46 protein-coding genes, 1 tRNA gene and 2 pseudogenes (1 of these 49 only partly in view) are annotated in these 48,067 nt (G+C 58.1%); 31 read left to right on the forward strand and 18 right to left on the reverse strand.

Annotated elements, in window-relative coordinates; translation table 11 throughout:
* From L6D81_RS15435 to L6D81_RS15460, 6 genes and pseudogenes are all read right to left on the reverse strand, one after another.
* Positions 1 to 1,566 carry the 5' portion of a DUF5129 domain-containing protein gene (locus tag L6D81_RS15435; protein ID WP_236180693.1) on the reverse strand. The gene continues 399 nt to the left of window position 1, outside the view, so only the first 1,566 of its 1,965 coding nucleotides appear in the window; it begins with the start codon at positions 1,564 to 1,566; its stop codon lies beyond the left edge, outside the window.
* A 4-nt stretch (positions 1,567 to 1,570) separates the two neighbouring features.
* On the reverse strand, positions 1,571 to 3,730 hold the full coding sequence (locus L6D81_RS15440) for a hypothetical protein (RefSeq protein WP_236180695.1): 2,160 nt from the start codon (positions 3,728 to 3,730) through the stop codon (positions 1,571 to 1,573).
* Positions 3,723 to 4,868, reverse strand: coding sequence for a tyrosine-type recombinase/integrase (locus L6D81_RS15445; protein ID WP_236180697.1), 1,146 nt, complete (start codon positions 4,866 to 4,868; stop codon positions 3,723 to 3,725). The genes L6D81_RS15440 and L6D81_RS15445 overlap by 8 nt, the downstream gene beginning before the upstream one ends.
* A gap of 94 nt (positions 4,869 to 4,962) precedes the next feature.
* Positions 4,963 to 5,331: pseudogene (locus tag L6D81_RS15450) on the reverse strand (endonuclease); the annotation flags it as partial.
* A gap of 4 nt (positions 5,332 to 5,335) precedes the next feature.
* Positions 5,336 to 5,605: a DUF1654 domain-containing protein gene (locus L6D81_RS15455; RefSeq protein ID WP_373874307.1), complete on the reverse strand. Its 270-nt coding sequence runs from the start codon at positions 5,603 to 5,605 to the stop codon at positions 5,336 to 5,338.
* Positions 5,606 to 5,791: 186 nt separating this feature from the next.
* Entirely contained in the window at positions 5,792 to 6,880 is a 1,089-nt protein-coding gene (locus L6D81_RS15460; RefSeq protein WP_236180707.1) for an asparaginase, read from the reverse strand.
* Positions 6,881 to 7,230: 350 nt separating this feature from the next.
* Between L6D81_RS15460 and L6D81_RS15465 the strand changes: the two genes are divergently transcribed.
* From L6D81_RS15465 to L6D81_RS15500, 8 genes are all read left to right on the forward strand, one after another.
* Positions 7,231 to 7,683: a hypothetical protein gene (locus tag L6D81_RS15465; protein ID WP_236180714.1), complete on the forward strand. Its 453-nt coding sequence runs from the start codon at positions 7,231 to 7,233 to the stop codon at positions 7,681 to 7,683.
* A 201-nt stretch (positions 7,684 to 7,884) separates the two neighbouring features.
* Positions 7,885 to 8,841 (forward strand): sugar ABC transporter substrate-binding protein, encoded by a 957-nt coding sequence (locus L6D81_RS15470; RefSeq protein WP_236180716.1) that lies wholly within the window; start codon positions 7,885 to 7,887, stop codon positions 8,839 to 8,841.
* Positions 8,842 to 8,896: 55 nt separating this feature from the next.
* Complete coding sequence (locus tag L6D81_RS15475) at positions 8,897 to 10,450, forward strand: sugar ABC transporter ATP-binding protein (RefSeq protein ID WP_236180718.1); 1,554 nt, start codon at positions 8,897 to 8,899, stop codon at positions 10,448 to 10,450.
* Positions 10,447 to 11,424, forward strand: coding sequence for an ABC transporter permease (locus tag L6D81_RS15480; protein ID WP_236180719.1), 978 nt, complete (start codon positions 10,447 to 10,449; stop codon positions 11,422 to 11,424). The genes L6D81_RS15475 and L6D81_RS15480 overlap by 4 nt, the downstream gene beginning before the upstream one ends.
* Before the next feature lie 3 nt (positions 11,425 to 11,427).
* Positions 11,428 to 12,447 carry a LacI family DNA-binding transcriptional regulator gene (locus tag L6D81_RS15485; protein WP_236180721.1) on the forward strand — a complete coding sequence of 340 codons (1,020 nt, stop codon included), beginning with the start codon at positions 11,428 to 11,430 and terminating at the stop codon, positions 12,445 to 12,447.
* A 23-nt stretch (positions 12,448 to 12,470) separates the two neighbouring features.
* A complete protein-coding gene (gene rbsK, locus L6D81_RS15490) occupies positions 12,471 to 13,388 on the forward strand; it encodes a ribokinase (RefSeq protein WP_236180723.1) in 918 nt (305 codons plus the stop codon).
* Positions 13,385 to 13,789 (forward strand): D-ribose pyranase, encoded by a 405-nt coding sequence (gene rbsD / locus L6D81_RS15495; protein ID WP_236180725.1) that lies wholly within the window; start codon positions 13,385 to 13,387, stop codon positions 13,787 to 13,789. Before rbsK ends, rbsD begins: the two co-directional genes overlap by 4 nt.
* Positions 13,790 to 13,832: 43 nt before the next feature.
* Positions 13,833 to 14,861 carry a nucleoside hydrolase gene (locus L6D81_RS15500; protein WP_236180727.1) on the forward strand — a complete coding sequence of 343 codons (1,029 nt, stop codon included), beginning with the start codon at positions 13,833 to 13,835 and terminating at the stop codon, positions 14,859 to 14,861.
* A gap of 33 nt (positions 14,862 to 14,894) precedes the next feature.
* Here L6D81_RS15500 and L6D81_RS15505 read toward each other — a convergent pair whose 3' ends face one another.
* A complete protein-coding gene (locus tag L6D81_RS15505; RefSeq protein WP_236180729.1) occupies positions 14,895 to 15,107 on the reverse strand; it encodes a hypothetical protein in 213 nt (70 codons plus the stop codon).
* A gap of 128 nt (positions 15,108 to 15,235) precedes the next feature.
* Between L6D81_RS15505 and L6D81_RS15510 the strand changes: the two genes are divergently transcribed.
* Positions 15,236 to 15,541: a hypothetical protein gene (locus L6D81_RS15510; RefSeq protein WP_236180731.1), complete on the forward strand. Its 306-nt coding sequence runs from the start codon at positions 15,236 to 15,238 to the stop codon at positions 15,539 to 15,541.
* Between the two features lie 167 nt (positions 15,542 to 15,708).
* A complete protein-coding gene (locus L6D81_RS15515) occupies positions 15,709 to 16,026 on the forward strand; it encodes an I78 family peptidase inhibitor (protein ID WP_236180734.1) in 318 nt (105 codons plus the stop codon).
* A gap of 72 nt (positions 16,027 to 16,098) precedes the next feature.
* On the opposite strand, the gene L6D81_RS15520 is transcribed toward L6D81_RS15515, so the two are convergent.
* Positions 16,099 to 16,311 (reverse strand): cold-shock protein, encoded by a 213-nt coding sequence (locus L6D81_RS15520; protein ID WP_007956027.1) that lies wholly within the window; start codon positions 16,309 to 16,311, stop codon positions 16,099 to 16,101.
* Between the two features lie 290 nt (positions 16,312 to 16,601).
* Positions 16,602 to 16,904 (reverse strand): hypothetical protein, encoded by a 303-nt coding sequence (locus tag L6D81_RS15525; RefSeq protein ID WP_085747799.1) that lies wholly within the window; start codon positions 16,902 to 16,904, stop codon positions 16,602 to 16,604.
* Between the two features lie 371 nt (positions 16,905 to 17,275).
* Here L6D81_RS15525 and thrS point away from each other — a divergent pair, with 371 nt between their 5' ends.
* The 9 genes from thrS to L6D81_RS15570 all read left to right on the forward strand — a co-directional run bounded on the left by thrS (position 17,276) and on the right by L6D81_RS15570 (position 24,730).
* Complete coding sequence (gene thrS, locus L6D81_RS15530) at positions 17,276 to 19,198, forward strand: threonine--tRNA ligase (RefSeq protein WP_007956031.1); 1,923 nt, start codon at positions 17,276 to 17,278, stop codon at positions 19,196 to 19,198.
* Positions 19,198 to 19,749 carry a translation initiation factor IF-3 gene (infC, locus tag L6D81_RS15535; RefSeq protein WP_169432615.1) on the forward strand — a complete coding sequence of 184 codons (552 nt, stop codon included), beginning with the start codon at positions 19,198 to 19,200 and terminating at the stop codon, positions 19,747 to 19,749. The genes thrS and infC overlap by 1 nt, the downstream gene beginning before the upstream one ends.
* A gap of 60 nt (positions 19,750 to 19,809) precedes the next feature.
* On the forward strand, positions 19,810 to 20,004 hold the full coding sequence (gene rpmI, locus L6D81_RS15540) for a 50S ribosomal protein L35 (protein ID WP_002553160.1): 195 nt from the start codon (positions 19,810 to 19,812) through the stop codon (positions 20,002 to 20,004).
* Between the two features lie 30 nt (positions 20,005 to 20,034).
* Positions 20,035 to 20,391, forward strand: coding sequence for a 50S ribosomal protein L20 (gene rplT / locus L6D81_RS15545; RefSeq protein ID WP_002553161.1), 357 nt, complete (start codon positions 20,035 to 20,037; stop codon positions 20,389 to 20,391).
* A 109-nt stretch (positions 20,392 to 20,500) separates the two neighbouring features.
* Positions 20,501 to 21,517, forward strand: coding sequence for a phenylalanine--tRNA ligase subunit alpha (pheS, locus tag L6D81_RS15550; protein WP_011333387.1), 1,017 nt, complete (start codon positions 20,501 to 20,503; stop codon positions 21,515 to 21,517).
* Between the two features lie 26 nt (positions 21,518 to 21,543).
* Positions 21,544 to 23,922 carry a phenylalanine--tRNA ligase subunit beta gene (gene pheT / locus L6D81_RS15555; protein WP_236180736.1) on the forward strand — a complete coding sequence of 793 codons (2,379 nt, stop codon included), beginning with the start codon at positions 21,544 to 21,546 and terminating at the stop codon, positions 23,920 to 23,922.
* 3 nt (positions 23,923 to 23,925) lie between these two features.
* Positions 23,926 to 24,228: an integration host factor subunit alpha gene (gene ihfA, locus L6D81_RS15560; RefSeq protein WP_002553164.1), complete on the forward strand. Its 303-nt coding sequence runs from the start codon at positions 23,926 to 23,928 to the stop codon at positions 24,226 to 24,228.
* Positions 24,209 to 24,565 carry a MerR family transcriptional regulator gene (locus tag L6D81_RS15565; RefSeq protein ID WP_003179985.1) on the forward strand — a complete coding sequence of 119 codons (357 nt, stop codon included), beginning with the start codon at positions 24,209 to 24,211 and terminating at the stop codon, positions 24,563 to 24,565. The genes ihfA and L6D81_RS15565 overlap by 20 nt, the downstream gene beginning before the upstream one ends.
* An 88-nt stretch (positions 24,566 to 24,653) precedes the next feature.
* A tRNA-Pro gene (locus L6D81_RS15570) sits at positions 24,654 to 24,730 on the forward strand.
* An 88-nt stretch (positions 24,731 to 24,818) separates the two neighbouring features.
* Here L6D81_RS15570 and L6D81_RS15575 read toward each other — a convergent pair.
* Together L6D81_RS15575 and rtcR are read right to left on the reverse strand one after the other, a co-directional pair.
* Positions 24,819 to 25,076, reverse strand: coding sequence for a hypothetical protein (locus L6D81_RS15575; RefSeq protein WP_236180738.1), 258 nt, complete (start codon positions 25,074 to 25,076; stop codon positions 24,819 to 24,821).
* A 341-nt stretch (positions 25,077 to 25,417) separates the two neighbouring features.
* Positions 25,418 to 27,019, reverse strand: coding sequence for an RNA repair transcriptional activator RtcR (gene rtcR, locus L6D81_RS15580; RefSeq protein WP_236180740.1), 1,602 nt, complete (start codon positions 27,017 to 27,019; stop codon positions 25,418 to 25,420).
* 205 nt (positions 27,020 to 27,224) lie between these two features.
* On the opposite strand from rtcR, the gene L6D81_RS15585 reads away from it, so the two are divergent.
* From L6D81_RS15585 to L6D81_RS15605, 5 genes are all read left to right on the forward strand, one after another.
* Positions 27,225 to 28,772: an RNA-binding protein gene (locus tag L6D81_RS15585; protein ID WP_236180742.1), complete on the forward strand. Its 1,548-nt coding sequence runs from the start codon at positions 27,225 to 27,227 to the stop codon at positions 28,770 to 28,772.
* A gap of 238 nt (positions 28,773 to 29,010) precedes the next feature.
* Entirely contained in the window at positions 29,011 to 30,237 is a 1,227-nt protein-coding gene (locus L6D81_RS15590; RefSeq protein ID WP_236180744.1) for an RtcB family protein, read from the forward strand.
* 39 nt (positions 30,238 to 30,276) lie between these two features.
* Positions 30,277 to 31,065, forward strand: a complete 789-nt coding sequence (locus tag L6D81_RS15595) for a nucleotidyltransferase domain-containing protein (RefSeq protein ID WP_236180746.1) — start codon at positions 30,277 to 30,279, stop codon at positions 31,063 to 31,065.
* 8 nt (positions 31,066 to 31,073) lie between these two features.
* Complete coding sequence (rtcA, locus tag L6D81_RS15600) at positions 31,074 to 32,102, forward strand: RNA 3'-terminal phosphate cyclase (protein ID WP_236180749.1); 1,029 nt, start codon at positions 31,074 to 31,076, stop codon at positions 32,100 to 32,102.
* A 77-nt stretch (positions 32,103 to 32,179) separates the two neighbouring features.
* Positions 32,180 to 32,509, forward strand: coding sequence for a hypothetical protein (locus L6D81_RS15605; RefSeq protein WP_064378879.1), 330 nt, complete (start codon positions 32,180 to 32,182; stop codon positions 32,507 to 32,509).
* A 57-nt stretch (positions 32,510 to 32,566) separates the two neighbouring features.
* Here the strand turns inward: L6D81_RS15605 and L6D81_RS15610 are convergent, their stop codons facing one another.
* The 4 genes from L6D81_RS15610 to L6D81_RS15625 form a co-directional block, all read right to left on the reverse strand.
* On the reverse strand, positions 32,567 to 32,980 hold the full coding sequence (locus L6D81_RS15610) for a VOC family protein (RefSeq protein ID WP_236180751.1): 414 nt from the start codon (positions 32,978 to 32,980) through the stop codon (positions 32,567 to 32,569).
* Between the two features lie 158 nt (positions 32,981 to 33,138).
* Positions 33,139 to 34,083, reverse strand: a complete 945-nt coding sequence (locus L6D81_RS15615; protein WP_236180753.1) for an alpha/beta hydrolase — start codon at positions 34,081 to 34,083, stop codon at positions 33,139 to 33,141.
* A 112-nt stretch (positions 34,084 to 34,195) separates the two neighbouring features.
* Positions 34,196 to 35,194 carry an NAD(P)H-quinone oxidoreductase gene (locus tag L6D81_RS15620; protein WP_236180754.1) on the reverse strand — a complete coding sequence of 333 codons (999 nt, stop codon included), beginning with the start codon at positions 35,192 to 35,194 and terminating at the stop codon, positions 34,196 to 34,198.
* 64 nt (positions 35,195 to 35,258) lie between these two features.
* Positions 35,259 to 36,479 carry a YbfB/YjiJ family MFS transporter gene (locus tag L6D81_RS15625; protein ID WP_236180756.1) on the reverse strand — a complete coding sequence of 407 codons (1,221 nt, stop codon included), beginning with the start codon at positions 36,477 to 36,479 and terminating at the stop codon, positions 35,259 to 35,261.
* Positions 36,480 to 36,590: 111 nt separating this feature from the next.
* On the opposite strand from L6D81_RS15625, the gene L6D81_RS15630 reads away from it, so the two are divergent.
* Positions 36,591 to 37,466: a LysR family transcriptional regulator gene (locus tag L6D81_RS15630; protein WP_236180758.1), complete on the forward strand. Its 876-nt coding sequence runs from the start codon at positions 36,591 to 36,593 to the stop codon at positions 37,464 to 37,466.
* Between the two features lie 65 nt (positions 37,467 to 37,531).
* On the opposite strand, the gene L6D81_RS15635 is transcribed toward L6D81_RS15630, so the two are convergent.
* The gene (locus L6D81_RS15635) at positions 37,532 to 38,254 is read right to left on the reverse strand and encodes a pirin family protein (RefSeq protein ID WP_236180766.1); all 723 of its coding nucleotides are present in this window, start codon (positions 38,252 to 38,254) and stop codon (positions 37,532 to 37,534) included.
* Positions 38,255 to 38,464: 210 nt separating this feature from the next.
* Between L6D81_RS15635 and L6D81_RS15640 the strand changes: the two genes are divergently transcribed.
* Together L6D81_RS15640 and L6D81_RS15645 are read left to right on the forward strand one after the other, a co-directional pair.
* Positions 38,465 to 39,415 (forward strand): GlxA family transcriptional regulator, encoded by a 951-nt coding sequence (locus L6D81_RS15640; protein ID WP_236180767.1) that lies wholly within the window; start codon positions 38,465 to 38,467, stop codon positions 39,413 to 39,415.
* 90 nt (positions 39,416 to 39,505) lie between these two features.
* A complete protein-coding gene (locus L6D81_RS15645) occupies positions 39,506 to 40,978 on the forward strand; it encodes an ATP-binding protein (RefSeq protein WP_236180769.1) in 1,473 nt (490 codons plus the stop codon).
* On the opposite strand, the gene L6D81_RS15650 is transcribed toward L6D81_RS15645, so the two are convergent.
* Positions 40,940 to 43,726: an ATP-binding protein gene (locus tag L6D81_RS15650; protein WP_236180771.1), complete on the reverse strand. Its 2,787-nt coding sequence runs from the start codon at positions 43,724 to 43,726 to the stop codon at positions 40,940 to 40,942. The genes L6D81_RS15645 and L6D81_RS15650 overlap by 39 nt on opposite strands.
* Before the next feature lie 333 nt (positions 43,727 to 44,059).
* Between L6D81_RS15650 and L6D81_RS15655 the strand changes: the two genes are divergently transcribed.
* Positions 44,060 to 44,629 (forward strand): flavodoxin family protein, encoded by a 570-nt coding sequence (locus tag L6D81_RS15655; protein ID WP_236180773.1) that lies wholly within the window; start codon positions 44,060 to 44,062, stop codon positions 44,627 to 44,629.
* A 7-nt stretch (positions 44,630 to 44,636) separates the two neighbouring features.
* Here the strand turns inward: L6D81_RS15655 and L6D81_RS15660 are convergent, their stop codons facing one another.
* Positions 44,637 to 45,038 (reverse strand): helix-turn-helix domain-containing protein, encoded by a 402-nt coding sequence (locus L6D81_RS15660; protein ID WP_236180775.1) that lies wholly within the window; start codon positions 45,036 to 45,038, stop codon positions 44,637 to 44,639.
* A gap of 248 nt (positions 45,039 to 45,286) precedes the next feature.
* Between L6D81_RS15660 and L6D81_RS15665 the strand changes: the two genes are divergently transcribed.
* The 3 genes and pseudogenes from L6D81_RS15665 to L6D81_RS15675 all read left to right on the forward strand — a co-directional run.
* Positions 45,287 to 46,270: an MBL fold metallo-hydrolase gene (locus L6D81_RS15665; protein WP_236180777.1), complete on the forward strand. Its 984-nt coding sequence runs from the start codon at positions 45,287 to 45,289 to the stop codon at positions 46,268 to 46,270.
* Positions 46,271 to 46,315: 45 nt separating this feature from the next.
* Positions 46,316 to 47,239: a LysR family transcriptional regulator gene (locus tag L6D81_RS15670; protein WP_236180779.1), complete on the forward strand. Its 924-nt coding sequence runs from the start codon at positions 46,316 to 46,318 to the stop codon at positions 47,237 to 47,239.
* Positions 47,240 to 47,406: 167 nt separating this feature from the next.
* Positions 47,407 to 48,067: pseudogene (locus L6D81_RS15675) on the forward strand (hypothetical protein); the annotation flags it as partial.

Genomic DNA, 48,067 nt, shown 5'->3' on the forward strand with positions numbered 1-48,067 from the left:
AAAACGATCATCGAGACCACCTACGGCGATTCTTCCCATGACTTCTTTCAGATAGTCACGTTCCATGCTCATTCGAATCGACTCTTTTAATTTTTCACCCGTATATCTTCGAGTGTGGAAGGAGCCATGCGAATGCCGGAAGTGCTCACGAATTTTTTCCATTACATTACCGTCAAACCTGCGCAGAGCAAATTCGGCGAATGTATGCCGGGCCTGATGCGGAGATACGGCAGAGTGAATCTTTCCTGCTTCAGGGTGTTTTTCGACTACGTGAGTCTGGTAAAACTCTTTAAACCAAAGGGTTAAATTACCAATGCTATAACCCGCGTCAGCAAGCCATTCCTTTGCACTGAGCTTCCCCCACCCGCGAGCTACCTGAAAAGCGCCATCCCGGTATCCGCTATGAATTAATGGGAGATTGAATACGTCAGTGTCTACAACCGTAATAGCTTTCATCAAGTCAGCAGCAGCCGCTGCCAGACCGTGTAAGGATCTGGGGTGAGAGAATCCAGATTCCGTCTTATTGTTTACAGATTTAAACCACCAGGAGCCATCGGGATCCTTCTTATAGTCGTTTATCTTCATGCCTTGAATTTCATGAATACGAAAGCCGCTCAACAACGCAATGGTTGCGATACTGGCCTTTGAAAGCAAACGGCAAAACTCAGTGAGCTCGCCAATAGTTTTCCACGGTAAGCGGTCGAAGGATGCATTGGTTGCATTATCAATGGCTTCACCCATTTCTATCGCAGATTCGGCCCAATCCCTCTCAAAGCGAGTCAGCTTGTAGTTAGGAGATTGAATCCTTCGAAATAAAGCTAACCGATCTTTTGTCCCGAACCAATTCGCAATGTTTGATTTGAGCTTGCGCCACTGGCTAAAGAAAATAACTGCAATTTTCGCTTCGTCTGATTCTATTAGCGTTATGGCCTCAGCTAGCATTATTGAGGCGCAGGTCATGGGAATCGACCCGTAGCTGCCGCCTTTTTTCCACTCAGAATATTCAATCTCTAAGGGGGCGAGCAACGGCTCCATGATGGTCTTTCTAAAGAGCTCAGTCATCCGATGAGTGGTTCCATCAGGTAGCTCGCCCGTGTGCACCATGGTATTTGTTCTGTCGAAAATTTTACTCAACATTACCATTGTGGAAGTGCCGAGAACGCCTATTGCCTCTTTGGTGTTGTCCTTACGTACCATAAAATAACGATACATTGTCTGCATTTCTAATCTGGAGAGGGACTGCAGTGCCCTGTCTGGGAAGTAGCTTTCCCAATATTCACAGATATCGCGAAGGTAGGCCAGTTCCTGGCGCGCGCTTGATAGACTGCTTACGACAATTCGCCCCTTGTCATCAGCATACCCTTGGGAAATATCGCTTTGCAGAAAATACATCTGTGCAAAAACTTTCTTCGACTCAGAGCAATTCCACTCAAAACTAACAGTGTAGAATTTTCCATGAAGAGGCTCCTGGATCAGAAAGCAATCGTCTCCTAACTGATTGGGCATTGATTCAATTTGGGACGATAACGTGATAAGGGCGTTATCTACAGCTCTTTCTAGTATCATCGTCTCACCTGATAATCGGCGTAGGGAAAGTAAACTTATCCATCATTTCTTTTCCCTGAAAAGTTGTTTTCTGATCGAATTTTTCAAGCGCGCTTTCAATGTGAGCTACCTGCATTGCAATGGAAAATGCTTTCAGGTCATCCACCACGGAAAGAGATTGGAGATGATTAATGCATGCATCGCGGTAATTGAGAAGCAAAGCGGCTGTGATTGGATTTGTAATAATGAATTTTTCATTACCCTTTTCCAATTCCCCAAAAGGTGAAACCGTAAATCCAGCTTGCTGAGCAGACAATAGCAAATTGTCAAATTCCTCCAGCTCTCCTTGGTCGCTCTTTTGCTCCGCCCAACCTAGCATGACTTTCAGGTCTTCAATGCTAATGAAACTTTCTTCGCTTAGCGCCGCTTGAACCTTTCTAGCATCTTCAACCATTAAATGGCCGACACTGGTGGCGAATTTTGCGCGCTTGTCTAGGCGATATTTTGTCTCGCTGGCATTGATGTAAACAACCTTCTTTACGCCTACAGAATGCGCTGTTGCATCAGCACCAACTACTTCCTGTGAATACTTTTCAAAAGCTTCGTTGGAGGCATTACCTTCGTCAACATCTAGAATGGCTCGGGATTGGGCTATCGCGGTCACAGTGATTGTTTGTCTCTTCACCGGTGTAGGGGATTCTCCAGTAACGCCACGAGATTCATTTTCTCGTCTCGTCTTAGTATTTCGCCAGATAGCCCGATTGTTTTCTGATACACGTCGAACAATATCAGAGAAAAGCTCCACTTCTTGCGATGAGGAAAACTGCGCTTTGTATTGGGCGGTTTGTGGATAAGAGGCCATTGCCAAAGGTCTGAATACAGCGCTATCGATGCATTGGATATTACCGGTAGTAGGCAGGTCGAATAGCTTTTCACTGCTCAAAGGGAAAAATCTACGAAAACTTTGCTTCAGTGATTCGAAAACGGCGTAGGCTTCGTATTGCATTGATCTTGGCGGATGTGCAGCTACCTCTCTGATACGTTTCGCACTGCGGTTTTTAATGTAAATTGGAGATGCAGCGCTTGGCGTTATCCGTAGATCACTAACCAACATGTCTAGTATGCCAGTCAGTTGTATCCGGTCGGTGGCAAGGAGCCATGCAAAAGCGAGTTCTTCGCTTGGCGTGTGTTTGATCAAGAATAGGTAATCGATATTATGAAAATATAATGTGTCTTCAATATTTTCAGGTTGAGTATCTAACGCTCCTGATTCACGCAAGCCTCGCTTGATCTGCAGATTTGCTTGTTCAAGAGTTAAAGGTTGGCTTTGTTCAATTTGTGCGTAACGGAAATCAGTTTGGTTATGCAACAAACGTTCTTTAAGCTGCAGGTTGTCGCTGTGGAGGATAGCCAATGCTAAGGGTTTGTACTGAACGCTTCGTTTGCTATTTTTTGTGCTGAATTTGAGCTCTTCAAAGTCATCACCACATTGCGACAGTATCTCTGCTACTTTGTTCATGACTTTTGGGTTGCTGAACAAATCTAGGCGCTGTCTATTCATCTCTTTCAAAAATTGGCAGCAAAACCGGATTGTCGAACGTACAATTTTCAGTTCGTCTTTTTCGAGTTGGTCTGTAATCTGCCCAAGGCTTTTTGTGGCGCGCGCTGCCCTATTGGAGACAGATGGGATATACGCCATTACCCTTTTGATTTTGGATGCTGCTTCCGATTGGAGGGGCTCGCCGTGCGTATCCTCGACAAACCATTGGAATGCCGTCCGGTATCCGGACATGTATGCGCAAATCGAGTTTTGTTCAAGCTCTTTAACTGTCCGAAAATAACGAACATAATCTTGAATAAATGCGTCTGGCAATGTTGACGCGTTGGGGTATTCTGTGATTGCCCACTTCTCAAGGTTTTTGAACCTGTTAACCCTAGAGTAGGCGTTATGCGGGGACGTTTTTTTGAGTGCACCACTGTTGAGATAACGAATCAGACACAAAAAAACAGGGCAGGACTTGAACTGCTCTGGAATGTCAACGCGCATCTGCTCTACTTGACCACCCATAGTTTTCTGCACTGCCACAATCGCAAAAAAATCTGATGGACTAAAGTTTAATAATGAGCTAGGAGCCAGAGAGGAGAGTTTCGGTTTATGCTCTTCAACATTAGGATCATCATTCATCTGGTTCATCGTTCAGTGCCCGCCTTATTTTTTCTCGACGATGAATTTTACCATCGAAGACTACATATTCTTCTGTCGTTTCCTCATCTTCATGCCCCATTTGTTCTGGTACGTATTGCCAAGGGTCGTAACCATGTTTGTAGCAGAAGTCAACAAGATTTGTTGCGTATGTATGTCGCATAGCATGAAATGTCAGCGAATGGAAAGATATATCGCTGATGAAATGCATGAGCGGATCTTCTTTGTGAAGTTTTGCTATGACGGTATCGATATGGGCGCTAGCTGATTTCTTGGCTACCCTAAAAACGTATGTGGCATGTTCCAGTGATAAGGATGAGCCATCGGCCTTGCATATCAATGAGCCATCTGGTATCGAACTTCTTCGGCCTTCTATAAAGAACTTTATCTTTCTGAATGCTTTAGGGTGGATATCAACTTTTCTTAATTTCTCGCCTTTGCCAATAATCGATACAGTAATCGTTTGGCTCTCAATCTTTTCTGCGCTCGCTATGAGTTTCCGCAAATCACTGGTAATGAGGTTTCTTGGGTCGGTAACTTCGCTAGATCTAAGTCCGCAATGGTATCCAAGCTGAAGTACCAATTCATCTCGCTCTTTTTCAAAGGCGGACTTTGTAATTACGTTGCCCAATAGTGTTTCGAATAAGCTCTTGTCGACGTACTGATTATATAAGTCGAAGTTGACTTTCTTCTTAGCGTCGCCTTGCTTTTTTAATTCTGTTGTACGGTACGTGTAACTGAATTTCGGAGGTGAGATAAGTAGGCCAGTTTCCCACGCAAAGTTATAGAATGATCTCAGTGTTGAAATATGCCGTTGAATTGATTTGTCTACAAACGCCCTCTGCATCGCTAGGTGCGAATAAAGGTATCCGGACATATCCGTGTCCCTGAGATTCCTCCAATCCTGATCGTGATCGCTCAAGGCTTGGAAGAAGCTTTTCAGGTCGTCTGCGGCTGCCTTGAGGCTGTTTTTGAAGTGGCCCTTTTGAGCCAGATGCGTCAAAAAAAGGGAGGGTGCAGGGACGATACTGTCTGCTTCAAGCGGCCCATCCTTGAGGATCGCGTAGGTGCTGATGGCGCCGCCCGACCATGCGATGTTTTCTACGTAACGGATCCTCACAGGGCAGTGCCTCGAATTTATTTGTCTGAATTCAAGGTAAATCAGTGAGTTAGGGAGCGTCAACGTTTCGTCAGATTTGGTTCTCTACCGTATAAACCTCGCCGATGCTCGGCACCAGGTTGTGCAGATCGGCTTCGGCTTTCTGATAAACCGGGTCGTAGCGTGTGCAATTCTTGCGACCTCCTTCCTGCCAGCATTGACGCTGATGGCCGAATTGCCACGCGGGAACGATGTGCTCCCATTCGATGCGGGACGCCCGCTTGGCGTTCTTGCGTGGGACATAGCCGCAGGCGGCCAGATCGACCTTGTTGCCGGTGTATTTGCACCCGCAATAGAACTCGGTGGATTGTGGGGCGTACAGTTTCCAGGCGACCTTCTTGGCCTCGGTGAACGTACGCGGTGCGCCAGCTTGCGCACCAAGGGAGATAAACAGCAACAGCACAGCAGCAAAACGCAGAATCATTGAATCAATCTTCCTTCGGTACAACCCAGAAAATCTGTACGCCGCCATCGTCACGGTAGGCGAGGGTGACGTTGTCGTTCTCGTCGATTTCCTCCAGCAAGCGCTCCCACGCGTCCGCCGGCTCTTCCGGGAGGCGGAAGATCAGTGCGGCTTTGGCTTTTTGTGCGGTGGGGGAGTTGATGATTTTTTGAACGCGCATGCCCATGCGTTCGTAAGCGTCAGGAGCATCAGGGGAAGTGGCCACGAGGTTATCCTTATTAAGCTGTACGTGCATACAGTATTTAACTGTAGGCATTTTCGCAACTGCTTAAAATTCAAGAAAATCCTCTGACAGCGGTTTTCCGGTTTTGATGTCACTCGGGTGAAATTTTTCTTTGGAGGAGGCGGGAGCTTCCCCCTTCGTCAGGTTGACGAAGGGGGAAGCCAGTGCCCGATCAGGAAAGGATCGGACGAAAGCAGATCAGTATTCCCAGAACATCCGTTGCAGCTCTTTGCTGTCGTTGGTCTTGGTCAGCGCAACCATGGCCAGGATGCGGGCTTTCTGTGGGTTCAGGTCGTGAGCAACCACCCAGTCGTATTTGTCGTCAGGCTGTTCGGCGTTGCGCAGAACGAAACCACCGGCATTGACGTGCGAGGAGCGAATGATTTGCACGCCGTCCTTGCGCAGCGCTTGCAGGGTCGGAACCACGCGGGAGGAAACCGAGCCGTTGCCGGTACCGGCGTGGATGATCGCCTTGGCGCCGGACTGGGCAAAAGCCTTGTAGGCTGTGTCGCTGACGTTGCCGTAGGAATAGGCGATTTCTACATCGGGAAGAGTCTTGATGTTTTTGATATCGAATTCCGAATCCATGGTGTGACGCTTGGCTGGCAGTCGGAACCAGTAGGATTTGCCTTCAACCACCATGCCGAGCGGGCCCCAGGCGCTTTTGAAGGCTTCGGTCTTGATGTTGATCATCTTGCTGACATCTCGACCCGACTGGATTTCATCGTTCAGGGTCACCAATACGCCTTTGCCGCGAGCTTCTTTGCTGCTGGCGACGGCCACGGCGTTGTACAGGTTGAGCATGCCGTCCGCCGACATGGCGGTGCCGGGGCGCATAGAGCCGACGACGATGATCGGCTTGTCGGTTTTTTCAACCAGGTTCAGGAAGTACGCGGTCTCTTCCAGCGTGTCGGTGCCGTGAGTGATGACAATGCCATCGACGTCTTTGCTGTCGGCCAGTTCGGAAACGCGACGACCCAACTGCAGGAGGTTTTCGTTGGTGATGCTTTCCGAGGCGATTTGCATGACCTGTTCGCCCCGCACATTGGCCAGCTTGCTCAATTCGGGAATGCCGGCGATCAATTGCTCGACGCCCACCTTCGCGGCCTGATAGGTCGCACTATTGGCTGCGCTGGCGCCAGCGCCGGCAATGGTGCCGCCGGTGGCCAATACCACCACGTTCGCCAGTTTGGCCTGGGTTTCAGCTTCTTTTGCCTGGAGGGCGGTTGGCAGGAGCAGGAGAAGGGCCAAAGCGCCCGGAACGAAATTCTTCAAAGCAGATGTCATTATTTTTCTCTCTAGTAGTGAGACGGTGCTGATGCAGGTTCATCTAGATGCGCCCCGGGCCGATCTGAATGCCAGGGGTGCAGGGAGGGAGCAGGATCTGTACCAGTCGTACTTTGCTTTGGAGAAGTATTTAACCTTCTGATTTATATCAGTATTTATTGAATTTTGTTTTTTTTGCAGGAGTCGTTTATTCGGTATTCCGAACAGTGGAGGCTTTCTTGTTCGGCTCTCCGAAAAGGACTACTGCATCTGTCGATGCAAATCAGGTTGCCGTTTTTGCGTTTTCTGCTAAAGAAACCTCCCCCCGGGCCGATGGGAGCTAAAAGGACACTGAAATTTAGGGAGTTCACATGTCACTGACGATCGGTATTTCAAATCCCGGTGCGGTCACGATCGGCGGAAAAACCGCAGCAACGATCAATGCAATGAGTGAAGCCGAAGCCGACGCGTCCGACGAGGCACTGGGTACTGAAAAGGTTGAAACCAATCAGATCAGAACCAGTACTCCTGCCCAGGAGGCAAGCACAGGCACGGCTGAAGGCGGTGATAATCTGAGCGTCACTATCAAGACGCTGCTCAAACGCATGCAGGAATTGCAGAAGCAGCTTCAGGAGCAGCAACAGCAACTGGCTGCCGCGCAGGCTGCGAGTTATCCAACGCCAGAAGCCAAGTCGCAAGCGGTGATGTCCATCCAGGGGCAGATCGCTCAAACCAGCGGTGCCCTGCTGGAAGTCTCGGCTGCACTGGTCAAGGAAATGTCGAAGGGTTCTTCCGCCGGAAACGTGGTCAACACTACGGCTTGAACACTCGAGGGCGAATTCGTGGATTCGCCCTGCAATAAGATACCGATTTCTGATTGTTGACAAATGTCGGCGTGATTCGCATAGTTAGGTCTACGCAAACGTTTGCGCGGTCTTCGCGGTGAATTGATTTCGCCGTGGGGTGCAGCGAGCTTACGCCAGCGCAAGCGTTGCTCACAATAATCATAAGATCGGAGTGAACCCATGAAGCTGCCATTCGCTGGACGTCTTCTTGCTGTCGCCATGCTGGCTGCCGCATCCGCCGCACTGCCTGTCTCTTCGGCTTTCGCCGAGTCCCCTGAAAAACCCAAAGTCGCTCTGGTCATGAAATCCCTGGCCAACGAATTTTTCCTGACCATGGAAGACGGCGCCAAGGCCTACCAGAAAGAACATTCCGCCGATTTCGACCTGATCTCCAACGGCATCAAGGACGAAACCGATACGGCGGGGCAGACGCGCATCGTCGAACAGATGATTCTGGCTAAGGTCAACGCGCTGGTCATCGCGCCTTCTGATTCCAAGGCGATGGTGCCGGTGATCAAGAAGGCCGTCGATGCCGGTATCACCGTGATCAACATCGATAACCAGCTCGATCCGGCTGTGGTGAAAAGCAAGAACATCAGCGTTCCGTTTGTAGGCCCGGACAACCGCAAAGGCGCGCGCCTGGTGGGCGAGTACCTGGCCAAGCAGCTGAAGGCCGGTGACGAAGTCGGCATCATTGAAGGCGTTTCCACGACGACCAACGCCCAGCAGCGTACCGCTGGCTTCAAGGATGCGATGGAGGCTGCGCAGATCAAGGTTGTTTCCCTGCAGTCCGGCGATTGGGAAATTGACAAGGGCAACAAGGTGGCCGCTTCGATTCTCAGCGAGTACCCGGACGTCAAGGCTCTGCTGGCCGGCAACGACAGTATGGCCGTAGGCGCCGTTTCCGCCGTGCGCGCTGCCGGCAAGGCCGGTCAGGTGCAGGTTGTCGGCTACGACAACATCAATGCCATCAAGCCCATGCTGAAGGACGGCCGCGTTCTGGCGACGGCCGACCAGTACGCCGCGAAGCAAGCGGTGTTTGGCATCGAGACCGCGCTGAAAATCATGAAGGGCGAGAAAGTCGACAGCGGTGCAAATGGCGTGATCGAAACGCCTGTCGAGCTGGTCACCAAGTAAGTCCTTTGGCGACACAACGGCGCTCGTCCGCCCGGGCGAGCGCATGGAGATTTTTATGTCAGTTTCCGCTCCGAACGCTGTCCTCTCGGTCAGCGGTATCGGCAAGACCTATGCGCAACCGGTTCTGACCGGCATCGATCTGACGTTGATGCGCGGTGAAGTGCTGGCGCTGACCGGTGAGAACGGTGCCGGTAAAAGCACCCTGTCGAAGATCATCGGCGGGCTGGTCACGCCCACCACCGGCCAGATGCAGTTTCACGGCAAGGATTATCGCCCCGGCAGCCGCACGCAGGCTGAAGAGCTGGGTGTGCGCATGGTCATGCAAGAGCTCAATCTGCTGCCGACGCTATCGGTGGCGGAAAACCTGTTCCTCGACAACCTGCCGAGCAACGGTGGCTGGATCAGTCGCAAGCAACTGCGCAAGGCTGCCATCGAAGCCATGGCTCAAGTCGGCCTCGATGCCATCGACCCGGACACTTTGGTCGGCGAGCTGGGCATCGGTCACCAGCAAATGGTCGAAATCGCCCGTAACCTGATCGGCGATTGTCATGTGCTGATTCTCGACGAACCGACCGCGATGCTGACCGCGCGCGAAGTCGAGATGTTGTTCGAGCAGATCACCCGGTTGCAGGCGCGTGGTGTCTCGATCATCTATATCTCCCATCGCCTGGAAGAACTGGCCCGGGTCGCCCAGCGTATTGCCGTACTGCGCGACGGCAACCTGGTTTGCGTTGAGCCGATGGCCAATTACAACAGCGAGCAACTGGTCACTCTGATGGTCGGTCGCGAGTTGGGCGAGCATATCGATCTAGGGGCTCGTCATATCGGTGCGCCAGCCTTGACAGTCAAAGGCCTGACCCGCTCCGACAAGGTTCGAGACGTGTCCTTTGAAGTGCGCGCCGGTGAGATATTTGGCATCTCGGGTCTGATCGGGGCGGGGCGCACCGAACTTTTGCGGCTGATCTTCGGCGCCGATATCGCGGACAGTGGCACCGTTGCACTCGGTTCTCCGGCAAAAACGGTGAGCATTCGCTCGCCAGTCGATGCCGTGCGCAATGGCATCGCCTTGATCACCGAGGATCGCAAGGGAGAAGGCCTGCTGCTGAGTCAGTCGATCAGCGCCAACATTGCCCTGGGCAACATGCCGGAAATTTCCAGCGGTGGATTCGTCAACAACGGCGATGAAACGAAGCTCGCACAGCGGCAGATCGACGCCATGCGCATCCGCAGTTCCAGCCCGACGCAGTTGGTGTCCGAGCTGTCCGGCGGTAATCAGCAAAAAGTGGTGATCGGGCGTTGGCTTGAGCGCGATTGTTCGGTGCTGCTGTTCGATGAACCGACTCGCGGTATCGACGTCGGCGCCAAATTCGATATCTATGCATTGCTTGGCGAATTGACCCGCCAGGGCAAGGCGCTGGTGGTGGTATCCAGCGACTTGCGCGAGCTGATGCTGATCTGCGATCGCATCGGCGTGTTGTCGGCGGGGCGTCTGATCGACACCTTCGAGCGCGACAGCTGGACCCAGGATGACTTGCTTGCCGCCGCGTTTGCCGGCTACCAGAAACGTGATGCGTTGCTCAACGAAGCAGCGCCTAGGGATCTCCCATGAAAACTGCATCTTCCGCCGGCAAATCCAGTGGCAATTTTTACGGCCTCGGCACTTATCTGGGCCTCGCCGGCGCATTGCTGGCAATGATTGCGCTGTTCTCGGTCATGAGCAGCCATTTTCTGTCGTACAACACCTTCAGTACTCTGGCCAACCAGATTCCCGACCTGATGGTGCTGGCGGTGGGCATGACGTTCGTCCTGATCATCGGCGGGATCGACCTGTCGGTAGGCTCGGTACTGGCACTCGCGGCCTCTACTGTCAGCGTGGCGATTCTTGGCTGGGGCTGGAGCGTGTTGCCGGCTGCCTTATTGGGTATGGCCGTCGCGGCGTTGGCCGGCACGGTTACCGGCTCGATTACCGTGGCGTGGCGAATTCCGTCGTTCATCGTGTCTCTGGGTGTTCTGGAGATGGCCCGTGGCCTGGCCTATCAGATGACCGGTTCGCGCACGGCCTACATCGGTGATTCCTTTGCCTGGCTGTCGAACCCGATCGCCTTCGGCATTTCGCCGTCGTTCATCATCGCCTTGCTGGTCATTATCGTTGCCCAGGCCGTTCTGACCCGTACCGTGTTCGGCCGCTATCTGATCGGCATTGGCACCAACGAAGAAGCGGTGCGTCTGGCGGGGATCAATCCCAAGCCCTACAAAATTCTGGTGTTCAGCCTGATGGGGCTGCTCGCTGGCATCGCGGCGCTGTTCCAGATTTCCCGGCTGGAAGCGGCCGACCCGAACGCCGGTTCCGGCCTTGAGCTGCAAGTGATCGCTGCCGTGGTGATCGGCGGCACCAGCCTGATGGGCGGACGTGGTTCGGTAATCAGTACCTTTTTCGGTGTATTGATCATCTCCGTACTGGCGGCCGGTCTGGCGCAGATTGGCGCGACCGAGCCGACCAAGCGCATCATCACCGGTGCGGTGATCGTGATCGCCGTGGTGCTCGATACCTATCGCAGTCAACGCGCAAGCCGACGGGGCTGATAAATGGCAACGATCAAGGATGTGGCGGCACTTGCAGGAATTTCCTACACGACCGTGTCCCACGTAGTGAACAAAACCCGACCGGTGAGCGAAGAGGTGCGGCTCAAGGTCGAGGCGGCGATCAAGAGTCTCGACTATGTGCCGAGCGCCGTGGCCCGTTCGCTGAAAGCGAAAACCACCGCTACCATCGGGTTGCTGGTACCCAACAGCCTCAATCCGTACTTCGCCGAACTGGCGCGCGGGATCGAGGATTACTGCGAGCGCAACGGCTACTGCGTGATTCTCTGCAACTCCGACGACAACCCGGACAAGCAGCGCAGCTACCTGCGGGTCCTGCTGGAAAAACGCATCGACGGCTTGATCGTCGCCTCTGCGGGTGGCGACAGCGGTCTGGCGCAAGGACTGGCGGGCGTAAAGACGCCGATGGTGATTGTCGACCGTGGGCTCGAAGGTGTGGATGCCGATCTGGTGCGCATCGATCACGAATATGGCGCGTACCTCGCGACGCGGCATCTGCTTGAGCTCGGTCATCGCGATATCGCCACGATCGGTGGTCCGGCCAGCACCAGCGTCGCGCAAATGCGTCAGGCCGGTTTTTGTCGCGCGATGAAAGAAGCCGGTGTTGCGGTGTCCCCGTCGCGCATGCTGGAAAGCGACTTCACCAGCACCGGCGGTTACAGCGCGGCTTCGGTCCTGCTTGAGCGTAACCCGCCGAGCGCGATCTTTGCCGGTAACGACATGATCGGCATTGGCGTGTTGCGAGCGGCGGCAGAACGTAACGTGCGGGTGCCCGCCGAGCTGTCGGTGATCGGCTTCGACGACATTCAGATGAGTCGCTACGTGTATCCAGCGCTGACGACCGTGGGCCAGTCGATCCTTCAGTTAGGTGAAATGGCGGCGGAAGTCTTGTTGCGAAGAATTGCTGCCCCGGATCTGGCGACGGATCAGCGGATCGTGACCCCGAGTATTGTCCTGCGCGAATCGACTGCACCGCTGTCCGGCGTGTTCACCGAATACCGCTGAAACGAATTGAAGAGTAGTGATGTATGTCTGCAAATGTAGTGGTAATAGGCAGTCTGAACATGGACCTGGTCACCCGGGCGCCGCGCTTGCCCCGGGGCGGCGAGACGCTGATCGGCCATTCCTTCGCGACCGTGTCCGGTGGCAAGGGCGCCAATCAGGCCGTAGCTGCCGCGCGACTGGGTGCGCAGGTGTCGATGATCGGCTGTGTGGGCAACGATGCCTATGGCGTGCAATTGCGCGAAGCCCTGCTGGCCGAGCAGATCGATTGTCAGTCGGTCAGTGTGGTGGAGGACTCCAGTGGCGTGGCGCTGATCGTGGTCGATGACAACAGTCAGAACGCGATTGTCATCGTGGCCGGTGCCAATGGTTCGATGACTCCCGCGGTTATCGACCGGTTCGACGCCGTGCTGCAGGCTGCCGACGTGATCATCTGCCAGCTGGAAATCCCCGATGCGACGGTCGGCCATGCGCTGAAACGTGGACGTGAGCTGGGCAAAATGGTCATCCTCAACCCGGCACCGGCCAGTCGCCCGCTGCCGGCGGACTGGTTTGCCGCCATCGATTACCTGATTCCCAACGAGAGCGAGGCCGCCGCCCTCAGCGGCCTGCCGGTGGACTCGCTGGAGACCGCTGAAAAAGCTGCGGCGCACCTGATTTCACTGGGCGCTGGCAAGGTCATCATCACACTTGGGGCTCAAGGCTCATTGTTCGCCAACGGCACGGGTTACCAGCATTTTCCTGCACCCCAAGTAAAGGCTGTCGATACCACTGCCGCGGGGGATACCTTTGTCGGCGGATTTGCGGCTGCGCTGGCGGCCGGCAAAACCGAGGACGAGGCCATTCGTTTCGGGCAAGTCGCTGCGGCCCTGTCGGTCACCCGGGCAGGTGCCCAGCCCTCCATTCCTACCACCTCCGACGTACAGGCATTCAAACCCGCATGAAAAAGACTCCTTTGCTCAATGTCGCCCTGTCGAGGCTGATTGCTTCTCTTGGACATGGCGACATGGTCGTGATCGGCGACGCTGGCCTGCCGGTGCCGCCGGGTGTCGAGCTGATCGACCTGGCGTTGACGCACGGCGTACCGGACTTTGTCAGTACCCTGAAAGTCGTGCTCAGCGAAATGCAGGTGGAAAGCCATGCGCTGGCCAAGGAGATTTTCGACAAGCAACCGACTGCGCTGTCCACGCTGGACGAGCTGAATGACGAAGGCTCGCTGGGGCGGCGTGACCTGCTCAGTCACGAGCAATTCAAGGTACTCAGCCGACAGGCACGAGCGATTGTTCGTACGGGCGAATGTCAGCCGTACTGCAACATCGTGCTGGTAGCCGGTGTTACGTTCTAACAGGATTCAACCCTTTCGATTTCATTTGCACAAGGAGTGCGCCATGCACCGCTATGCTCAAAAAATGCATCAACTGATTCGGAGTCTGCTGCTTTTGTCCGTTATAACCGCGACCGGCGCCCAGGCGGCAGAAAAGATCGACCTGATCATCGACACCGATCCGGGCGCCGACGACGTGGTCGCCCTGTTGTTTGCCCTGGCCTCCCCGGAGGAACTGAACATTCGCGCGTTGACCACCGTGGCCGGCAACGTGCGTCTGGACAAGACTTCGCGCAATGCCCGGTTGGCCCGTGAGTGGGCAGGGCGAGAAGAGGTCCCGGTGTACGCCGGTGCGCCGAAACCGCTGATGCGCACGCCGATCTACGCCGAAAACATCCATGGCAAGGAAGGCCTGTCGGGTGTCACCGTGCACGAGCCGAAAAAAGGCCTGGCCGAAGGCAGTGCGGTCAACTACTTGATCGACACCCTGAAAAAAGCCAAGCCGCACAGCATCACCATCGCGATGCTCGGTCCACAGACTAACCTGGCCCTGGCACTGATTCAGGAACCGGAGATCGTTCAGGGGATCAAGGAAGTGGTGATCATGGGGGGCGCCCACTTCAACGGCGGCAACATCACGCCAGTGGCCGAGTTCAACCTGTACGCCGACCCGCAGGCAGCGGAGGTGGTGCTCAAAAGCGGCGTGAAACTGACCTACCTGCCGCTGGACGTGACCCACAAGATCCTGACCAGCGATGCGCGCCTGAAGCAGATCGCGGCGCTGAACAACAATGCAAGCAAGATTGTCGGCGACATTCTCAACGAGTACATCAAAGGGGATATGGAGCACTACGGCATTCCGGGTGGTCCGGTGCATGATGCCACCGTCGTGGCTTATCTGCTCAAGCCTGAACTGTTCACGGGTCGTTCGGTGAATGTGGTCGTCGACAGCCGTGAAGGCCCGACGTTCGGCCAGACCATTGTCGATTGGTATGACGGCCTCAAGGCACCGAAGAACGCCTTCTGGGTTGAGAACGGCGACGCCCAGGGCTTCTTCGATCTGCTGACCGAGCGTCTGAAACGTCTGAAGTAAGCCATGCGCCCGCAGGTTTCAGCTTGCGGGCTTTTACTCCCTCTCGGTATCCGATGTCCCTTTGAAGTCATCGGGATACTTCTCGAACAGTTGGGCAATGAACGACTGCGCGCCCTGCGGTCCCAGCGTCTTCACCAGTAAATCGATGCTGATCAATGCCAATTCTTCCGGACTGCCTGGACTGTAAGAACTGTGCCCTTGTGGCCAGGTGGCCTTGATGTCGGCGGTAATACTTACGGTAGTCATGGCAGGCTCGGTCACAGGATCTGAGTCCTGAGTTAACCACTTTGCCGAACGTTTGGCACTGCGACTTAGGCATGAGCGTGGGGCTATGCGACACTTGGTTGTTTCCGCAATAAAACAAGGATTGAGCAGTGCAGATCGATTTGAATAGCCCCGACGGCCTTAGCCTTGATGCTGTCCGCCAGATGCTGGCGTCGGCCAGTGATGATGATCACACTCAGCTGCGTGTGACCAAGGGCGGGATTGCCTATATCTCTTCGGGTGTCACTGGTGGGCAGGACATCGATGGCCTGCTGTTTCGCCTGGAGACCTGGGCTAAAGGCTCGGGATATGTGGGAAATGTCGCGGCCAGCGATGAGGTCTGGGTCATGCAGATCTTCAATGCACTCAAGGACAATTGGCCGAACCCTTCCTACGACTACATAGACGTCTACTGAACGTCATTAATATTCAGTGACGTTTTACGGGGTGATGCTTCAGGCTTGGCTAAGGCACACTCGGCGTTTTTCCGATCGTGGGGCAGGGTGATGGCACTCTCCGTGAAACCAAACGCCGTATTGGCGGTCGCACGATCTCTGCTCAAAATTGAAATAAGGAGGCTTCAATGCCTTGCAAGTTCGTGTCACTGGGTGCACTGATGATCGTTGCTCTGTTGGCGGGTTGCGGTACAACCTCCAGTGAATCGCAGAAGGATCCCGTGACGACTGAGGCGGGTCATGATCGTTGTGAGGCATCAGCTGCGGAGTTCGCTCTCGGCAAGAAAGCTTCGCCGGAGCTGTTGGAGCAGGCGCGCAAGAAGGCCGGTGCGCAGAACGCTCGGTTCCTAAAGCCTAATGACATGATTACGCTGGAGTACCGCTCCGATCGCCTCAACCTCAATACCGATCAGAACCTGGTGATCACTCGCGTCAACTGTGGCTGAGCCTCTCGGGCTTTTGTTTCACCCATAAAAAACCCCGTCACATGGACGGGGTTTTTTTAGTGCGCCGGAAGATTACTCTGGGCGGACTTGTGCAGCTTGCATACCCTTTTGGCCTTTCTCAGCCACGAAGGAGACGGTCTGGCCTTCTTTCAGGCTTTTGAAACCGTCAGTTTCGATAGCTTTGAAGTGTACGAACAGGTCGTCACCGCCACCTTGAGGAGTGATGAAGCCGAAGCCTTTTTCATCGTTGAACCATTTAACGGTGCCGGTTTGGCGATTAGACATGGTGTATCTCCAAGAAACATATATTTTCAGTAGTACTGTGCTGCTCAGGCCAACTGGGCACACCGGGGTATCATAGTCGAAATGTTCGCTTTGGTAGCCCCCCGGACGTGCTGTTTGCCAATCAGTCGTGTTTTCTTTACTGCCTGTTTCGGCTGGAGGCCGCGGTTTAAAAGGCCTCGAGCGAAAAATAAAGACAATAAAAAAACCTGTAAAACCTGCATAAATCGTACGAAAAGGCCTGAATCAGATGCTTTTCAGCGGTGCTGGGGGCAGTGAAAAGGCCTTTTTCATCATTTTTTCGCCGGGGTATTGGCCTTGCATTTGGCAATTTGCCCCAGGGCTTTTTGTTGCAATTCCTGGCTGGCCTTGTTGTCCATCAGCGCCTGAATGTCACTGGCCGGATAGGATTTGATGGCATCGGCACCGCACGCGCAGTGGGATTTTGCGGCAGCGGCACCGATTTGCGGAGTGGCCGCCTGGGTGCACTGAGCCATGTATTTCTCACGCTCGCCCTTTGGCCAGTCAGCGTGGGCGCTCAGCGGCAGCAGCAAGACGAGGGGGGCGACTGCAGCAAGCAGGGTATTAAGACGCATGCGAGGATGCTCCTTGTGGGTCAATGTCTTGTTATCTGAGGGCCCGAAGGCCGATCAAGTTCAGCACTCTGGCATAAAACAGATGATTTGCCTCCCGATAAAACCACAGTGCATCGGCGACCGTTCATCTGTGCTAGCATGCCTGGCTCGGGCGTTCGCAGGCTCCGGATGACCTTCAGTCCCGGTAGCGGCAGTGCACGAATTTTCTGATTTGAATCCCAGTCACTCTGGTTCGGTTTTCCGGTTGGCCGCAAGGCTCCTGCCGCTGTAAGGCAGGCGTTCGTCATTGAATGGCCAGGATCGGATCTTGTACTGGCTCATCCCAACCCACGTGACCTTTGGTAGGGGTCACCACTAGGAGAGGAGGCGCCATGCCAACTATTACTCTTCCCGACGGCAGTCAACGTTCATTCGATCACCCGGTTTCCGTAGCCGAGGTCGCCGCATCCATTGGTGCCGGTTTGGCCAAGGCCACCGTGGCCGGCAAGGTCAACGGCAAGCTGGTCGACGCCTGCGATATCATCGACAGCGACGCGACGCTGCAAATCATCACGCCAAAGGATGAAGAGGGGCTGGAGATCATTCGCCACTCTTGCGCCCACCTGGTCGGCCATGCGGTCAAGCAACTGTACCCGACTGCAAAGATGGTTATCGGGCCGGTCATCGACGAAGGTTTCTATTACGACATCGCCTTCGAGCGTCCTTTTACTCCGGACGACATGGCGGCTATCGAACAGCGCATGCAACAGCTGATCGATACAGAATATGACGTCATCAAGAAAGTCACTCCGCGTGCCGAAGTGATCGAAGTGTTCAAGGCCCGTGGCGAAGACTACAAGCTGCGCCTGGTCGAAGACATGCCGAACGAGCAGGCCATGGGCCTGTACTATCACGAAGAATACGTTGACATGTGCCGCGGTCCGCACGTGCCGAATACCCGCTTCCTGAAATCCTTCAAGCTGACCAAGCTGTCCGGCGCCTACTGGCGCGGTGATGCCAAGAACGAGCAATTGCAGCGCGTCTACGGCACCGCTTGGGCTGACAAGAAGCAGTTGGCGGCTTACATCCAGCGTATCGAAGAAGCTGAAAAGCGCGATCACCGCAAGATCGGCAAGCGCCTGGGCCTGTTCCATACCCAGGAAGAAGCGCCGGGCATGGTGTTCTGGCACCCGAATGGCTGGACGTTGTACCAGGTACTTGAGCAGTACATGCGCAAGGTGCAGCGCGACAACGGCTATCTTGAAATCAAAACGCCGCAAGTCGTTGACCGTAGCCTGTGGGAAAAGTCCGGGCACTGGGCCAACTACGCCGACAACATGTTCACCACCGAGTCGGAAAGCCGCGACTACGCGATCAAGCCGATGAACTGCCCTTGTCACGTGCAAGTGTTCAACCAAGGCCTGAAGAGCTACCGCGAGTTGCCGATGCGTCTGGCCGAGTTCGGTGCCTGTCACCGTAACGAGCCTTCGGGTGCGCTGCACGGCATCATGCGTGTGCGTGCGTTCACTCAGGACGACGCGCACATCTTCTGCACCGAAGAGCAGATGCAGGCTGAATCCGCTGCGTTCATCAAGCTGACCATGGATGTTTACCGCGATTTCGGCTTTACCGACGTCGAGATGAAGCTGTCCACTCGTCCGGAAAAGCGCGTCGGTTCCGACGAGCTGTGGGATCGCGCTGAAGCTGCGCTGGCTGCAGCTCTTGATAGCGCGGGTCTGCCGTACGATCTGCAGCCGGGTGAGGGGGCGTTCTACGGTCCGAAGATCGAATTCTCTCTGAAAGATTGCCTCGGTCGCGTGTGGCAGTGTGGTACCTTGCAGCTCGATTTCAACCTGCCTGTGCGTCTGGGAGCCGAATACGTCTCCGAAGACAACAGCCGCAAGCATCCGGTGATGTTGCACCGTGCGATCCTCGGTTCGTTCGAGCGTTTCGTCGGGATTCTGATCGAGCACTACGAAGGTGCATTCCCTGCGTGGCTCGCGCCAACCCAGGCAGTGATCATGAATATCACTGATAAACAGGCAGATTTCGTCGCTCAGGTCGAAAAAACTCTCAACGAAAGCGGGTTTCGTGCCAAGTCCGACTTGAGAAATGAAAAGATCGGCTTTAAAATCCGCGAGCATACTTTGCTCAAGGTTCCATATCTCTTGGTTATTGGGGATAAGGAAGTCGAGATGCAGACTGTCGCTGTGCGTACTCGTGAAGGTGCTGACCTGGGCTCGATGCCCGTCGCCCAGTTCGCTGAGTTTCTCGCGCAAGCGGTTTCCCGGCGTGGTCGCCCAGATTCGGAGTAATTATTATTAAGCGTGAAATGAGACAAGATAAACGAGCTGCACCGAAAGCCCCGATCAACGAGAATATCTCGGCACGCGAGGTTCGGTTAATTGGCGCTGATGGCGAGCAGATTGGCATCGTCTCGATTGATGAAGCGCTTCGTATTGCTGAAGAAGCAAAGCTTGATCTGGTAGAAATTTCTGCCGACGCAGTCCCACCGGTTTGCCGTGTGATGGACTACGGCAAATCGATCTTCGAAAAGAAGAAGCAGATTGCTGCGGCGAAGAAAAACCAGAAGCAGATTCAGGTAAAAGAAATCAAGTTTCGTCCAGGGACGGAGGAAGGGGATTACCAGGTAAAACTGCGCAACCTGGTACGTTTCCTGAGTGACGGGGACAGGGCCAAGGTATCCTTGCGATTCCGCGGCCGTGAGATGGCCCACCAGGAGCTGGGGATGGAACTCCTCAAGCGGGTTGAACAAGACCTGCTCGAGTACGGTTCGGTCGAACAGCATCCTAAGATGGAAGGACGCCAGCTGATCATGGTCATCGCCCCGAAAAAGAAGAAGTAATCAACAGGGCACGGCAGGCCTTCTGATTATGTTTATCAACTGAATGCGGAGTATCCGAACATGCCAAAGATGAAAACCAAAAGTGGTGCTGCTAAGCGGTTTCTGAAAACTGCTAACGGTATCAAGCACAAGCACGCTTTCAAGAGCCACATCCTGACCAAAATGTCGACCAAGCGTAAGCGTCAACTGCGCGGTAGCAGCTTGCTGCATCCGTCTGACGTGGCAAAAGTCGAGCGCATGCTGCGCCTTCGTTAATTTTTGGATCAAGAATAGAGGAAGTAACTCATGGCTCGTGTAAAGCGTGGCGTCATTGCCCGTAAACGTCACAAAAAAATTCTGAAACTTGCTAAAGGCTACTACGGCGCACGCTCCCGCGTATTCCGTGTTGCCAAGCAAGCGGTAATCAAGGCAGGCCAATACGCCTACCGTGACCGTCGTCAGAAAAAACGTCAGTTCCGCGCTCTGTGGATCGCTCGTATCAACGCTGGTGCTCGTGTTAACGGTCTGTCCTACAGCCGTTTCATCGCTGGCCTGAAAAAAGCGTCCATCGAGATCGACCGTAAGGTTCTGGCTGATCTGGCAGTGAACGAAAAAGCGGCGTTTGCTGCGATTGTCGAGAAAGCTAAAGCCACCTTGGCTTAAGTACCCCCGACAGTCACCCGGCCTCACCTCTGTGGGGCCAGGTGTTAAACGTCATAAATAGGGGAAGAGCCTTCAAGCTCTTCCCCTATTTTGTATCTGGAGTCTGTACATGGAAAACCTGGATGCGCTGGTCTCTCAAGCACTAGAGGCTGTGCAAAGCGCTGAAGATATCAATGCCCTGGAGCAAATCCGGGTTCAATACCTTGGCAAAAAAGGTGAATTGACTCAGGTGATGAAGACCCTGGGAAATTTGCCGGCAGAAGAGCGTCCGCAGGTCGGCGCCCTGATCAACGTTGCCAAGGAACGTGTCACAGGCGTTCTCAATGCGCGCATGGCTCTGTTTGAGGAAGCCGAACTGGCTGCCAAACTGTCTGCCGAATCCATCGACGTGACCCTGCCGGGCCGCGGTCAGACCTCCGGTGGTCTGCATCCGGTCACCCGGACTCTGGAACGTATCGAACAGTTCTTCACCCATATCGGCTACGGCATTGCCGAAGGCCCCGAGGTCGAAGACGACTATCACAACTTCGAGGCGCTCAACATCCCAGGCCACCACCCGGCCCGGTCGATGCATGACACCTTCTATTTCAATGCCAACATGTTGCTGCGCACCCATACCTCGCCGGTACAGGTCCGCACCATGGAGTCGAAAAAGCCGCCGATCCGCATCGTCTGCCCAGGCCGTGTGTATCGCAGCGACTCCGATATTACCCACTCGCCGATGTTCCATCAGGTTGAAGGCCTGCTGGTTGATCGCGACATCAACTTCGCCGACCTCAAAGGCACGATCGAAGAGTTCCTGCGGGTGTTCTTCGAGAAAGAACTGGCCGTGCGTTTCCGTCCTTCGTACTTCCCGTTCACCGAACCTTCCGCCGAAGTCGACATGGAATGCGTGATGTGCAGCGGTAAAGGCTGCCGCGTCTGCAAACAGACTGGCTGGCTGGAAGTGATGGGCTGCGGCATGGTTCACCCGAACGTGCTGCGCATGTCCGGGATCGACCCGGAAGAGTTCTCGGGCTTTGCCTTTGGCATGGGCGTTGAGCGTCTGGCCATGCTGCGTTACGGCGTGAACGACTTGCGTCTGTTCTTCGACAACGACTTGCGGTTCCTCGCGCAATTTCGCTAGTCGTAACGAATTCTTAGGAGAGCAGGATGAAATTCAGTGAACAATGGCTGCGTGGCTGGGTCAGCCCGCAGGTGGATCGCGACGCGCTGGTTGCCCGTCTGTCGATGGCCGGTCTTGAGGTCGACAGCGTTACGCCGGCCGCCGGTGTTTTCAGTGGCGTGGTGGTGGGCGAGGTGCTGAGCACCGAGCAGCATCCCGATGCCGACAAGTTGCGCGTATGCCAGGTCAGCAATGGCGCGGAAACTTTTCAGGTCGTGTGCGGTGCGCCAAACGTGCGTCCGGGCCTGAAGATTCCGTTCGCGATGATCGGTGCCGAGCTGCCGGGCGACTTCAAGATCAAGAAGGCCAAGCTGCGCGGTGTCGAATCCAACGGCATGCTGTGCTCGCAATCCGAGCTGCAGGTCGGTGAAGGCAATGACGGTCTGATGGAGCTGCCGGCCGATGCGCCGGTGGGCGAAGATTTCCGTGTTTATCTGGACCTGGAAGATGCCAGCATCGAAGTCGATCTGACTCCGAACCGTGGCGACTGCCTGTCCCTGGCCGGTCTGGCCCGTGAAGTTGGCGCGCTGTACGACGCTCCGGTCACTCGCCCGGTGGTGATGACCGTTCCAGCGGTGCATGACGAGGTGCGCTCGGTAGAAGTCCTGGCACCTGCCGCTTGCCCGCGTTATCTGGGCCGTGTCATTCGTAACGTTGACCTGTCCAAGCCGACGCCGCTGTGGATGGTTGAGCGCCTGCGTCGCGCCGAAGTCCGCAGCATCGACGCCGCCGTCGACATCACTAATTATGTGATGCTTGAGCTGGGTCAGCCGCTGCACGCCTTCGATCTCGCCGAAATCAATGGCGGCATCCGGGTGCGCATGGCGGAAGAGGGCGAGAAGCTCGTGCTGCTCGACGGTCAGGAAGTCAGCCTGCGTAACGATACGCTGGTGATCGCTGACCACACTCGTGCTCTGGCCATTGCCGGCGTGATGGGTGGCGAGCACAGCGGCGTCTCCGCGACCACTCGCGATGTATTCCTTGAAAGTGCGTTCTTCGACCAGATCGCTGTGGCGGGCAAGGCTCGTTCCTACGGTCTGCACACCGACGCTTCGCACCGCTACGAGCGTGGTGTGGACTGGCAACTGGCCCGTGAAGCCATGGAGCGCGCCACTGGCCTGCTGCTGGAAATCACTGGTGGCGAAGCAGGTCCGATTATCGAGACCGTCAGCGAGCAGCACCTGCCGTCGATCGCGCCGATTACCCTGCGTGCGCAGCGCATCACCCAGATGTTGGGCATGGAAATGGATTCGGCCGAAGTCGAGCGTCTGCTCAATGCTTTGGGTCTGAAGGTTTCCGCCGACGGAGCAGGGCAGTGGCGCGTAGAAGTGCCGAGCCATCGCTTCGATATCAGCCTGGAAGTCGATCTGATCGAAGAGCTGGCACGTCTGTACGGTTACAACCGCCTGCCAGTTCGTTACCCGCAAGCTCGTCTGGCGCCACAGGCCAAGGCCGAAGCGCGCAGCGATTTGCCGGAACTGCGTCGTCTGCTGGTCGCTCGTGGTTACCAGGAGGCGATCACTTACAGCTTCATCGATCCGAAGCAGTTCGAGCTGTTCAGCCCAGGCGTCGAGCCGCTGCTGTTGGCGAATCCGATCTCCAATGACATGGCCGCCATGCGTTCGTCGTTGTGGCCGGGCCTGGTCAAGGCGCTGCAGCACAACCTCAACCGTCAGCAGGATCGTGTTCGTCTGTTCGAGAGCGGTCTGCGCTTTGTCGGTCAGCTGGAAGGTCTCAAGCAAGAGCCGATGATCGCCGGTGTGGTGTGCGGCAGCCGTTTGCCGGAAGGCTGGGCGCAAGGTCGCGATACTGTCGACTTCTTCGACGTCAAGGCTGACGTAGAAGCGGTGCTCGGCTTTGCCGGTGCGCTGGATCAGTTCGCTTTTGCACCGGGCAAGCATCCTGCGCTGCATCCGGGCCAGACCGCACGCATCGAGCGGGATGGGCGTGAAGTCGGCTTTATCGGCGCGATTCACCCTGAATTGTCGAAATCCCTGGGTCTCGACCGTCCGGTTTTCGTCTTCGAGCTGGTTCTGGCTGAAGTCGCTCTGGGGAAAATGCCGAAATTCCACGAGTTGTCGCGCTTTCCTGAAGTGCGCCGTGACCTGGCTCTGATTGCGCACAAAGACGTTGCAGCCTCGGCTGTGCTGGACGTAATCCGTGAAAATGCAGGTGAATGGCTGACAGACCTCAGGCTATTTGACGTGTATCAGGGTAAAGGCATTGATCCTGATAGAAAAAGCCTTGCAGTCGGCTTGACCTGGCAGCATCCATCGCGCACTCTTAATGACGATGAGGTGAATTCGACGACGCAAAACATCCTCACCTCGCTCGAACAAAGGTTGAACGCCACGTTAAGGAAGTGACGTATGGGGGCTTTGACGAAAGCTGAGATGGCGGAACGTCTGTATGAAGAGCTGGGCCTGAACAAGCGGGAAGCCAAGGAATTGGTAGAACTGTTTTTCGAGGAAATCAGGCACGCTCTTGAAGACAACGAGCAGGTCAAATTGTCGGGTTTCGGCAATTTCGACCTTCGGGACAAACGCCAGCGGCCTGGCCGCAACCCGAAAACGGGGGAAGAAATCCCGATCACGGCTCGCCGTGTGGTCACCTTTCGTCCAGGGCAGAAGTTGAAGGCCCGAGTTGAGGCTTATGCTGGAACCAAGTCATAACGACGAACTCCCCGTCATCCCGGGCAAACGCTACTTCACCATCGGTGAAGTCAGCGAGCTGTGTGCGGTAAAACCGCACGTGCTGCGCTACTGGGAGCAGGAGTTTCCTCAGCTCAACCCCGTCAAGCGCCGCGGAAATCGCCGGTATTATCAGCGCCAGGACGTGCTGATGATCCGGCAGATCCGCGCGCTCCTTTACGATCAGGGGTTCACCATCGGCGGCGCACGCCTGCGCCTGTCCGGTGATGAGGCCAAAGACGACACCACCCAATACAAGCAAATGATCCGCCAGATGATCGCCGAGCTCGAAGATGTACTGGTGGTTCTCAAGAAATAATTTCCTGCTTTTAAATACTTCCAGTTTTCAAAAGCTTGCGATATATTCTTGAGCGTCTTTCGAGATGAAAAACAGTTTCACGCCTAGTCGGGGCGTAGCGCAGTCCGGTAGCGCACTAGCATGGGGTGCTAGGGGTCGAGTGTTCGAATCACTCCGTCCCGACCATAATTCCTGATTAAAATCAGACACTTAAGCCGATCAGCTGGATCGGCTTTTTTGTGCCTGCGAAAAACTGCTGTTGCAGCAAAACCGTTCAAGGTTTCTTTTCTTCAACTCCATCCTTCGATCCGCTGGATGTTTGCGCGTCCTTCTCTGTCTCGTGGGGCTCTGCACCGGAGTTCGATCCCGAGGCTTCTTCACCCTTTTTGTCGGCCTTTTCTTCTCTGGGTTCGGTGCCTCCCTGGTTGATTCCGGGAATACCAGTAGGCGGAACGGTACTTCCCGCCATCGCAAATGGTGCGCTGACAGATAAAAGACTTCCAAGCATTAGGGCTGCAGTGATTCTGTTCATCATCTGGCTTCCGCGTAAGGTGCATGGACGTTGGAAGAGCAGGGGCGGGTAAAGTGCCCGTAGGGTGACGGGCGGAAAATCGTATCTATCCGTTCACGGATGCCCGCTATAGATCTGGTTCAATATGAACAGCTCGATGATCGCTACAAAGACGCAGGTCACGACAAATCCGCGAGTGAAGACTCTGCGAGGCTTTTGCCCGGATGTATTGAAGCCGTCCAGTGCTGATCCCAGGTTTGATAAAAACTCCAGTAAGTCCATCCGTGTCTGTCCTTCACTCGGTGCCTGTGTTGAGGTGTGGCGCAGTTTATCTAACTGGTACAGATGATTGCGGCCATGCTTCACTGCTCACGCAACTGGTTCCATTCAATGCCGAACCGGCCGAGATACTTCCTCAATCGGTCCGCATCGTTGGGCTGCGCCTTCGCCTGTCGCGACACGCCGAACAGGCGCCTGCCGGCATCCGACAGGCTGTCTGCCTGTCTGCAGACCTCCAGCACCGCCTTCAATTGCAATCGATCGAACAGATCCAGCGTCTCGGCATCGCCCGGCAAGTCATTCGTCATCCCGGCCGGTTGCGCCAGGCCCCACGCATACCGCAGCCGATCAATTTCCTCCTCGACCTGCGCTTCATCGATTCGCCCGCTGTCGGCCAGCGTCGCCATGCGCGTGATCGAGGCCGAAAGTTCGCGAAAATTGCCCAGCCACGCAGCTTCCTGTGAGCTGGCGAAACTCAGGTAGCGCCGTCGGGCTTCAAGGTTGAAGTGCACCAGTTGGCCGTGTTCGCGCGCGTGGCGTTCAAGCTCGAAATCGATGTTGGGTTCGATGTCTTCGCGGCGACCCGCAAGGCCCGGCAGATCGAACGTCCAAAGGTTGATTCGTGCGTAGAGATCTTCCCGGAACAGGCCTTCGGCGACGCGACTGCGCAGGTCGCGGTGGGTGCCGGCGATGATCAGGAAGTCGCTGTCGACCTCCTTGTCCGAGCCCAGCGGGAAGAAGCGCTTCTCCTCGATGGCCTTGAGCAGCATGGCTTGTTCGTCTGCCCCCAGTTCGCCGATCTCGTCGAGAAACAACATGCCGCCGTCAGCGGCCCGCAGCAGGCCATCGCGGGCATTTTGCGCGCCGGTAAAGGCGCCTTTGACGTGGCCGAACAGCGCGGACATTGCCCCGTCGCCACGCAGCGTGGCGCAGTTGACTTCAACGAAGCGTCCCTGCATTTGATGGCGACTGCGTTTGAGCTCGTAGATGCGTCGGGCGAGAAAAGACTTGCCGGCGCCGGTTGGGCCGATCAGCAGCATCGGCGCTTTCGAGCGCACGGCTACGCGTTCGATTTGCTCGATGGAGCGGTTGAACGCGGTGTTGCGGGTGGCGATGCCGGACTTGAGAAATTCCAGGCCTTCCAGGCGTTTGTGGGTGAAGCGTGAGGCAATGCGGTCGTAGCGCGACAGATCCAGGTCGATCAGGGCGTGGGTGCCGGTGGCCGGCTCGTCTTCACTCTTGCGGCGGGCGGGGGAGGTCTGAATCAGGCGTGCCGGCAGATAGCGCGCCTCGGTCAGCAAGAACCAGCAAATCTGTGCGACGTGGGTGCCCGTGGTGATGTGTACCAGATAGTCCTCACGCTCGGTATCGAAGGTGTATTCGCAGGTGAAGTCGTGGAGTGCGCCGTAGACCTCTTCGAAATCCCAGGGGTTGCGCAACGCCATCGGGTGCAGGCGCACTTCTGTGCCCGGCGACACCTGACGGATGTCCTCGCGAATGCGTTCGGCCAGGCTCGCGTCCCGGGCGTCCGTGCCGTGTATCAGTTCCAGTCGATGGATCAAGATGTCCGGCTGCTGGCACAGGCCCACGCTAGGCCGCCAATGATTCCAGCGGTTGGCGCCTTTGCCGACGCGATCGAGGGTGGCGCCGATGAAGCCGATGGCGACGGTGCGTTTGCTGGGCATTGATTATCCTGAAAGATAAATGACGATATCGAATGATAGGGTTATAGGGCTTTATTTGTCGTGATGAAAATAAGGTCACACTCGTTCTAAAAATAAAAACGTTATAAATCAAATAGATAAAAATATTTCACGATGGTCATAAAAAACTGGCACAGCGGCTGCAATATCTCTCGCAACGAACAGGACAACACAGCGAGACGCCACGATGGCCAACTTCAACCTCTTCAACACGCAATCGAAAACCCTGCCGGCCTGCGACACTTTGAATGCTTCCGGAGCCGCGGCTTATGCCTACACGCCCAAGCATCAATTGGCGCAGCTGGCAGTCACCGGTTGCCTGAATTCGACCTTTTACGCATCCGCTCAAAGTCAGTTGGATCAGGTGTTGAAGCTGGTGGCGGAGCTGGACAGCCGTTTCGTGGCAAATACCGCTCTTTATGCTCGCCAGAAAGGACACATGAAAGATATGCCGGCCTTGTTGCTGGCAGCGCTGACGGCTCAGCGCTCGGCGCTGGTGCCGGAGGTGTTCGGGCAGGTCGTGGACAGCGGCAAGATGCTGCGCAACTTCGTGCAGATCCTGCGCAGTGGCGCCACCGGTCGCCGCTCCCTCGGCTCCCAACCCAAGCGCCTGGTGCAGAACTGGCTGAACAGCGCGACCGAGCGACAGCTGTTACAGGCATCGATCGGCAATCAGCCTTCGCTGGCGGATGTGGTGAAGATGGTTCACCCAAAACCGTCCGAGGCCTGGCGCGAAGCGTTTTTTGCCTGGGTGATCGGTAAACCGGTGGATGCACAGGCGTTGCCCGCACTGACTCGCGATTTGCTGGCATTTCGCAGTGGTGCGAGTGATCAAGTGCCTGAAGTGCCTTTTCAATTGCTCGGTAACGAAACATTGAGCAAGGAGCAATGGGCGGCTCAGGCACGAAACATGGGCTGGCATGGCCTGCGTATCAACCTCAATACGCTGGCGCGCCACGGTGCTTTTGAAGTACCGGGTTGCACCGAATATGTGGCCGCGCGGTTGGCGGATCCCGAAGCCGTTGCGAAGGCTCGGGTGTATCCGTACCAGTTGCTGGCGGCGTACCGGATGGTCGGCGATGACGTGCCGGCGCTGATTCGCGAGGCTTTGCAGGACGCCCTGGAGCTGTCATTGACCAATGTGCCGAAGCTGCAGGGTGCGGTGGTGGTTTGCCCGGATGTTTCCGGCTCGATGGGCAGCCCGCTGACCGGTTACCGTCAGGGTGCGACCACAGCGGTGCGCTGCATCGATGTGGCGGCGCTGATTGCGGCGGCAGTGTTGCGTAAACAACCGACGGCGCGGGTGATGCCGTTCGAATGGAAGGTGGTGGATATCACCCTCAACCCGCGCGACAGTGTGATCAGCAATGCCGAAAAGCTTGCGGGCATTTTCGGCGGCGGAACCTGCTGCTCGGCGCCGTTGAAGAAACTGGCGGACAGCAAGGCCAGGGTCGATACGCTGATCATGGTGTCGGACAACGAATCCTGGATCGATGCGCGACGCCAGGGCGCCAGCGAGACGATGCTGCAATGGGAACGGATCAAGCGGATCAACCCCCAGGCACGCCTGATTTGCATTGACCTGCAACCGGGTTGGGCGACGCCGGCGGCGGATCGTGACGACATCCTGAATGTCGGCGGTTTCAGTGATGCGGTGTTCGATGTGATTGAGCAGTTCACTGCCGGCCGATACGGACCGCAGCACTGGGTCGAAGCGATTGAAAGCATGGGATGAGGCGATGAGCCGCCCAATGAATTGATTTGTCACGGGCACTGAATGCCGGTGGGACTACATCCAAGACGTCTCACCAAACCCTTGTCAGTGCGCGTGACGGCACGAATGCCGATGGCTGTACATCTGAGGCCGGCTAACCCCGGTGCGCGGCAACGTGCAACAGTCATCAACCTTTGTCGTGCCACCTTTTTTGAATCTGCCGGCGAATGCCGGTGGAACTACCTGAAGAATCGAGATGATGAAAGAACACACTTACCAACTGCTGGAAGTCGCCAACGGCAAACCGATCAAGCTCTGGACCGAAGGCGTCCCGGTGGAAAACGAAGCCCGCGAGCAGTTGATGAATACGGCGAAGATGCCTTTTATCTTCAAGCACCTGGCGGTCATGCCGGACGTCCATCTGGGCAAGGGGTCGACCATCGGCAGCGTGATTCCCACGGTCGGCGCGATCATTCCCGCCGCGGTCGGCGTGGATATCGGGTGCGGCATGATTGCCGCACGAACCTCGCTGACGGCGGCTGATCTGCCGGACAACCTGCATGGCCTGCGCAGTGCCATCGAACAAGCGGTGCCCCATGGCCGCAGTTCAACCCGGTCGCGTCGTGACAAAGGCGCCTGGGACGAGATTCCGCAACAGGCCGACCAGGCCTGGGCGGCGCTGAATCCACGGTTCAAGGCCATCACTGACAAGTATCCGAAACTGGCCAACACCAATAACCGTGGACATCTCGGAACACTGGGCAGCGGTAACCACTTCATCGAAGTGTGCCTGGATGAGGCCAACCGGGTCTGGTTCATGTTGCACAGCGGCTCGCGCGGTGTCGGCAACGCGATTGGCAACTTGTTCATCCAGATGGCCCAGGCGGATATGCGGCAGCACATCGCCAACCTGCCGGATCGTGATCTGGCGTACTTCGAAGAAGGCAGCCGGCACTTTGACGATTACGTGGAAGCAGTGGGCTGGGCCCAGGATTTCGCCAAACAGAACCGTGCGTTGATGATGCACGCGGTGATTCAGGCCACACGGCAAATTATCCGCAAGCCGTTCGACGTCGCGCTGGAAGCGGTGAACTGCCATCACAACTACGTGCAGAAGGAGCGACATTTCGGCGAGGACATCCTGGTCACCCGCAAAGGCGCGGTATCGGCGAAAAAGGGCGAGCTGGGGATCATCCCCGGTTCGATGGGCGCCAAGAGTTTCATTGTGCGCGGTCTGGGCAACGAAGAAGCGTTTTGCTCCTGCAGCCACGGTGCCGGTCGGACCATGAGCCGTACCAAGGCCAAGAACACCTTCACCGTCGAAGACCAGATCCGTGCCACCGCGCACGTTGAATGCCGCAAGGACGCTGCGGTGATCGATGAAATTCCGATGGCCTACAAGGACATCGACAACGTCATGCACGCCCAGCGTGAGCTGGTTGAGGTGCTGCATACCCTGCGTCAGGTGGTGTGCGTCAAGGGATAACGCGTGCCGCAAGGCACGCCGGAACAAGGATTGAAGGACATGAAACTCGAAGAACGTCACCCGCTGTGCAGCGCCATGCGCGCCCGGGTGCTGGAAGAACTGGCGCGCATAGAGCGCGAACGCAATGTCACGGTGTTGTATGCCTGTGAATCGGGCAGCCGGGCGTGGGGTTTTGCCTCGCCCGACAGTGATTACGATGTGCGCTTCGTTTATGTGGAGAAACCGGAGTGGTTCGTCCAGGTCGATGTGCCAAGGGATGTGATCGAGCGACCGCTGGATGACGAGCTGGATGTCAGTGGCTGGGAACTGCGCAAGACCCTTGGGTTGTTGCGCAAATCCAACCCGACCTTGCTCGAATGGCTCGACTCGCCGCTGGTTTATCGCAGCGAGGGCGCAGCGGTTTCGCAGCTGCGGGCATTGGCCGAGGCGTTCTACAGCCCGCCAGCCGCGCGAAATCACTACCTGTCGATGGCGAAGAAAACCTTCCGTGGTTATCTGCAGGGCGAAAGCGTGCGGTTCAAGAAGTACTTTTATGTACTGCGGCCGCTGCTGGCGGTGCGCTGGATTGATCAGGGTCGCGGCCGGCCACCGATGACGTTCAGCGATCTGCTGAGCACCGTCGATGACCGGGCATTGCTCGATGAGGTCGACGAACTGCTCGCGCTCAAACGCAATGCCGACGAGAGCGCTTACGGTCCGCGTCGTCCGGCGCTGCATGAATTCATTGAGGCGGAACTCGAGCGTGCGGTGCCGACATTGCCCAGAACCCGGGAGGATTCGCGTCAGCTCGATCAATACCTGCGGGAAACCGTGGGTCTGTACGCATAAGGAAAAAAATGAAACAGGACGTTATTGAGCTGGACGGCGCCATCGGCGGCGGTCAGGTGTTGCGCAGTGCGTTGAGTCTGTCGATGGTGACGGGCCAGGCATTTCGCATTGAGCGGATTCGGGCCAGGCGCAGTCGTCCGGGCCTGTTGCGCCAGCACCTGACCGCCGTGATGGCGGCGGCGCAGGTTTGCGGTGCGAAGATCCAGGGGGCTGAGCTGGGCTCACAGACATTGAGCTTCGAGCCGGGGCCGATTCGTGGCGGCGATTATCGCTTTGCCATTGGCACCGCCGGCAGTTGCACCCTGGTGTTGCAGACCTTGCTGCCCGCCTTGTTACTGGCACCGCAAGCCAGTCGGGTACGAATCAGTGGCGGTACTCACAATCCGCTGGCGCCACCGACCGATTTTCTCAGCCGCAGCTGGTTGCCGTTGCTGCGACGCATGGGCGCGAAGGTTGAACTGACGTTGCTGCGCCACGGTTTCGTACCAGCGGGTGGCGGTGAAATCGACGTCAGGGTGCAACCCTCGCAATTGTCAGCATTGCACTTGTGTGAGCGCGGCGTGCCGCTTTCGCAACAGGCGTTTGCGCTGACGGCGGGACTGGCGCCGAGTGTCGGTGTCCGCGAGCTCGAAAGGGTGGCCCAGCGATTGAACATGGCGTCAGCGGCGTTGAACGCGGTCATTCTTGATCCGGCCTGTGGCCCGGGCAACGTGTTGCTGCTGGAGTACACGTTTGAACACGTCACCGAGGTTTTCAGCGCTTTCGGTCAAGCCTCACTGCGTTCGGAGAAGGTGGCGGACACCGCGATCGATCAGGCGACCGATTGGTTGCACAGCGATGCGGCAGTCGGGGAGCATCTGGCCGACCAATTGCTGTTGCCGATGGTGCTGGCCGCAGGTGGATCGTTTACCACGCCCAGGATGACCGAGCATTTGCACAGCAACATTTCGGTGATCGAGCGATTTGTACCGATCACCATCCAGTGCCAGGAAGAAGGCGCAGACCGCTTGAAGGTTGAAGTTCACGCCAGGGTGTAACAGGCGGCAAACTGCTGGCCCCCGAATGTTTCAAATCACGGCAAACTCGCCTTTTTTCAAAAGGTTAGGTGGGCTATATGCGGACGATTGTCATCACCGTAGCAACGCTTTCCCTCGCTCTGTTCGCGGTAGAGGCCCAGGCCAGGGAACTGAGCAAGAGCCATCGTTTTGCGTGCACCTGGGGCTCGGACATCGCCGCCGGCGCGCAACAATCGAAGTTGTCGGGAATTTCCCTGTATGGCGCGCGCAAGCGCTTGCAGGCACGCAAGTTTCAGCAACCGTGGATGCGCATGACCGCCATGGGCATCACCGAGCAGACCTACGACAGCGCGTCGCGGCTCAAACCGGCGGCCGTCAAGCAGACCTACTACGAACAGTGCGTGCGGCATGAGCTGGCCCAGCGTTGAACATCAAAGCCCGACCTGAAGAGGCCGGGCTTTTTCATGTCCGGTGAACTGACAGCATCACTTGTCACTTTCGCAATTGACCATCCACGACACGCCAAAACGATCCACCAGCATGCCGAATCGTGCGGCCCAGAAGGTGGCTTCCAGCGGCATGTCGACGCGACCGTCTCTGGCCAGGGCGTTAAATACCCGCTCGGCCTCGACGATGCTGTCGACATTCAGCGAAATCGAGCAACCGCTCATGCCTTGGGTCGGGCGGTCGGGTGTGGTGTCCGAAGCCATGATCATCTGATCACCGACTTTCAGGCAGGTGTGAATGATCAGGTTGTGGTGCTCTTTCGGTACATGTTCGGCGGCTGGCGTTTCGCCGAAGGTCATCATCGCTTCGAGCTTGCCTTGCAGGCACTGCTCGTAAAACGTGAAGGCAGCGCGGCAGTCGCCGTTAAAGATCAGGTACGGGTTGATTTTCATGGTGGTGCTCCCGAATAGGCAGTGGAACGCCGCGTGGCCGGGTGTGCCGAAGCAGCGTCATGGATGGGCTCCCTCCAGCAAAGCGTTAGAACGCCGGATTGCCAGCCGATGCTGCAAGAATTTCCCTTCGGGGTGACCGATGGTCGGCGGGGAGTAGGTCAGGAATCGCGTGGGTTCTTCTGCACTGCAGCGCCCGCCACACGAGCGGCAGGCCGGGTCTGCATCAGCGCATCGATCGCCTTGCGATAGTTCTGCCCACCCAGCGCCATGCTGTTGTTGTGGGTTGCGCCGGGCACCAGCAGCAGGCGTTTCGGTTGCCGGGCGGCGGCGAACAGTTGCTCGCTGAAGCGTGACGGCACGAAGGCGTCGGCCAGACCGTGCACCACCAGCAACGGCATGTGGATCTCGGCGATCTTGTCGATGGAGTCGAATTTTTGCGACAGCAACCAACGGACTGGCAGGGAGGTGTTGGCCACCGCCGCCGCGACATCTGCCAGGGACGTGAATGTGGATTCGATGACCAGCCCGCGAACCGGCAGTGGGGTGTGATGGCTGGCGGCATCGCGGCCGAGTTCGGCAGCCAGGTCGATGGCCACCGCGCCGCCCAGCGAATGTCCGTAAATCAGGCGCTTGTCCGGGTCGGGCTGCAACAGCTGGAAGCGTTCCCACGCCACCCGCGCATCCTCGTACACCGTGCGCTCCGACGGCAGGTCGCCACGGCTCTGGCCGAAGCCGCGATAGTCGATGGCCAGTACCGAATAACCTGCCGCGCGCAGTTGTTCGATACGAAACAGCTGCCCGGTGAGGTTCCAGCGCACGCCGTGCAGATAGAGGATGGCCGGTGCATCGGCGCGCTCCGCCGGCCACCACCAGGCGTGAATGTTTTGCCCGGCCTTGAAGCTTTTCGGTTGCAGGTCGAGTTCCTGCACGCTGCCCGGCAATCCGTGATACCAGCCGGCCGTGCCAGGTTCGATGCGAAACAGCAGCTTGCGTTCGGTGTGTTCCAGCACGGCACAACTCGCCGGCACACCGATGATCAGGGCGGCCATGCAGGCGAATGCCAGACGGCGGCGTCGAAGTCGGGTCATGAAGGCAAGGAACATTAAACGTTTCACCACGGCGCGGACAAAGAACGCTTTTTACCAGATGCCTTGACCCGCGCGTGACATTTTCGACCACCGCACGCCTGCAACGATTACAAAAAGCTGCAACGACTCAGTCGATCTTCAGCACAATCTTGCCGATGTGATCACCCGCTTCCATGTGCGCATGAGCCTTGGCAGCGTCGGCGAGCGGATAGACCTGGTCAATGATCGGCAGGCAGCGCCCGGCGGCCAGCACCGGCCAGACGTGTTCGCGCAACTGGCTGGCGATGGCGGCCTTTTCCGACGAGGTGCGAGCGCGCAGGAGGGAGCCGGTGACCACCGCACGCTTGCCGAGGATGGCCAGCAGATCAATGTCGTTGGCCCGCGCGCCGCCGAGGAAGCCGATCATCACCAACCGCCCATCCATTGCCAGGGCGCTGATGTTCCCGTTGAGGTACGAACCGCCCATGATGTCGAGGATCACATTGACGCCCTGGCCGGCAGTTTGCTCGGCGATGACAGTGGCGAATTCCTGTTCCCGGTAGTTGATCGCTTCACCGCCAAGGTTACGGATTGCCGCGCATTTGTCGGCGCTGCCGGCGGTCGCGAAAGCTTCAATACCAAACTCGCGGCACAGCATCAACGCGGTGGTGCCGATGCCACTCGTGCCGCCGTGGATCAACGCGCGCTGACCACGGCTGGCGCCGCCAAGGCCGAACAGGTTGGCCCATACGGTGAAAAAGGTTTCCGGAATGGCTGCTGCCTGGATCCAGTCCAGCCCTTCGGGGATTGGCAGGACCTGGCCCGCCGGAACCGCGCAATATTCGGCGTAACCGCCGCCATTGGTCAGCGCGCAGACCCGGTCACCCACCGCGAATGTGCTGACGTTATTGCCGACCGCCACGACTTCACCCGCCACTTCAAGGCCCGGGATCGGGTTCATGCCGGGTTTCATCGGGTACTTGCCGGCGCGTTGCAGGGCGTCCGGGCGATTGATGCCGGCGGCGTGCACGCGAATCAGTACTTCGCCTTCGGCGGCGACCGGCAGCGGGACGCGTCGGGATTGCAGAACCTCGGGGCCACCCGGTTCGGTGATTTCGATCCGGGTCATTTCAGTGGGCAACGTCATTTTCGATTCCTCTAAAAACAAATGATCAGGAGATGGGAGCGCTGTGAGGGCGCAATGATTCCCGTCAATGGGCGCAGCAGTGTTGTGCGGCGGGAGACGGCAGCAGTTTCAGGGCGAACTCAAGTATCAGAGCGATCAAGATGGCACCGCCGGCAATCACGAAGAGCAGCACATGCTGTCCGCCCGTGGCGTTGAACAGCGCCGAATAGGCGAACCCGGCCAGCGCCTGAAACGTGGCGAACGACACCGTGGCCCGGCTCCACGCCACCTGTTGGCGATGGTGATCCGGCACCAGCTCATGCACCCGGGCCAATGCCAGCGGCACAATGCCCGGCGGAAATGAACCAAGGATCACCGCCAGCAGCGCCAACGCCAGCAACGAATGCGAAACCGCCAGCAAACCCAGGGTGATCGCCTGCACCACCAGCACCAGACGAATGCCGGTCCGCGCGCCAAGATGATCGGCGAGGAAGCCATAACTCACCGGGCCGACGATGGCGCCCAGACCGTACATGACCCAGATCAGCGCGCCGACATGCGACCCGGCGCCCAGCCCACGGGCGACGTAATCCACCAGAAAGACCATGGCCGGCACCAGCCCGGCGGCCATGAATGCGTACTGGGCAAACAGCAGATAAACAGCAGGCGGTGTCGGCTCGACTCGCTCCACTTGGGCCGTGGTGGTCATTGCGTGGGGCAGCTCCGAGGGCCAGCCGAACCAGCTCAATGCCGTCAGCGCGAGCGACAGAGCGCCCAATCCCAACCAGGTCGCCTGCAGCCCCAGCCCCAACAGCAGCGGAACAATCGTCCCCGAGCCGGCGATGCCCAGACCGATGCCGAGGAAAATCGCCCCACTGGCCAGGCCTTTGCGTGCGGCCGGTACATGGGGCAGTACGGTCGCGGCCACCAGTACCATGATCGCGCCGCCCGCGACTCCCGACAGCAGACGCCAGCCGAAATACCAGCTCACGGACACGGGGTACGCACAGGCAAAAAACGCCACGGTCACCGCCAGCATCATCAGGCGCAGAGCGTTTTTCTGGGTGAGCCGGCGTGCCATCGGGCGACCGAGGAGGGCGCCGATCAGGTAACCGACCAGGTTGGCCGCGCCGAGATAGACCACATCATGGGCGGAAAACCACTGCGCCTGAATCAGCGAAGGGATCAGCGGCGTGTAGGCGAAACGCGCCAGACCGATGCTGACCAGGCTGGCGCAGAGTCCGGCGAAGATCGCCAGCCAGACACTCGCGTCCGGACGCTCGAGCAAAGCAGTTGAAGTGTGCATGACGGCAATCCTGTGAAAGGTTTATGGCGCCCAGCATATCGGTTATCGTTGCTGCGTTAATGCGGCGAGTTTGCGTGGTTGTGATGCGTTTGTGCATCAATGGAGAACGCTATGAACTGGGATGATGCACGGGTGTTTCTTGCGGTCTGCCGCGAGTCGACATTGCGCGGCGCCGCGCGTGTACTGGGCGTGGATCAGGCGACGGTCGGGCGCCGGATCACGGCACTGGAAAAGTCGCTGGGCGCGACCTTGTTCCTGCGCACCTCCGAGGGCTATGCACTGACGGCAGTCGGCGAAGCGGCGCTCAAGTCGGTGGAAAAAATGGAGCATTCGGCACTGGAGCTGGAACGGCGTATTCAGGGGCTGGACGATCGTCTGACCGGTAGCGTGCGGGTCAGCACCACTGATTCGCTGGCCATCGATTTCCTGATTCCGGCCATCGCCCAATTGCACGAACAGCATCCGGACGTGCGCGTGCAGCTGGACGCTTCCACGCAGATCCTCAGCCTGGCCAAACGTGAAGCGGACATCGCCGTGCGCAACACCCGTCCGGATAACCCGGACCTGATCGCCCGACGCATTGCGCGTTGGCCGGTGGGGCTGTTTGCCTCGCAAGCCTATGTCGACAGCCATGGCGTGCCGGCGCCGGGCAGTGCGTTCGAGGGCCATGATCTGGTGGTGTACCAGCCGTATCTGCAGGGCAACAAGGATCTGACCCTCGTGTCCGAGCCCATGACTCGCGGGCGGATCGTCGCCGGTCTGAGCTCCAGCCTATTGGTTCGACGCTCGATCGCCGCCGGGCTGGGGGTAGGAGAAATTCCGGTCTACATGGGCGAACGTGATGGACTGGTCAGGCTGTGGCCGGCGCGCACGCGTCCGTTGCCTTATGAAGTGTGGCTGGTGACCCATGCCGATTTGCGCCACACCGCGCGGGTCAGAGCGGTGATCGAGCACATTGTCGAAGCGTTTGTGCTGGAAAACGAATAGTCGTTCTGCCAATGAAAAACGGCCTTCACTGAAGGCCGTTTTTAGTCAGCGCTGAAACCTTTGCCTCATGGCATTTCCGGCAACTCCTGAGGCCGCAGGTCAAACACCAGGACTTCGGCATCCTGGCCATTGCTCAGGGTCAGCGCCTGTTCTTCACGAACCCTTACGCCGTCGCCTTCCTTCAACTGCATGCCGTTCAGTTCAACGCTGCCGCGAGCAACGTGCACATAGGCGTAACGGTTGGCAGGCAGCTTGAGGGTGGCACTTTCCTCGCCATCGAACAGCCCGGCATACACCCGCGCATCCTGGCGTACTTTCAGCGAGCCGTGGCTGCCTTCGGGCGAAATGATCAGTTGCAGGCGACCGCGTTTTTTCTGTTCGCTGAAGTGCTCTTGCTGGTAGCGCGGTTTGGCGCCGCTGACGTCCGGCACGATCCAGATCTGCAGGAAGTGCACAGGCTTGCTCGCCGAGTGGTTGAACTCGCTGTGGGCCACGCCGCTGCCGGCGCTCATCAGTTGCACATCGCCGGGGCGGATCACCGAACCGGTGCCGAGGGTGTCCTTGTGTTCCAGCGCACCTTCGAGCACATAGGAGAAAATCTCCATGTCGCGGTGCGGGTGCTGGCCGAAGCCTTTGCCGGCGGCGACACGGTCATCGTTGATCACCAGCAGATCGGAGAAACCCTGTTCACGCGGGTCACGGTAGCTGGCAAAGGAAAAGGTGTGGAACGACTTCAACCAGCCATGATTGGCCAGACCACGGTCGGAAGCTTTACGAAGGGTCAGCATGATGAAATCTCCTTTCAGGACGTTGATTCGTCCGAGTGAGGAGAAGGTTACTGGTTACCCTGCGGTGCAATAAGTAGATAAAAATTGAAATACTGTCTCTACTGAGTTGACAGTTGTGTACGCTGGCTCACGCATTCTTTTTCAACGGATCGCCGTATCCGGCCATAATGCGCAGACTTATGATTCCACATGGATTTTGGTGATGCCCCCATGAAGACCGTGGCAATGGTGCTGTTTCCGGATTTTCTGCTGCTCGACATGGCCGGGCCGCTGGAGGTCTTTTCGGTTGCCAACCGCTACCTGAAACCGCAAGACCACTATCATCTGACCACCTTGGGCACCGAGCGCGAGCCGGTGCGTGCATCCAATGGCGTCCTTGTGCACACCGATCGGCATATCGACGAAGCCGATGAGCGCTACGACTTGCTGCTGGTGCCGGGCGGCCCTGGCGCCTACAACGAAAAACATCCGCCGTTGCTCGCCTGGCTGCGAGGCGCGGTGGCGCGTGCCGGGCAATACGGCTCGATCTGTACCGGCGCCTTCGTGCTGGGGCACGCCGGTTTGCTCGACGGCTATCGTGTGACTACCCACTGGAATTACACCGAACGCTTGATCAAGGGCTTTCCGAAGGCAAACGTCGCGACCGATCAGATTTTTATCGAAGATCGCAACCTGATCACCTCCGGAGGCGTCACGGCCGGTATCGATATGGCGTTGGCGGTGGTGGCCCGCGATCATGGCAAAAAGATTGCCCAGGACGTGGCCAAGGTGCTGCTGGTGGTCATGAAGCGTCAGGGCGGGCAGGCGCAGTTCAGCCCGTTGATGGCAGCGGTCGCGCCCCAGGAAACGCCGATTACCCGGGTGCAGAACCATGTGCTGGAGCATCTTGAAGAAGCGTTTACCGTGGAGCGCATGGCAGGGCTTGCGAACATGAGTGCACGGCATTTTGCCCGGGTGTTCGCTCGCGAGGTCAACATGACGCCCATGGAATTTTTGCAAAGTGCGCGCATTGATTGCGCGCGCAACCTGCTGGAAACCAGCGATCTGCCGCTCAAGACCGTGGCCTACAAAAGCGGTTTCGGCAGCGTGCGGCACATGCGGTTTCTGTTCGGCGAAAAACTCGGGCTGACCCCCACGCAGTATCGCGAACAGTTCAACTAGAGCGGTTCTGTCCGTTCCGGGCATCCGGATGTCCGTGCTGGACCCCGCGTGGTGGTTGTACCGTCATCGAGGCCTGCGAAGATAACGGACATGACCAGCCTCAACGAATTGAACGCGGCGTCGGTCCTGCGTTTCGGGCCGTACGCCTTCCATTTGCGCCAGCGGCTGATCCTCGAAGGGGATCGGCAATTGCGCATGGGCGGTCGTGCGTTGGACATTCTGCAAGTGCTGGTCGAACATGCCGGCCAGGTCGTCAGCAAAGAGCAGTTGATCGCGCTGGTGTGGCCGACGTCGGTGGTCGAGGACATCAACCTGCGGGTGCACATTGCCGCATTGCGCCGGGCCCTCGGCGACGGCGAAAACGGTCAGCGCTACATCGTCAATGTGCCGCAGTGCGGGTACAGCTTCGTGGCGCCGGTGCAGGGCGACAGCGTCGCCCAAGTGGTATTCGAAAACCTGCAAGCCCCCCAACACAATTTGCCTGCACGACTGACGCCGGTCACCGGGCGCGATTCACTGGTCGGCGGTCTGGTGCGGCAACTTCCTCTGTCTCGGCTCCTGACGGTGACGGGGCCCGCCGGTGTCGGCAAGAGCACCGTGGCCCTGCGCGCAGCGGAACTGCTGCTGCAACATTTTCGTGACGGCGTGTGGCAGGTGGATCTGTCGCTGGTCGGCGAAGACATCCCGCTCCTCGATCACCTGCTCAAAACCCTCGACACTGATTTCCCCACATTGGCCGCGCGCCACGCCTTGCTGGTGCTGGACAATTGCGAACACCTGCATCAAGCCTGCCGGGGGCTGCTGCAAACGCTGCTCGACGCAGCGCCGCGTCTGTCCATTCTTGCCACCAGCCGCGAACCGTTGAACCTCGGTCTGGAAGTCCTCCAGCCACTGCCGCCCCTGACCCTGCCCAAAACCTCGGCGCTCAACAGTGTCGACGAAGTCATGGGCTATTCGGCGGTGCAGCTGTTTGTCAGTCGCGCCCGCGCGCGTCAACACGGTTTCTGTCTGCGTGAGCAGGATCTGGAAACGGTGCGCGATATCTGTCGGCGGCTCGACGGTCTGCCGCTGGCGATCGAACTGGCGGCAGCGCAGATCGATGCGCTGGCGCTGGTCGGCTTGCAGGCGCAACTGCACAACGGGTTGCAAGTCTTGAGTCATGGGCGGCGCACCGCCGTGCCACGCCATCAGTCGATGAAGGCCGCGCTGGACTGGAGCTACCAGCGCTTGAGCGAGCAGGAACAACGCGTGCTGCAACGCTTGTCGGTATTCAAGATGGCATTCACCCTCGACGCCGCCATCGGTGTGATCAGTTGCGTGCAACTGCCACCCTCGACCCTGGTGGCAGTCGTTGAGCAGTTGGCGGTCAAATCGTTACTGACAACGGACCGATCCAGCGGAACGCTGCGCTATCGAATGCTCAACATTACGCGCCGCTATGCCCGCGAACAGCTGGAGCAGGGCGGCGAACTCACTGATGTCGAGCGTCGGCACGCGCGTTACCTGGGCCGTACAGGGCCAGCCTCAAGCGGCCGACTGATCTCGCAGTTCGTCGAGCAATAAACGCACTTTGCGCAAGTCCGGGGTGGCATGACCTTCGGTGAAGCGCTGGTAGATCGGTGTCAGCAATTCGAGTGCCTGGCGATAACGCGACTGGCGCTGCCACAACCGAGCCAGCGACGTCGCACTGCGCAGTTCCCAGGCCAAAGCGCCTTGAGTCCGCGCAATCTCAAGGGACTGCTGCAGGGCGCGTTCGGCCGTGTCATGGCAGGGCGACTCAGACGCGAGCAAACACTCGGCCCGGGCCCGCAGAATTTCCGCGGAACTCCATCCGGCCGCGCCACTTTGTGCGCGCTCCAGCAAAACATCATCAACGAACCCCGGATCCAGCGTGACCATGATTTCCCTGACCAGACCGCTGTCGGCAGGCGGGATGGCGGTGGCTTTGTCGGCGTCGATCACCTGCGCATAGTGCCGTGCCCATGTATAGAACAGCAGCACCGAGTGCTTCTGCGCCTGTTCAAGCAACAGTTGCAGCAGCGCGCGGGCATTCTGGACGTCGCCGTTGTAATGGGCGATCAGGCATGACGCGAGTGCCAGGGTGTAGCAGATCGAGGTGCCGTGGTTGATCTGCACCGCTATATCCAGCGCCTGTCGCGCGGTACGCCAGGCTTGCTCGGGAAAACCTTGCAACCACAACACCCGGGCGAGGACGGTCAGCGAGGCAACGCTCTGGTCGTATTGCACGCCGAAACCGTGAGTGAAGCGATTGAGGTGGCCGCTGTGAGCCATGCGCTGAAGGACTTCTTCGGCATGGATCCGTGCCTGATGCTGGTCGCCGGCGTAATGCAGCGCGAGTACTCGCAAGCGGTGGGTACTCAGGGACAACTGCGCATCGCCGTGTACACCCAGGCTCTCGAATTGCTCGCTCTGCTCCAGCGCCATTTGGTAATGCCCGCAACTGAGGTTGACCGCCATGTGCCCCGACACGGCGCGCAACTGGCCGGCCCTGTCGTCGTGCCGTTGCGCCAGCTGGCGAGCGCTGACGAAGGCTTCGATGGTTTCCGGCGTGCCGCCCCAGGTGTGGTAGCAGGCGCTGCCGAGGGCCAGTTTCAAGGCGATTTCCAGTCGCGGGCAAGGCTCGTCGGATGACGCCAGCAACGCCAGTGCCCGGCGCACATGCACGCCGTACTCCTTGAGCAGGGACAGTTCCTGCCACAACGGTGCCGAGGTCGCCGTCAGGCTGACGCCGAGCGCGCGCGAGCCTTCGTCATTCAGCGTCCACTCAAGCGCCGCGCGCAAGTCTTCGAGGCCGCGGGCGTAGCGCTCGATCCAGACTTCGGTCGGCGTGTTTTCCCAATCGGCCTGGGCCTGATGCATCAGCGCCAGGCTGCGTTCGGCATGGCGTTCGCGGGTTTCGCCGAGTTCGCCGGCCTGGTCGAGTTTTTCCAGTGCATAGCGGCGGGTAGTGTCGAGCAGGCGATAGAACACCTCTTCATCGCCGATCTCGACGTTGAGCAGCGACTTGGCGACCAGTTGCGTGATCGAGGCGAAGACTTCGTTGGGCTCGATGTGCTGGCCGACGATAACCGCTGCCGCAGATTCCAGCGTGAATGCGCCACGGAACACACCCAGTCGGCGCAGACCGGTCTGTTCGCAGGCGTTGAGCAGGTTGAAGCTCCAGTCCAGTGTTGCGCGCAAGGTTTCATGCCGGCCAAGGCGAGTCTGATTGCCCGTCGGCAAATGTCCTTGAAGCTGCTTCAGCAAACCTTCCAGTCCAAGGCCTGCCACTTGCGCGGCCGCCAGTTCCAGTGCCAGCGGGATGCCATCCAGCCGCCGACAGATTTCAATGATCGAGGGCAGGTCAGCATTGCCTGGCTCAAAGTGTTCATGAGCTGCCATCGCCCGTTCGACGAACAGTTGCAGCGCCGAAAATCCCATCGCCTGATCGCGGTCCAGCACCGCAATCGGTGGTGGGCAATCGAGGGACTCCAGACGCTGCACATACTCGCCCTCGGCGCGCAGGCTTTCGCGGCTGGTGGCCAGAATGTGCACCTGCGGCGCGCCACGCAGGATACATTCGCTGAGCAATGCCACGGCGTCGATCAAGTGCTCGCAGTTATCGATCACCAGCAGCATCTGCCGCTCGCGCAGGCTGTTGATCAGACAGGCCATCGGCTCGCTGTCATGCAGCGAAAGATCCAGCAGGGTGGCCAGGTGCGAGCAGATCGAACCCGGATCGTTGAGCGGTGCCAGATCCAGCAGCCGAATACCGTCGCGATAGCGGCCGATCAATTGTTCGGCGACCCGCAGGGCCACGGTGGTCTTGCCGATGCCGCCGGGGCCGACCAGGGTGATGCAGCGCTGGCGCGGCAGTTGCGTCATCAGGCTGTCGACCACCGACTGGCGACCGATCATCCGCGTGCGCCGCAATGGCAGGTTATGTCGGCCGAGGTGGGTGGCGGCGGGGCGTTGTTCGATGGATTGCAGCACGACCGGCGCGACGAAACTGTAACCACGCTGCGCCACCGTGACGATGTAGCGCTGACCGGCCTGACCATCGCCGAGGGCCTTGCGCAGGGCGGCCATGTGCACCCGCAGATTGATGTCTTCCACCACGCTGTCCGGCCAGACCCCGGCGATCAATTGCTGCTTGCTCACGACCTCGCCGGCGTTGGCCAGCAGGATCAGTAGAATGTCCATGGCGCGCCGGCCCAGGCGCAAAGGCTGGTCGCCTTCAAGTACCAGCCGCTGGCCGGGGTGGATCCGATAGGGGCCGAAACCGATGGCCTGATTCGGGGAAAGACTCAACCGCTCACTCCTGCAACGTTTTTTAGGGTCCTGGTCCGTCGGGGTGAAGCGTTCGTGACGGGCAGGGCGCAGAGCGGCTTGAGGGGCAGGCAAGCCGTCTGATCCGCAGTATCCGGACATATTCCTCAGGATTTGTCGCCAGCGCAACTTGCGCGCCACGCCCAGGCCCTTGCATCGCTCGGCATTCAGTACCGTCACCACTGTATTCAAGGGCCAGAACCCGTGGCGGTTTGCCCGACAGTCGGAAAAAATTAACAACGATTAACTCGTCCGCGCCGGCTCCAGAGCCAAAACTCCGAGTCAACGGAATGCATACGTCCGGAGGACGCTGCGATGAGCAAGGTGGTGGTGGTCTATCACAGTGGCTACGGGCACACCCGCGTCATTGCCCAGGCGGTGGCCCAAGGTGTGGAGCGCCACGTGGGCAGCACCTGCCTGTTGCTGGCGGTGGAGGAGGTGGACGCCCACTGGAACGACCTGCACCGCGCCGACGCCATCATCTTCGGCGCGCCGACCTACATGGGCAGCGCCTCGGCGGCGTTCAAGCAATTCATGGAGGCCACGGCCTCGTTCTACCTCGCCCGGCCATGGCGCGACAAACTCGCGGCGGGCTTCACCAATTCCGGCAGCCTGTGTGGCGACAAGCTCAATACCTTGCTGCAAATGGCCGTGTTCGCCGCTCAGCATTCGATGATCTGGGTCGGGCTCGATCTGTTGCCGGCGCGCGCGCGCGCTGGTGTTTTCGACGGCCAGTTGAATCGCCTCGGCAGCTCCCTCGGCGCCATGTCCCAATCCTGCGTCGAACAACCGCCCGAACAGGCACCTCCTCTGGAAGACCAACAAACCGCCGCACACCTGGGCGAGCGGGTGGCGCGACTGGCTCAGCGGATGGCTCGGGAGTGAAACCGCCTCAGCGGTTTTTCATGACCTGACAACGCCATGCAAACGGATTGATCCCTTCGCTGCGGGTGAAGATGTGGCAGAAGTGCGCCTGATCGCAGAAGCCGCATTCCAGGCTGATCTGCGTGAGGCTGTGATTGGTCTGCTGGATCAACATTTTGGCCCGGGCAATGCGCTGAGTGCGGATCCAGTCTTGCGGCGAATACCCGGTACTGCATTTGAACGCCCGGGAAAAATGACTGCGTGACAGTGAGCAGGCGTTGGCCAGTTCGGTGACTTCAAGGCTGTCGCCGAGGCGTTCGAGGATCAGTTGTTTCACCAGCCTCTCGCGCTGCGGGCTGAGGCCGCCGGTGCTGGTCTTGCGGGGTTCGCTGGCAGGGGCGAGGGCGACGGTTTGCTGTGAGTGAGCCATGGCCTAGGTCCGTGTCGGGGGGGAACGCACGGTCAGCGCTTTCCCTCAGGTCAAAAAAACAACGCTGCGCAGAGGGATTCATTGTTTGGCGAAGGGCGAGTGCTGACGAGTTAAACGTTGTTAATTCCACCGTCGGCGCCAACTCAGCACACCGCTGCAAGTCCCCATGACAGGAACCGGGCAGGATGACGACGATTGGGGGGCGGGCCATAAGGGCCGCAGAATCGGGCGCGGGCGAGGGGATACAGATGAAAGGTTTGTTCAACGGCGTTATCGCCATGGCGTTGGTCGGTGCAATGTCCAGCGCCATGGCGCAGGCACCGCAGGTCGGCACCCAGGCGCCGGGTTATTTCCGATTGGCGCTGGGCGACTACGAGGTGACGGCGCTGTTCGATGGCTACAACGATTTGTCGCCGAAGCTGTTGCAGGGCATGAGTCAGAGCCAGATTCGCGCGCTGTTGGCCCGTCGCTCGATTGAAACGCCGGGCGTGCAGACTGCGTTCAATGCGTTCCTGGTCAACACCGGCAAACAACTGATTCTTGTGGATACCGGCGCGGGCCAGTGCATCGGCGCCACCGCCGGCCAGCTCTCGGCGAACATGCAGGCAGCGGGTTACAAGCCTGAGCAGGTCGACGCGATTCTGCTGACGCACCTGCACCTGGATCACGTCTGTGGGCTGGTCGATGGCCAGCAACGGCCGATCTTTGCCAATGCCACGGTCTACGCCGCCAAGGCCGAAGCCGATTACTGGCTCGATCCGCAGGCCGAGGCGAAGGCGCCAGCCGGTGCCCGGGAGTTCTTCAAGATCGCCCAGGAGTCCACTGCGCCTTACGTGGCGGTCGGGCGCTTCAAGACGTTCGCAGAGGGCCAGTCGCCGTTGCCGGGAGTGGTCGAAGCCACGCTGGAAGCCGGGCACACGCCGGGCAGTACCACCTACCGCTTCACTTCGCAGAACCAGAGCATCGTGTTCATGGGAGACCTGGTGCACAACCTGGCGGTGCAGTTCGAGCATCCGGAGGTGTCGATCCGCTTCGACGTCAACGGTCAGCAAGCGATCAAGAGCCGTAACGCCGTGTTCAGCGCAGCGGCGGCCAGCAAGACCTGGGTCACGGCTGCGCACTTGCCGTTCCCTGGGATCGGCCACATCACGGCGGTCGACAAGCACTTCCAGTGGGTGCCGGTCGAATACGGCCCGTACAAACGCGCGGCCAACGTGCCGCTGATCGAGTAAAGTGCCACCCTTTCACGTCAGGCTCAAACAAGGAAAACGTGCCCCATGAACCGTAACGATCTGCGTCGCGTCGACATGAACCTGCTGGTGATTTTCGAAGCGCTGATGTTCGAAAAGAACCTGACCCGCGTCGCCGAAAAACTGTTCATGGGCCAGCCGGCGGTGAGCGCGGCGCTGGGCCGTTTGCGCGATCTGTTCGACGACCCGCTGTTGCTGCGCAATGGCCGGGGCATGGAACCGACGGCGCGGGCGCTGGCGATTCTGCGGGAACTGCAACCGGCGATGGACGTGATTTCCGGCGCAGTCAGCCGGGCCAAGGAGTTCGATCCGGCCACCAGTTGCGACGTGTTTCGCATCGGCTTGTCGGACGATGCCGAATTCGGTCTGTTCCCGCCGCTGCTGCGTCAGTTGCAGGAAGAGGCGCCGGGGATTGTCGTGGTGGTACGTCGCGCCAATTACCTGCTGATGCCGACATTGCTGGCTTCCGGGGAAATCTCCGTCGGCGTGAGTTACACCACCGATCTGCCGGCCAACGCCAAGCGCAAGAAACTGCGCGATATTCCCTGCAAGGTCTTGCGTGGCGATAACCGTCCAGGTCCGCTGACCCTCGACGAATACTGCGAGCGACCTCACGCGATGGTGTCGTTCTCGGGTGACCTGAGCGGCAACATCGATGTGGATCTGGCCAAGGTCGGCCGCAGCCGCCGCGTGGTGCTCGGTGTGCCGCAGTTCAGCGGCTTGCGCGCGCTGCTGGCGGGCACCGAGATGATCGCGACCGTGCCGGATTATGCGGCATGTGCCTTGGTCGAAGGGTGTGCGTTGCGGGCAGAAGATCCGCCGTTTCCGATTGATGCGGCGCAACTGTCGATGGCGTGGAGCGGGGTGCATGACAACGATCCGGCGGAGAAATGGCTGCGGTCGCGGATCAGTCAGTTCATGTCGGTGTCGCTGGATATTCCGGTGATCTAGTCATTCCGGTTGCAAGGCAAACGGCCTGCGGGCCGTTTTTTTCCATCCATATCACTTTGACCATTCGTCTTAAACCCACGTCAACCTGTAATTTCTGACAGTAGCCAACCCCGCCAAAGCGCCGCTCAATACCGCCATCACCTGCCACTCGAGCGGAGTTCGCGCCCATGACTGTCAATAACCCCACTGCCGCCACACCGAAGGTGCTCAAGGAACTCGACGTTCCAGGTCGCACCGCGCCCGTGTCGCAAGCTCCGTTAATCTGGGGTCTGGGCATTGCAGCCGTGCGGGACAACTTCCCCAAACAAGGCCTGCTGTGCCGCGCCGGGCCGTGGGGAGTCATGAGCCGGGGCGACAAGCTGGTGATCTCCCTGGGCGGGCAATCGGTATTCAACAAAACCGTCGAGGCTCATGAAGTCGACAAGACACTGTCGATGTTCGTGCCCGCTGCCCGTTTCATTGACGGCACGTCCACGCTGGCCTACGCCGTCACCCGCCAGGGCGGAACGGCCGAACCGTCGGAAGTGATGCAGGTGCGGGTCAAACTCACCCGTCCCGGTGGCCATGACAGCGACGAAGGGCCGGGCCACTCGAAACTGAAAATGACCCTCCCCGAGGAGATTCTCAAGGACGGCATCGACAAGGATAACGTCGCCGCCGGCGTGAAGGTCACCATCGGTCCCTCTGGCGACGGGCCAGAACCTTACCCCAACGCAGCGGCCGGTGACGTGATTCAGGTGACGTGGGGCGGGCGGTTCGTGCTCTACGGACCGCTGACCCAGGATGAGGCCGACGGCAAAGTGCCGGTTGTGGTGCACATCAAAGAGG

The sequence above is a fragment of the Pseudomonas sputi genome, assembly GCF_021603585.1.
In the GTDB taxonomy this organism is placed as follows: domain Bacteria; phylum Pseudomonadota; class Gammaproteobacteria; order Pseudomonadales; family Pseudomonadaceae; genus Aquipseudomonas; species Aquipseudomonas sputi.

Bases quoted from the DNA above. Each gene is read 5' to 3' on its own strand.
- L6D81_RS15605 (WP_064378879.1), top strand. From the start codon at position 32,180: ATGCGGACGATTGTCATCACCGTAGCAACGCTTTCCCTCGCTCTGTTC.
- L6D81_RS15670 (WP_236180779.1), top strand. From the start codon at position 46,316: ATGAACCGTAACGATCTGCGTCGCGTCGACATGAACCTGCTGGTGATT.
- L6D81_RS15610 (WP_236180751.1), bottom strand. From the start codon at position 32,980: ATGAAAATCAACCCGTACCTGATCTTTAACGGCGACTGCCGCGCTGCC.
- L6D81_RS15475 (WP_236180718.1), top strand. From the start codon at position 8,897: ATGTCAGTTTCCGCTCCGAACGCTGTCCTCTCGGTCAGCGGTATCGGC.
- L6D81_RS15505 (WP_236180729.1), bottom strand. From the start codon at position 15,107: ATGACTACCGTAAGTATTACCGCCGACATCAAGGCCACCTGGCCACAA.
- L6D81_RS15460 (WP_236180707.1), bottom strand. From the start codon at position 6,880: ATGACATCTGCTTTGAAGAATTTCGTTCCGGGCGCTTTGGCCCTTCTC.
- L6D81_RS15585 (WP_236180742.1), top strand. From the start codon at position 27,225: ATGGCCAACTTCAACCTCTTCAACACGCAATCGAAAACCCTGCCGGCC.
- L6D81_RS15485 (WP_236180721.1), top strand. From the start codon at position 11,428: ATGGCAACGATCAAGGATGTGGCGGCACTTGCAGGAATTTCCTACACG.
- L6D81_RS15520 (WP_007956027.1), bottom strand. From the start codon at position 16,311: ATGTCTAATCGCCAAACCGGCACCGTTAAATGGTTCAACGATGAAAAA.
- L6D81_RS15470 (WP_236180716.1), top strand. From the start codon at position 7,885: ATGAAGCTGCCATTCGCTGGACGTCTTCTTGCTGTCGCCATGCTGGCT.
- rbsK (WP_236180723.1), top strand. From the start codon at position 12,471: ATGTCTGCAAATGTAGTGGTAATAGGCAGTCTGAACATGGACCTGGTC.
- rplT (WP_002553161.1), top strand. From the start codon at position 20,035: ATGGCTCGTGTAAAGCGTGGCGTCATTGCCCGTAAACGTCACAAAAAA.
- L6D81_RS15575 (WP_236180738.1), bottom strand. From the start codon at position 25,076: ATGAACAGAATCACTGCAGCCCTAATGCTTGGAAGTCTTTTATCTGTC.
- L6D81_RS15465 (WP_236180714.1), top strand. From the start codon at position 7,231: ATGTCACTGACGATCGGTATTTCAAATCCCGGTGCGGTCACGATCGGC.
- L6D81_RS15455 (WP_373874307.1), bottom strand. From the start codon at position 5,605: ATGCACGTACAGCTTAATAAGGATAACCTCGTGGCCACTTCCCCTGAT.
- L6D81_RS15620 (WP_236180754.1), bottom strand. From the start codon at position 35,194: ATGACGTTGCCCACTGAAATGACCCGGATCGAAATCACCGAACCGGGT.
- thrS (WP_007956031.1), top strand. From the start codon at position 17,276: ATGCCAACTATTACTCTTCCCGACGGCAGTCAACGTTCATTCGATCAC.
- L6D81_RS15615 (WP_236180753.1), bottom strand. From the start codon at position 34,083: ATGTTCCTTGCCTTCATGACCCGACTTCGACGCCGCCGTCTGGCATTC.
- L6D81_RS15500 (WP_236180727.1), top strand. From the start codon at position 13,833: ATGCACCGCTATGCTCAAAAAATGCATCAACTGATTCGGAGTCTGCTG.
- pheT (WP_236180736.1), top strand. From the start codon at position 21,544: ATGAAATTCAGTGAACAATGGCTGCGTGGCTGGGTCAGCCCGCAGGTG.
- ihfA (WP_002553164.1), top strand. From the start codon at position 23,926: ATGGGGGCTTTGACGAAAGCTGAGATGGCGGAACGTCTGTATGAAGAG.
- L6D81_RS15645 (WP_236180769.1), top strand. From the start codon at position 39,506: ATGACCAGCCTCAACGAATTGAACGCGGCGTCGGTCCTGCGTTTCGGG.
- L6D81_RS15565 (WP_003179985.1), top strand. From the start codon at position 24,209: ATGCTGGAACCAAGTCATAACGACGAACTCCCCGTCATCCCGGGCAAA.
- L6D81_RS15590 (WP_236180744.1), top strand. From the start codon at position 29,011: ATGAAAGAACACACTTACCAACTGCTGGAAGTCGCCAACGGCAAACCG.
- L6D81_RS15525 (WP_085747799.1), bottom strand. From the start codon at position 16,904: ATGCGTCTTAATACCCTGCTTGCTGCAGTCGCCCCCCTCGTCTTGCTG.
- rbsD (WP_236180725.1), top strand. From the start codon at position 13,385: ATGAAAAAGACTCCTTTGCTCAATGTCGCCCTGTCGAGGCTGATTGCT.
- L6D81_RS15515 (WP_236180734.1), top strand. From the start codon at position 15,709: ATGCCTTGCAAGTTCGTGTCACTGGGTGCACTGATGATCGTTGCTCTG.
- L6D81_RS15660 (WP_236180775.1), bottom strand. From the start codon at position 45,038: ATGGCTCACTCACAGCAAACCGTCGCCCTCGCCCCTGCCAGCGAACCC.
- L6D81_RS15630 (WP_236180758.1), top strand. From the start codon at position 36,591: ATGAACTGGGATGATGCACGGGTGTTTCTTGCGGTCTGCCGCGAGTCG.
- rtcA (WP_236180749.1), top strand. From the start codon at position 31,074: ATGAAACAGGACGTTATTGAGCTGGACGGCGCCATCGGCGGCGGTCAG.
- L6D81_RS15635 (WP_236180766.1), bottom strand. From the start codon at position 38,254: ATGCTGACCCTTCGTAAAGCTTCCGACCGTGGTCTGGCCAATCATGGC.
- L6D81_RS15665 (WP_236180777.1), top strand. From the start codon at position 45,287: ATGAAAGGTTTGTTCAACGGCGTTATCGCCATGGCGTTGGTCGGTGCA.
- pheS (WP_011333387.1), top strand. From the start codon at position 20,501: ATGGAAAACCTGGATGCGCTGGTCTCTCAAGCACTAGAGGCTGTGCAA.
- L6D81_RS15655 (WP_236180773.1), top strand. From the start codon at position 44,060: ATGAGCAAGGTGGTGGTGGTCTATCACAGTGGCTACGGGCACACCCGC.
- rpmI (WP_002553160.1), top strand. From the start codon at position 19,810: ATGCCAAAGATGAAAACCAAAAGTGGTGCTGCTAAGCGGTTTCTGAAA.
- L6D81_RS15640 (WP_236180767.1), top strand. From the start codon at position 38,465: ATGAAGACCGTGGCAATGGTGCTGTTTCCGGATTTTCTGCTGCTCGAC.
- L6D81_RS15595 (WP_236180746.1), top strand. From the start codon at position 30,277: ATGAAACTCGAAGAACGTCACCCGCTGTGCAGCGCCATGCGCGCCCGG.
- L6D81_RS15440 (WP_236180695.1), bottom strand. From the start codon at position 3,730: ATGAATGATGATCCTAATGTTGAAGAGCATAAACCGAAACTCTCCTCT.
- rtcR (WP_236180740.1), bottom strand. From the start codon at position 27,019: ATGCCCAGCAAACGCACCGTCGCCATCGGCTTCATCGGCGCCACCCTC.
- L6D81_RS15480 (WP_236180719.1), top strand. From the start codon at position 10,447: ATGAAAACTGCATCTTCCGCCGGCAAATCCAGTGGCAATTTTTACGGC.
- L6D81_RS15625 (WP_236180756.1), bottom strand. From the start codon at position 36,479: ATGCACACTTCAACTGCTTTGCTCGAGCGTCCGGACGCGAGTGTCTGG.